Consider the following 57125-nt stretch of genomic DNA (forward strand, 5'->3'; position numbering starts at 1 on the left):
TGCTCATGAACCAGGACGAGGAGATCGCCGAGCGGCTCGACGCCGAGCGGTTCGCGGCGGAGGAGCGGGAGCGGGTCGCCGAGATACACGCGGCCCTCGAGGAGGGGACGGCCGTCGAGGATCGGGCGGGCGGGGAGGGCTGAGGCCGGGCGTCACACGGCTGGAGCACGGTTCTGGCATGTCCACGCCACCGCAGAGTCCCTATGGTCAGCAGCCACCGAACGTCTACGGACAGCCCCAGACGCCGGGTCCGTACGGTCAGCCCCAGGGCCCGGCACCGTACGGTCAGCCTCCGGCCGCCGGTGGTCAGCCGCCGTACGGGCAGCAGCCCTTCGGGGGGTACGGGCAGCAGCAACCCGGCCCCTACCCGCCGCAGCCGCAGGGCTGGGGTGCGCCGCCGGCCCCCGCCGAAGAAGCGTGGCCAAACCCCGTACGGTCAGCGGAGCCGCTCGACCTTCGCCACCACCCCCTGCCGTTCGCGCTCGAAGCGGGCCCGCACCTGCTCCGTTGCCCGCAGAGCACTCGATCCGATCTGGTTCGGGGGCGAGGCTGCCGGGCGGCCAGGTGAAGCCGCGTCATGATCGTCAGTAGGCGTCCGCCGCACAGCGACGGGCGACGCCGATCACGCGACAGATGGAGGCCGGCATGGCATCGCCCACCGTCGGCGAGCAGTACATCGAACTCTCCAACCCGGTCCCGGCGAGCGTTCCCGGCAAGTTCGAAGCGGTGGAGGGGCCCGCGTGGTGTGGTGGAGTAGGCGCCTCCTGAGCGTGGAACCTCTTGGCGTCTTCGACCGTCTTCTGCTCGGCCACCGACAGGTCCTCGGGCACGCGATCGTGGTCCACCGCCGGGTTCGAGCCGGACAGGTGCAGGCCGGCAACGCCGTCAGTCCTTCACCGCCATCTGCAGGGTGGGCGTCCGCAGGACGTGGCTCGAACTGAGCGAATCACTCCTGCGAGCCGCCGCGGGGGAATATAGAGTCAACTCATGAGTCTGACGCCACGGTTGATCGTTCCGGACCCCGACACCGCCGCGACCTACTACCACAAGGCCATGGGCGCCAAGGAGGTCTTCCGCGCGCAGGACGACAGCGGCCGCGTGATGGTCGTCGTCCTGCAGATCGGCGGTTCCCCGCTCTCGCTGTCCCCGGCAGTGCCCGAGTGGGGCTGGCTCTCGCCCGACGACGTCGGCGGCTCCCCGGTCCTCCTGGAGGCGGAGTTCACCGACCAGGACGTGGTCGCCGAGCGGATGGTCGCCGGAGGCGGCACCGTGGTCGTACCGGTGGAGAACCGCCCGTACGGCAAAAGGGAGGGACGCCTGCGCGACCCGTTCGGTCACCTGTGGATCGTCACCGGCGAGCTGCGCTGAAACACCGGCCCGGCGGTCGACAGCCGTCAGCAGCCCCTCGATGCTTCCCGCACCGCCCCTCGCGGGGTCGGCCCCCGCGAGGGGCGGCAGCAGGAGGACCTGAGGTCTGCTGCGCCCGCATGCGTCTCAGTCGACCCGCACGGGCCACGGCGAAGGCCGGTAGGAATAGGCCTCGGTGCCCTTGCGCACCCCCTGCCTGATGGCCATCGGCAACATCAGATCGCGTATCACCCGGGTGATCCACCGATCGGGGGTCATCACCGCCCCCGTCTGCCGGGCCTGCTTCGCCATCGCGGCGACCCGGTCCCGCCGGGACTCCTCGAACGCGGTGAACGCCTGCGGCACGGTCGGGTGTTCGTGCAGTGCCAGGGCGAGTTCGTATGCGTCCTCCATGCCGAGCGCGGCGCCCGCCCCCAGGTGCGGGGCCACCGCATGCGCGGCGTCCCCCAGCACCGCGGCGCTCCCCCGGTGCCAGGTGTCCAGGGGCGGCATCTCGTGGACCGGCCACCGGCCGACCGGTCCGGTGGAGGCGTTCAGGATGCGCCCGATCACGGCGGGGTCGGGGCGGTGCCGGTCGGCCAGCCCGGCCACCCAGTGCGCGTCGTCGATCTCGGCGAGTTCGGCGAAGCTGCGTTCACGGGTCTCCTGGTGGTTCTCGAACCACCACACGACACCGGGCGACATCACCTGGTACCCGAAGAAGCCACGCAGGCCGAAGATCATGTGGAACCGGCCGTCCACGGGGAGTTCCGCGGCACCGATCTGCGACCTGCCCCCGGAGCCGACCACCTCCGTGTAGGTGGGCCGCGGCGCGTGGGGAAGCAGCAGGCGGCGCGTGGTGGAGTTCACGCCGTCGCAGCCGAGCACGATGTCGGCCTCGGTGTGCGCGCCGTCCTCGAAGCCGAGGCGCCAGCCGCGGTCGCCGCTCTCCTCCAGTGCGACGAGGCGCTTGGCCGTGTGCAGTTTCACCCCGCCGTCGGTCGCCGCCTCGCGCAGGGCGCCGCTGAGCTCGCCGCGCATGATGTTGGTGGTGCGCTCCGGGTTCTGCACGAGCTCCCGGCCCTTGTGGTTGGCGAAGCTGATGGAGCCCGCCACGGTGCCCTGTTCGAGGATCCGGTCGGCCAGACCCAGGCGCTCCAGTACGGCCCGCCCGTTCGGAGCGAGGTTGAGGAACGAGCCGACGTCCCGCGCCCGGCGCACGTAGGCCTCGTACAGGTTCACCTCGAAACCCAGCCTCACCAGGCACAGGGAGAGCAGGGGTCCGGTGATGCCGGCGCCGACGACGGCGACCCGGCGGCTCGGTGTGCTGTTCTCGTTCGTCATCGCATGCTCCTGATCATGACCGCGGTCAGCTGTCGGGGCGGTCGGTTCCATGCGGGATCTTGCCGATCGCCGGGCGGCCCCACGCCTCTATGTCGTGGTTCTTTCGCCGCCCCCGCCGTGTCCGTCGCGGGGAGCACGCGGCACGCTTCGAAGGGGAATCGAGTCCTCGCCGGAGCGGAATCCACCTGGAATTGATTTGGAATCGGGACCCGGCAAGATCGGGATCACGGGGGCCGGTGACCACGTCATGCGGGAACCGGCGTCGAAGCCCGGCAGCAGAACCTTTCGTGAGCGTCCCGGACCAGCTCCGGCGGCCCCGTCGGGCGTCCCCCCGGCGGCGCCGCCGGAGGGACGCGCGCATGTGCCGGCGATGCCGCAGGTCCTCGACCACCAGCTGTCACTTGTCACGGGAAACGGGGGTCACGACCATGGCCAAGCTCCCTCACGAACAAGAAGTCAGATTCCTGCGCTGGCCGGTGCAGAGCCGGGAACGGGACCAGCTGCGCGAGGCGGGACTGCCATGCCTGCTGGTCTTGGAGGGCCAGACGGCGCCGCCGGGCGACATCTCCCCCACCGAGGACTGGGTGCGCCCGCCGGTGGCCCGCCTCGACCTGGCGGCTCGCGTCCACACCCTGCAGCAGCGCACCGGAAGGCCCGCGCTGGATCCGACGGGGGTGCTCTACTACGGCGGACAATCGATGCCCATGTCCGAGGCGCAGAGCGAGATGATGCGCTGTTTCCTGGCCGACTTCGGCCGCCTCGTCCGCCGGGACACGCTGAAGGAGGCCTTGGGCCGCATCCATAACGAGACGGTCACCAGCAACGCGGTAGACCTGCACATCATGCGGCTGCGCCAGCGGCTGGACGGCGTCCGGCTGAGTCTGCGCACCGTGTGGGGGCGGGGCTACATCCTGGAGAGCGCCACCTGATCCGGCCGGCCCCGGAACGCGCCCGCGGGCGCGTTCCGGGGGGCCGCTCCCGCAGCGGTCAGCCCGCCTGCTGGCGCTGGCGCTCGTGCACCTTGCCGCGCAGTTCGTGGAGTTCGGTGAACGGCATCGTGGCGCGGCCCAGGAGATGCGCCGCCCCCGAGGTGCCGGCGGTGCCCCGCTGTTCCCCCATCATCTTCATCACCAGGCCCACGTGCCCGATCTTCCACTGGAAGTAGCCGTTACCGACCCTGAGCATCGCCTCGACGACCCGGTGGAACGAGCCCGCCTCGACACCCGCCCCGACGATCTCCTCCAAGTCGGCGCCGATCCGCTCCAGCCCGGAACGGAAGGCGAGGAACAGTGATCCGGAACGGCTGGCGCTGCCGAGTATCCGCTCCAGTTCGTGGGACTGGCTGGACTGGGCGCCGCTGGCCGTGCCGAGGTACTGCCGGAACTGGGCGAAGTCCTCCAACGGCAGCCGTTCGAGCGCCATGAGCTGCTCGTGCAGCAGGCGCAGCAGCTCGCTGGACCGGTAGAGCAGGTCCACGGACCGCTCCAGGCCCGCGGTGGTCATCGTCAGGAATTGGCCCTCCACGGCGGCGAGGTCGCCCAGGATCTGCTTCAGCCACAGTTCGCAGGTCTGGTGGCTGACGATGAAGAACTGTTCGGAGAGCACGGTGGTGAGGTCCGCGTCCTCCTCGGTGGTGCGCGGTTGCTGGAGGGTCAGCAGCTCGTCGAGCTTCAGGTAGGAGGTGTAGGTCACCTCGGTGGGTATCACTGCTGCCTCTTCTCACGGACCAGTGCGACCAGACGTTCCACCCCGGTGACGAGTTGCTCACGCTCGACACAGAACGCGATCCGGACCAGGCCGGACGCGACACCGCCGGGCTTCAGCGGTCGCATCGTGCCGTCCGGGGCGAATTCGGGCCGTGCGGAGAACCCGCTGCCGGGAACCACCACGACATCGTGGCGGAGCATGAGTTCGGCGCTGAACTCCTCGCCGGTCAGACCGGTGGAGGAGATGTCGGCCATGGCGTACCAGCCGCCGCCGGGCAGTGCGGGCAGCAGCCCTTCGTCGACCAGCGGGGCGAGCGCGGCGTCCCGGTTTCCCCGTACGAAGTCGTGGTTGCCGGCGAGGGCTCCCGACGCGTCCAGGGCGGCCAGTCCGGCGTACTGGACGGGCGCGTTGGGCGCGATGATGCAGGACTCCTGGACCGTGCGCATGGCGGCGGCCGTCTTTGGCCGCGACACCGCGACGTAGCCGAGCCGGTAGCCGGTCATCGCCGGTCCCTTGGAGAAGGTGAAGACGCTGTTGACGATGCGCTGCGACGCGGGGCGGTCGCGCTCCAGGGCGGCGATCGACAGGTGGGGGCCGGAGAATGCGAAGTCCTCGTAGGCCTCGTCGCTGATGATCTGCCAGCCCCGCTCGTCGGCGATCTCGTACAGGGCCTGCTGCAGCGGGAGGCCGGCGACCGCACCGGTGGGGTTCGAGGGGGTGTTGAGCAGCAGCGCCCTTGTCGCGGGGGTGGCCACCTGCCGGATCGACTCGGGGTCGGGCGCGAAGTGTTCGTCGAGCTTGTAGAACACCGGGCGGAATCCGGCGAGAAGGGCCTGTTGCAGGTGCACGGGCCAGTGGATCTCCGGCATCAGGATCTCCGCTCCCGAGCCGGCGAGACAGCGCATCAGGGCGCTGAGCCCCTGGCACGACCCGGGGGTGACGAAGAGCCGGGAGGGCTCGGTGTCGATGCGGTTGACGGTGTCGAGCTTGTCCGCGAGACGCTCACGGAGCTCCGGGAGCCCCTGCACGTCGATGTAGCGGGCCCGGCCGTCCAGGACGGCGGCGACGAACTCCTTGGCGACGGAGTCCGGCGGGGCGAAGGCGGGCTCACCCACGTGCAGCTTGATCTGGCCGGGGTGCTCCCGCTCGCGCTCGTTGGCGATCCGGAAGGACTCGTACAGCCAGGAGGAGGGGATCGCCGAGGCCGGGGCGAACCACGGTGAAGCTGTGTGCGTCATCTGATTCATGCCTTTCCGCTGATGGCAGGACCGGCCGGATCGGGCCGGCCGGGTGGTGCTGCTGGGCTGTGGCTCAGGCCGTACGTCCGCCGTCCACGGACACCAGGGATCCGGTGACCCAGGACGAGGTCTCGGGGTCGACGAGGTGGCACACCCAGGCCGCCACCTCCTGCGCCAGGCCGAACCGCCCCAGGGGGGTGCCGGCCACGATTCCTTCGCGCAGGGCGTCCGCGCCCTCGCCCGCCGCCAGGTCCCACAGGCCCGTGTCGACCGGGCCGGGCAGCACCGCGTTCACCCGGACCTCGGGCGCCAGTTCTACGGCGAGTGACCTGGTCAGGGAGTTCAGGGCGGCCTTGCTGGCCCCGTAGAACGACCGGTTCGGCATGGCCAGGACGCCGCCGACGGAGGACACGTTGACCACGCAGCCCCGGCTGGCGCGCAGCAGGGGCAACAGCGCCCGGATCAGCAGGGCGGGAGCCACCAGGTTGGTGTCGATCATCTTCCGAAGGTCGGCCTCTGCGGCGTCCTCCAGGCGGTCGAAGACCGCGTGCCCGGCGTTGTTGACCAAGGCGTCGACGCCGCCGAGTACTTCCCCGGCGCGCTCCGCGATCCGCGCTGCGGCGTCGGGGGCGGTGACGTCCACGGCGTACGGCACCGCGGTGCCCGCTCCTTCGGCCCGCGCCTTCGCCGTCGCCTCCGCCAGCCGGTCGGCCTGTCGGCCGACCGCCAGGACGTCGGCGCCCAGCCCGGCCGCGTGGGCGACCACGGCGGCCCCGATGCCCGAACCGCCGCCGGTGACGACCAGCCGCAGGCCTGCCCAAGGACTACTCATGTGCCGAACTGCCTCCCTTCCTGTGGGTGGGAACCCGCCGCGCCAGGTCCTCCAACAGCAGCGCGGGGCTGTCGAAGACGTGGAAATGGGCTCCGTGTCTGATGTCGATGCTCGTGTGCCCGGTGGTGAGACGGCCCCGGTGGGCGCCGGCCAGGACCGTTCCGGGGGTCTCCCCGGGCCCTACAGACGGGCACGTCGCAGTGGAGCGAGACCGGGTCCGGGCAGTGGTAGCGCTCGTGTGCGGCGATGTCCGCGCGCATCGCGGGGAGCAGCAGGTCGCGCAACTCGGTCTGCGACGCGATGCCGGGGTCGATGCCCCCGAGGGCGGCAAGGCGCCTCCAGAGCTCCTCGTCGGGCAGCAGGTGTTCGTCACGAGGGGGCCGGGCCAGGTCCGCCGGGGCCCAGGCGCTGGACGCGACGAGCAGGACGGCGTCGATGCCCGCCCCGGGGCACCGGCGGGCAACCTCGCAGGCGACGGCCGAGCCGAAGCTGTGGCCGAAGAGCAGCAGGTCCGCCGGTGGCAGCCGGGTCAGGTCGGCGACGATCTCCTCGGCGATCGCGCCGGCCTCCTCCCTCGGCGGCTCCGCCGGCCGGTCGCCGTGCCCGGGGTACTGTGCGGCGCGCAGTTCCACCGCGGTCCAGGGGAACGCGGCGGGGAGCGCGTCACGCCAGCCGGTGAAGCTCTCCGCGCGGCCGCCGGAGTGCGGCAGCCCGAGCAGCCGGAGCCCGGGGCGTTGCGTGCTCGACACCGTGCGTACGGATCCGCGGTGCACGCCCATGGCCGGTCTCCCCTTCGCCGCCTCGGAGGTGAGAATCGCACGCATGCCCGGGGCCGCCGCGGAAACCTTCATCATTCATTCAGCGCCGCCTCGGGCGCGGGCGCGAGAGGTGAGGATCGAGGCCGGAAACGAGCAACCTCCGTACCGGCCCGGTGTCCAGGCCGAGCCCCTCGTGCAGGCCCGATGTCCGGGCCGAAAGGAGTCTCCCGGTGGTCTCCTCCCACAACGCCGCCGTTTTCGACGGCCCGTACGACGACGCCTTAGGGGCGGCTCTCGATCTCGCCGACCCGGCGGCGTTCGTCGAGCATGACCCGTACGCGTACTGGGACCGGATGCGTCGCAGCGATCCGGTGCGCTGGCATCCCCCCGCGGACGGCCGCCCCGGGTTCTGGGCGGTGGCCCGGCACCGGGACGTCCAGGACTGCTAGAGGGACGCGGCCCGGCTGAGTTCGGCCCGGGGAACGGTGCTGGACGTCCTGCTGAGCGGCGGCGACTCGGCCGGCGGGCGGATGCTGGCGGTGATGGACCGTCCCCGCCACCGCGAGCTGCGCCAGGTGATGCTGCGTGCCTTCGCCACGGGTGCTGCGGCACGTGGAGGAAGTGGTGCGGCAGCGGGCCGACGCCCTGGTGGCCGCCGTGGTCGGTACGGCGAGGCCGACGCCGCGCGGGACATCGCCGAGCACCTGCCGCTCGACACCGTGTGCGACCTGCTGGAACTGCCCGTAGCCGACCGGCCCTTGCTGCTGGGCTGGAACAAGCGCGCGCTGTCGTCGGAGAGCGCCGAGGACGACCCCTTCGACGCGCTGGAGGCCCGCAACGAGATCCTGTCGTACTTCGTGGATGTTGTCCGCGAGCGCCGTCGCCGTCCCGGCGAGGACGTGATCAGCACGATCGCCGGCGCTCGGGTGGAGGGCGAGCCGATGACGGAGGACGATCTCGCCCTCAACTGCTACAGCCTGATCCTGGGGGGCGACGAGTCCACCCGGGTGACCACGATCGGCGCCTTGCACGCGCTGGGCACCCACGAGGAGCAGTGGCGTCGGCTGCGCACCGGCGAGGCGGCGGTGCGGACGGCGTGGAGGAGGTGCTGCGCTGTGTGAGCCCGGCCATGCACTTCGCCCGTACGGCCACCGTCGACCTGCGGATCGGGGGTGTTGAGGTGTCGGCGGGCGACATCGTCACCCTGTGGAACATCTCGGCCAACAACGATCCTGAGGGGTTTCGGCGGTGAAAGTGGCGGAAGCGGTGGATCCGCCCGCCGCGACGGGCGGAGGCGCACGTCCGGCCAGACGCGTTCGACGTGGGCGTGGGCGCGGTCCAGGGAGGTCGCAGGCAGTTCCACCCGCCAGCCGGCGGGGGCCGGCAGCCGGGCGGGCCACGGCGACCGCCGGCCGCGCTGATTGCACAGGACCAGGTAGCTCTCGTCCGGGTCTTCCAAAGGGTTGGCCGGCATCGAGCGGCCTCCTGTGTGACGGTGCCGCCGGGATGGGTCCGGCGCCCCGCGAGGGCGCCGCGCGCGACACAGGTACCCCCACCCTGACGCGGGCGAGGGACGGGGCCCGCGTGGCCGGAAAGGAACGTGAAGGTCCTCTCAGCTTTCTTTCAGCGACGGCCGCGCGGGCGACGACCGTCGTTACGTTGCCGGACGTGACAGCCACCAAGATCCGCCCGTCCGTGGGCCAGACGCTGCTGTGGTTCCTCGACCGATACCGGGGCGAGGAGGGCGCGCTCAACTGCCCGGTGCTGTGCAGGCTGCGCGGCCCGCTCGACCGTGACCGGCTCCGGGAGGCGGTCGGCCACGTGATGTCCCGGCACGAGGCGCTGCGCAGCACCTTCACCGGCGGCGGCCGCCGCCTCAAGGTGCTGGTGCACCCGGCCGTGTCACCGCGGATCCGCGAGGTGGACCTGACCGGCGAGCCGGATCCCGGGGCGTGCGCCGACCGGGAGGTGGCCAGGGAACTGGGCACCCGGATCGACGCCACCGAATGCGCCGTGCGCATCACCCTGTGGCGGCTCGCCGAGGGGCATCACGTGCTCTGCTTCAACATGCACCACATGGTGACCGACTCATGGTCCTGCAACGTGATCTTCGAGGACCTGTGCGCCGCACTGGAGGGCAGGCCCTGCGGCGACACCGCCGGGTACTCACGGTTCGCCGAGGAGCAGCGCGAGACCCTGGCCGGTTCTTCCGGGCAGCGGCTGAGAGCCTTCTGGAGCGAGCGCCTGAAGGACGTGACGCTGCCCCCGCTGCCGATCCGCCCGGCCACCGCGGGCGCGCCGCGCGACACCAGGCTCGTGCAGCACGTCTTGGACGCGCCGACGGTGGCCGCGCTGGACGCCCTGGCCAAGCGGGAGCGGTCGACGATGTTCGTGGCCCTGCTCACCGCGTACTACCGGGCCCTGAAGTCGGTCAGCGGCGCCGAAGACCTGGCGGTGGCGACCCTGTTCGCCAATCGCAGCGCCGAACACCGGCGCACCGTGGGGTTCCTGGCCAACATGGTGCTGCTGCGGACCCGGCTCACCGGCGGCGACTTCGCGGCGCAGCTGCGGGCCACGCACGGCACGGTGATGGAGGCGTTCGTCCACCAGGCGCTGCCGTTCCAGATGCTGCCGATCAATCTGGGCGGCACCGACCGCCGGCTCGACGACGTGGTGTTCCAGATGATGGCGGACCCGGTGTACTCGACCCGGGCCGGCGGGCTGGACATCGAGGTCCTGGTGCCCGACGACGTCGCCACCCGCTTCGAGCTGGAGCTGGTCGCCGTGCCCGACCGGGACACGGTGCGGGTGCTGCTGTTCTACAACCCCGACCGTTTCGACCCGGAGTTCGTCGAGTCGCTGCTCGCCGCGTACGTCGACATCTGCATGACCGCCGCCCGCAGCGCGGCGCCCCACACCGACCAGGCCGGGGCGCGCCCCCGGCAGCGCACGGGAGGCCACGATGACCAGTGAGGTGACGGCGGGACGCGCGCTGTCCGCCGAGGAGATCCGCGACACCGTCGCCGCGCGGCTGGAACTCCCGGCCGCGGAGATCGGCTTGGACGAGGACCTCGTCACGCTCGGTCTGGACTCCCTCGGGATGATGAGCCTGGCGGCCTCCTGGCAGGAGGCCGGTGTGGAAGTGACCTTCGGCGACCTGGTGGAGGAACCCACTGTGCGCGCCTGGGCCGCGCTGCTGTCCGGGACCGACGACGGCACGGGCCCGCGCCCGCAGGCGCAGCGGGATACGGCCGCCGGGACGGGCGAGTTCCCGCTGGCCCCGATGCAGCACGCCTACTGGTCGGGCCGTCAGCCGGGCATGCCGCTGAACACCGGGTCGCACTTCTATTTCGAGTTCGACGTCACCGCCGACGTCGCGCGCTGGGACGGCGCGGTGGCCGCGGTGCGGCGCAGGCACCCCATGCTGCGGGCGGCCGTCGGCGAGGGGGGCCAGCGGATCCTGCCGGAGTGCCGGGGGCTGGACGAGGTCGTCGACCTGCGGGGTCTGGAGCACCCGGAGCGCGAACAGCGGCTGGCGCAGCTGCGCGAGAGGCTGTCCCACCAGACGCTGCCGGTCGCCGAGGGGGGCGGGCTCGACGTGCGGCTGGCGCTGCTGCCGGCCGGGACGGGCCGGCTCTTCCTCGACATCGACATGGTCGTCTGCGACGCGTCGAGCTTCAGGATCGTCGTGGGCGACCTGGCCCGCCACTACGAGGCCCCGGCCGACGCGCCCGCGCAGCCCGCCCTGACCTTCCCCGAATACCGCCGCCTGGTCGCCGAGCTGGGCCGGGAGCCCCGCCCGGCCGACGTCTCCTACTGGCGCGAGCGCGCCGAGGACCTGCCCGAGGCGCCCCGGCTGCCGCTGGCCGCGCCGCCGGAGCGGATCGAGCGGGTGCACACGGTCCGGCGGCACGCCTGGCTGGCCCCGGAGACGTACGAACGGTTCACCCAGCACGCGCGCAGCAACGGCCTGACGGTGTCGATGGCCGTCGCCGCCGCCTACGCGGACGTCCTCGCGGCCTGGAGCGAGGAGTCAACGTTCCTGCTCAACCTGCCGGTGCTGAACCGGATCCCGGTGCACCCGGACGTCGGCCGGATCGTCGGGGACTTCACCGACCTGCTGCTGCTCCAGGTGGCGCCCGACACGCGCCGCACCTTCGTCGAGCGCGCCCGCACGGTGCAGGAGCAGTACCGGCACGATGCCGCGCACGCGGCGTACGGCGGCACTTCGGTCCTGCGCGACCTGGCCAGGACCACCGCCGGGGCGAACCGGCGGGCGGGCGTCGTGTTCACCAGCGCGCTCAGCCTCGGTGAGCTGTTCGACGGGGCGACCCGTGCGGTGCTCGGCACCCCGGTGTGGATGAGTTCGCAGACTTCGGGCGTGTGGATCGACCTCCAGTTGATCGAGCACGACAACGGCATGATGATCAACTGGGAGACCGCCGAGAACCTCTTCGAGGCCGGTGTTCCCGAGGCGATGTTCGAGGCCTTCGTCAACCGGGTGCGGCTGCTCGCCTCGCAGCCCAGCGCCTGGTGGGAGAGCCTGCCGGTGCGACCGCCCGCACCGCAGCTCCAGGCCCGCCGCGGCGCCAACGACACCCGCGCGGACCTGCCCCGCCGGGCGCTGCACGAGGAGTTCTTCCGGCAGGCCGCCGAGCGCGGTGGGGCACCGGCGGCGCTCTGGGGCGACGGCCGGGTGCTGACGTACGGGGAACTCGCCGAGCGGGCCCTGCGGCTGGCCCACGTCCTGCGCACCGCCGGTGTCACCGCGGGCGACCGGGTCGTGATCACCCTGCCCAAGGGCGTCGAGCAGGTGGTCGCGGTACTGGCGGTGCACGCGCTGGGCGCGGCGTACGTGCCGGTGGGGACGGAACAGCCGCAGGCACGGCGGCACACCGTGGAGTCGCTGTCCGGCGCGCGGTGGGCGGTGACCGCGGGTGGGGCCCGGGACGCGGCCGGCGGCCGGATCCCGCACATCGACGTACGGTGCGCCACCGATCGTGAACTGCCCTCGCTCGAGCGTCCGGTGGACGTTTCGCCGGACGTCCCCGCCTACGTGATCTTCACGTCCGGCTCGACCGGGGAACCCAAGGGCGTGGAGCTGACCCATGCGGCGGCCCACAACACCGTGGCGGCGCTGAACGAGCGCTACCGGATGGGCCCCGCCGACCGCACCCTGTGTCTGTCGGCGCTCGACTTCGACCTCTCCGTCTACGACATCTTCGGCCCCCTCACCTGCGGCGGCGCGCTGGTCCTGGTCGACGACGAGGAGCGGCGCTCCCCCGAGACGTGGCTGCGCAGGGCGGCCGAGCACCGGGCCACCGTCCTCAACTGCGTGCCCGCACTGCTCGACATGGCGCTGACCACGGCCTCGTCGCGGCCGCAGCCGGGCGGCTGGCCGTTTCGGCTGCAGCTCCTCGGCGGCGACTGGGCGGGGCTCGACCTGCCGGGCCGGGTGCACGCGCTGCGTGCGGACAGCGTGTTCGTGGTCCTGGGCGGCACCACGGAGACCGCGATCCACTCGACCGTCCAGGAGGTCACGCAGGTGGATCCCTCCTGGGTCTCGGTCCCGTACAACGTGCCGCTGCCCAACCAGTGCTGCCGGATCGTCGACGAGCACGGCGGCGACCGCCCCGACTGGGTGGCCGGGGAGCTGTGGATCGGCGGGGCCGGGGTGGCCCGGGGGTACGTGGGCGCACCGGAGCTGACCGCTGCGAAGTTCGTGGAGGCGGACGGCGCGCGCTGGTACCGCACCGGCGACCGGGCCCGCTACCGGCCCGGGGCCGTGATCGAGTTCCTCGGCCGCGCCGACCTCCAGGTCAAGGTGAACGGCTACCGGATCGAACTCGGCGAGGTCGAACGCGCGTTGGGCCTGCATCCCGGGGTGCGCGACGCCGTGGTGACGCCGGTCGCCGGGCACGGCGGCGCGCTGTACGCCCTGGTCACTCCGGGCACGGCCGACACCGAGGAAGTGCTGGCCACTGCCGCCCGGCAGGTGCCCGCGTACATGGTCCCCGCCCGGGCGGTGGCCGTCGACGAACTGCCGCTGAGCCGCAACGGCAAGGTCGATCGCGCCGAGGCGGGGCGGCTGCTGGCCGCGCTGGTGAGCGAGCGGATGTCCGGCGGCGCGTCGGGCGCCCCGCGCGGTGCGGCGGAGGAGACGGTCGCCGCACTGTGGGCGGACCTTCTCGGATGCGGGCCCCTCGGCCGGAACACCAACTTCTTCCACATCGGCGGCGACAGCCTGCAGGCCGCCCGCCTCCTGGCCGCCCTGCGCCGGCAGGGGTACGAGGCCAGGCTCGGCGACCTGTTCACCCGTCCCTCGGTGAGCGGTTTCGCCCAGACGCTGACGCGCACCGAGGCGCAGGTTGCCGGCACGGTCCCGGCCGACCCGGAGCACCGGTACGAGCCCTTCCCGCTCACCGACGTGCAGCGCGCCTACTGGCTCGGCCGCGACCCCGGCTTCGTCCTCGGCGGCGTCGCCTCGTACTGGTACTGGGAGTTCGAGAGCGACCAGGTCGACCTGGACCGGCTGGAAGCCGCCTGGAACACGCTGGTGCGACGGCACGAGATGATGCGCGCCGTGCTCGACGGCGAGGGCGGGCAGCGCATCCTGCCCGAGGTGCCGCACTACCGGTTCGCGGTCACCCGCACCACCGCGGCCGACCACGAGGAGGCGGTCGCCGCGCTGGGGGACATGGCGCAGCAGGTGCTCGACGTGACCTCCTGGCCGCTGTTCGACGTGCGCGCCGTGCAACGCGACGACGGACACACGGTGTTCGGCGTGGGCTTCGACTACGTGGTGCTCGACGCGCTGTCGATCATGACCATCTTCACCGAGCTGAACGCGCTGTACGCCGACCCCGGCCGGGAACTTGCGGCGCTGGAGCTGTCCTTCCGCGACTACCTGCTCGCCCAGCGGACCGATCCCGCTGCGAAGGCGCGGGACGAGGAGTACTGGCTGAAGGCGATCGAGGAGCTGCCCGCGGCTCCGGCGCTGCCCACGGCCCTGGACCCCGAGCGCATCGACCGGCCGCGGTTCGTGCGGGACGAGTTCCGCATCGACTCGGCGACCTGGGCGAAGCTGCGCCGCCGCACGGCCGACGAGGGGCTCACCGCGTCGACGGTCGTGGCGGCCGCCTTCGCCGAGGTGCTGGCGGCGTGGAGCGCCGAGACCTCGCTGACGCTCAACCTGACGGTCTTCGACCGGCAGGACGTGCATCCCCAGGTGAACCAGGTGGTCGGCGACTTCACCTCGCTGCTGCTGCTCGGTCACCACAGCCGTCCCGAGGGTTCCTGGGCCGGCACCGTGCGCCGGTTGCAGGGGCAGGTCTGGGCGGGCATCGAGCACCGCAACGTCTCCACCACCTGGGTGCTCCAGCAACTGGCCCGGCGCTTTGGGGGCGGACAGATGCTGATGCCGGTGGTGTTCACCTCCACGCTCGGGGTGAGCGCGGACTTCAAGGACCTCTCCTTCGGTTTCGGCGAGCTGCGCCGCGGACTCTCCCAGAGCCCGCAGGTCGCCCTGGACTGCCAGGTGGTGGAGCGCGACGGCGGACTCGCCGTCAACTGGGACCACGTCGAGGGCCTCTACAGTCCCGGGGTGATCCCGGCGGCCCTGGAGGCGATGCGCCGCCTGCTGGTCGCGCTCGCCGACAGCGACTGGTCCCGCCCGGCCCCGCCGGTCGCCCTTCCCGACGCGCAGGCGAAGGTCCGCGCCGAGGCGAACGCCACCGCCGTGGCCCGCCCCGCCCGTACGCTGCACGAGCCGGTCCTCGACGTCGCCCGCCGCACCCCCGGTGCCGTCGCGGTGCGCACGCCGTCCGGCGAGGCCCTGACCTACGCCGAGCTGGCCGGCCGGGTTCGCGGTGTCGCCGGACACCTGGTGTCGCTCGAGGCGCGGCCGGGCGACACCGTGGTCGTCTCGCTGCCGAAGGGGCCCGACCAGGTGGTCGCGGTGCTCGGCGTGCTGGCCGCGGGCTGCGCGTACGTACCGGTGGGAGTGGGCCAGCCGGCCGCGCGCCGCAACCGGATCGTGCTGTCCGCCGGGGCGCGCCTGGCCCTGGTCGCGGACGGCTCAGAGTCCGGCGGGGACTGGGACGAGGCGGTGCGGCTGGTGCCGGTGGCCGAGGCGTCGGCGGCCGCACCGCTCGCGGAGCCGGTGCCGGTCGACCCGGGACAGCTCGCGTACGTCATCTACACCTCGGGCTCCACCGGCGAGCCCAAGGGGGTGGAGATCACCCACGCGGCCGCCGCCAACACCATCGACGACGTCAACGCCCGCTACGGTGTGGGGCCCGCCGACGTGGTCCTGCAGGTCTCGGCGCTCGACTTCGACCTGTCCGTCTACGACCTGTTCGGACTGCTCGCGGTGGGCGGCACCGTGGTGACCCTCACCGAGGACGTCCGGCGGGAGGCGGCCGTCTGGGCCCGTCTCGCCGCCGAACACAAGGTCACCGTCTGGAACACGGTGCCCACCCTGCTCGACATGCTGCTGGTGGCCTGCGAGTCGGGCACGAGCCTGCCGTGGCTGCGCGTGGCGATCGTCTCCGGCGACTGGGTCGGGCTGGACCTCTGCGACCGGCTGCGGGCGAGCGCCCCGAACGCCCTGCTCGTCGCCATGGGCGGTGCCACCGAGGCCTCGATCTGGTCGAACGCCCACGACGTGACCGCCGTCGATCCCGCGTGGGTGTCGATCCCGTACGGGCGTCCGCTGGCCAACCAGCGCTTCCGCGTGGTCGACGCACACGGCCGGGACCGGCCCGACTTCGTGCCCGGCGAGCTGTGGATCGGGGGCTGCGGTGTGGCGCTCGGCTACCGCGGGGACCCGGACCGCACAGCCGCCTCCTTCGTCGCGGCCGGGGGCGAGAGGTGGTACCGCACCGGCGACCTGGGCCGCTACCACCCCTCGGGGATCCTGGAGTTCCTGGGCCGGCGCGACCACCAGGTGAAGGTGCGCGGGCACCGGATCGAACTCGGCGAGATCGAGACCAGGCTGCGCGAACTGCCCGGTGTCGCGAGGGCGGTGGCATGGGTCGACGCCAGCGCCGGGGTGCACCGCCTGGCCGCGGTCGTCACCCCTGAGCAGGGCCTGGATCGCGCACCGGCCGCAGCGAAGGTGCTGGCGGCGCTGGCCGCGCACCTGCCCGCCCACATGCTCCCCGAACACCTCACCGTCGTCGAGCGGCTGCCGCTGAACGCGAACGCCAAGGTCGACCGCGCCGCCGTCGCGCAGACGTACGGGCTGCGTCACACGGCACAGGAGCCTGCGGCTGACGACCGTCCGCGGGGGGACACCGAACGCGCTGTGGCCGAGGTGTGGGCCGATCTGCTGGAGGCCCCCGGGGTGGGCCGCAGCGCCGACTTCTTCGGCCTCGGCGGCGACAGCCTCACCGCCACCCGGATCATCCAGCAGTTCGCCAAGCGCTTCGGCGTGGAGCTCTCGCTGCGCCAGCTCTTCAACCACCCGACCATCGCCGGGATCGCCGCCGTCCTCGACGCCGAGATCTCCGGCAGCCACCCGGGCCAAGCCTGCGTCCGACTGGAAGAAGGTGTCCTGTGACCGCCGCCGACATCATCAGCGAACTCGAACAGGCCGGACTGCACCTGTGGGAGGACGAGGGCAAACTCCGGTTCCGGGGCCCGGAAGGGGCCATGACCCCCGAGCGCCGTGCCCTGCTCTCCGGCTGCCGGGACGACGTGCTCCGGGCGCTGCGCGAGCGCAGCCCGCAGCAGGTGCGGCCCGATCCCGACGCGGCCCACGAGCCGTTCCCGCTCACCGAGGTCCAGTCGGCCTACCTGCTGGGCCGCCGGGGCGCCTTCGAGTACGGCTCGGTGCCCTGTCACGCCTACGGCGAGCTGGAGTTCCCCGCGCTCGACCGGGACCGGCTGCTGCGGGCCTGGCAGCGGGTGGTCGACCGGCACGAGATGCTGCGCGTGGTCATCGACTACGACGGCTACCAGCGGGTGCTGAAGGATCCGCCCGCCCCCGTCATCGGCTGGCACGACACGACCGCACTGCCCGCGGCGGCGGGCGAGGAGACGCTCCGCGAGGTCCGCGGCCGGCTCTCCGCGGAGTCCAAGGACGTCACCGCGTGCCCGTTGTACTCGCTGGAGGTCACCGAGTTCGCCGACCGGGCCGTCCTGCACTTCTCCATCGACTTCCTGATCGCGGACTACGTGAGCATCTACCGGCTGCTGGACGAGTTCGGCACGTTCTACGAGGACCCCGACGCCCCTCTCGCGGCCCCCGGGATCTCGTTCCGTGACTATCTGCGGGCGGAACGGGCGGTGCGCCAGGGGCCCGCGTACGAGCGCGACCGCGACTACTGGACAGCGCGCCTGGACAGGCTGCCGGCCGCCCCCGAACTGCCGTTGGTCGACCGGCCCAGCCGACACGGTGCGGCCGGTTTCACCCGGCGCGAGCTGCGACTCGAGCCCGCGCTCTGGTCGGCGCTCAAGTCCCGTGCCGGGAAACAGCAGGTCTCCGCCTCGACGGCCGTGATGGCCGCGTACGCCGAGGTGATCGGCCGCTGGAGCCGCAGCCGGCGGTTCACGCTCGACGTGACGGTGCTCAGCCGACTGCCGCTGCACCCGGACGTGGGCGACATCGTGGGCGACTTCACCTCCGTCGAGCTGCTGGCCGTGGACGGCGGCTGCGCCGACACCTTCGCCGGACGTGCCCGCAGGGCGGGCGAGCAGCTCTTCGAGGACCTCGACCACCGGCTGTTCTCGGGCGTGGAGGTGCTGCGCGAGCTGACCCGCCGCCGGGGCCGGCAGGGTTCGATGATGCCGGTGGTGTTCACCAGCGCCATCGGACTCTCCGACGGTCTCGCCCCCCAGGGCATGATGCGCTCCCAGATCCGCAACGGCATCAGTCAGACGCCGCAGGTCTGGGTGGACTGCCAGGCGATGGAGGCCGCAGGGGCGCTGCTCGTCAACTGGGACGTGCGGGACGACACCGTGCCCCAGCCGGTCCTCGACGACATGTTCGCCGCGTTCGGTGACCTCCTGCACCGGCTCGCCGACGGGGACCAGGCGTGGGAGGGCGACCCGCTCGCCCTGCCCGCGCACCAGGCGCAGCGGCGCGCGGCGGCCAACGACACGGCCCGGCCCGTGAGCGACGCGCTGCTGCACCGGGCGCTGCTCGACGCGGCACGCCGGTGCCCGGACGCGACGGCGGTGATCGACCATCGCGGAAGCGTCGACTACGCGACGCTGACCGGCCGGGCCGCCGCCGTGGCCGCCGCGCTCACCGCGCAGGGCCACCGGCCGCACCAGCGTGTCGTGGTGGTGCTGGAGAAGGGCTGGGAGCAGATCGCCGGGGCGCTCGGGGTGCTGCTGGCCGGGGGCACGTACGTCCCGGTCGAGGCCGGCCAGCCCGACGCCCGGCGCAACAAGATCATCGAGTCCGCCGGGATCGGCCTGGTGGTCGCGCACAGCACGGTCGGCGGCGAACTGCCCGCAGGTGTCGGACGTATCGACGTGGACCGGCTGTCCACGGCCGCTTTCGACGAGGTTCCGGTCTCCCCGGGCGACTCGGCGTACGTCATCTTCACCTCGGGCTCGACCGGCGAGCCGAAGGGCGTGGAGATCAGTCACCGTGCGGCGGTCAACACCCTGGACGACGTGTGCCGCAGGTTCGGGATCGGCAGGGACGACGTCGCGCTGGGGCTGTCGAGCCTGGGCTTCGACCTGTCGGTCTTCGACGTCTTCGGCGTCCTCGGCCGGGGAGGCGCCCTGGTGCTTCCCGACCCGGAGCGGCGCAGCGACCCCTCGCACTGGGCCGAGCTGATCACCGGGCACGGCGTGACGGTGCTGAACACGGTGCCCGCCCAGATGATGCTGCTGGAGGAGTACCTGCGCGGCGACGGCCGCGACTGCGCAACCGTGCGTCTCGGCATGATGTCGGGCGACTGGATACCCGTGACGCTCCCCGACGCCGTCCGCGCACGGCTCCCCCGGGTGGAGCTGTACAGTCTCGGCGGCGCCACCGAGGCGTCGATCTGGTCGATCTTCCACCCGATCGGCGAGGTCGACACGGCGGCTGCGAGCATCCCGTACGGCACTCCGCTGGACAACCAGCGCTTCCACGTGCTCGACGCGTTCCTGCGGCCCTGCCCCGACCTCGTCGTGGGCGACCTGTACATCGCCGGCACCGGCCTGGCCAAGGGCTATCTGGGCGACCCGGAGAAGACCGCGGCGAGCTTCTTCGCGCTGCCGGACGGCGAGCGGGTGTACCGCACCGGTGACCTCGCCCGCTATCTGCCCGACGGCACCCTGGAGTTCATCGGCCGTGACGACCGGCAGGTCAAGATCCGCGGCCACCGCATCGAACTGGCCGAGGTGGAGTCGGCCCTGGCCGCCGATGCGCAGGTCGACGCGGTGGCGGTGACCACGCAGGGCGAGCGCAACGACCGCAGGCTGGTCGCCTTCGTCTCGCCCTCGCCCGCCGACCCGGCCGACCATGCCGTGGACGCAGCCCTGGTGCCCGAGGTGCTCGCGGCCGCCGAGGAGATCCGCAACGGGGTGGACGTCGCGAAGGTGGTCGAGTTCGCGGCCGTGCTCGACGACGCGGCGCTGCGCCGCATGGTCGACGTCCTGCGCCAGGAAGGCCTGTGGCCGAACGCCGCGACGCGTCACAGCACCTCCGAGATCATGCGGCTGGCCAGGGTGGCCCCCCGGCACGAGCGGCTGGTGCGCCGCTGGCTGGCCGCCTGCGTGGAGAACGGCTACCTGGACCGGGCCGCAGACGGCACCTTCGGCTGTCCGCGCCTGGTCACCCCCGAGGACGTCGAGCAGGCGTGGGCCGAGGTCGACCGGCTGCTGCCGGAGGCCAACGACCGTCCCGAGCTGGTGAACTACTTCAAGCTCGCCGCCACCCACCTGCCGGAGCTGATGCGCGACGAACGGGACCCGTTGCGGATGCTGTTCCCCGAGGGCGACCTGAGCATCCACGAGGCCGCCTACATGGAGGGCTTCCTCTCCCGCTACCTCAACCGGCTGGCCACCTCCACCGTGCTGGGCGTGGCCCGGCGCAACACCTCCGGCCGTCCGCTGCGCGTGCTGGAGGTCGGCGCGGGCGTCGGCGGCACCAGTGTCGACACCATCCCGGCGCTGGACGGCGAGAGGGTCCGCTACACCTTCAGCGACGTGTCGCAGTTCTTCCTGAACAAGGCCGGTGAGAGGTTCGCCGAATACCCCTGGGTGGACTACGCGCTGTTCGACTTCAACGAGTCGTACCGCGAACAGGGCGTCAGGCCGAACTCGGTGGACGTGATCCTGTGCGGCAACGTCATGCACTACGCGAAGGACGCCCGCGCGGTCCTGCGCCGGATGCGCGAGGCGCTGGTGCCCGGCGGATGGCTGGTCTTCATCGAGACGACCCGCGACAACTACCAGATCCTCACCTCGATGGAGTTCCTCTTCGACGCCACCGCCGGGGACTTCCAGGACGTGCGCCACGGCAAGGACCAGACCTTCATCGGCCGCGGACAGTGGTACGACCTGCTGGCCACCGCCGGGGCCGACCTGGAGCTGTGCGTCCCGGCACCCGAGGACGAGCTGGCCCGCATCGGGATGCACGTCTTCGCGGCCCGCTTCAAGACCGACCGCGAGCCGCTCGACACCGAGGAGCTGACCCGGCGGCTCGCCGAGCGGCTCCCGGCGGAGATGATCCCGTCGCGCTTGGAGGTGCTGGACGCGCTGCCGCTGACCGACAACGGCAAGGTCGACCGCGCCGCCCTGGCCCGGTGGGCCGAAGAGCACCGGGCGGCGGGCGCCGCTGTGGCCGGGGAGAGCGTGCGTGAGGCCGGCGAACTGGAGTTGGGCGTCGCCGCGGTGTACGCGGAGGTCCTGCGCGAGTCGGAGGTGCCGCTCGACACCAACTTCTACGCGCTGGGCGGGGATTCGCTGCTCGCCGCCCAGCTCGTCACGGCGCTGCGCGAGCAGGTGCCGGCCGCGGCCCAGGTCTTCTTCGACGAGCTGCTGCGCGAGCTGCTGGGCGGCGCGTCGGTGCGCGAGCTGTCCGCGTTCCTCCAGCAGGGGCAGGGCGTGTCCGAGGAGAGCGGGGCCGGTGACGAGCTGGTGCTGACCGGGACGGCGGACGCTCTCGGCAACCCGGTGCACGTCCTGGTCGGCGACGGTTTGGGCGGCCAGGTGGAGCGGCTCGCCGCCGGCCTCGGGGCGCTCGACCCGGTGGTGGTGGTGCCGCAGGTGCGGGTGGCCGAGGGGCGGAGCCTGGACGACGTGGCGCAGGAGATCGTGGCGCGGGTACGGGCGTTGAGCCCGGGTCCGTTCCACCTGGTCGGCGCGCACAGCGGGGGTGTGCTGGCGCTCGCCGTCGCCCAGCAACTGGTCGAGCTCGGCACCCCGGTGTGCGGGCTGACCGTACTGAGCAGCTACCCGCTGCCCGCGACCGTCCGCGACGACGTCCTCGAAGAGGCGCTGCTCTGCCTGGACCACGGGCAGGACCCGGCCGCCCTGGGCTACCCGGACGTCCCCGCACTCGGGTCGGCGCTCGCCGCACTCGCCCCCGCCGGTGACATACCGCCCGGTGCGCTGGCCGCGCTGGTGGACCGGAGCGAGCCGGAGCTGCGAGCCGTGGGCGAGAGGGCCGCCGCGCTCGGCGCGCTCTCGCGCGAGGAGCGGCTGGCCGAGCTCGCCGGGGCTCTGGGGCTCGGCGCGGACGAACTCGCCGAACGCCTCGCGCGGGGACGGGCGCTGGCGGCCTGCGTCGCCGCCCACGACCCCGGTCTGTACACCGGGGAGGCCCGGCTGCTGGTGCACGACGAGGAGTCCCCGATCTGGCCCACCATGGCCGCCGACATGACCGCTTTGTGGGAGTCGGTCTGCGTGGGCGGACTCCTGCGACAGACCGTGCCGGGCGACCACTTCACCTGCCGTGAGCTGGTCACCTCCGATGTGATCGACCTGCCCGATGAGGAGAACGCGTGAGCGAGCACAGCACCCCGTCGGTCGCGGTGGTCGGCTCCTACGGCGCCGTCGGCGCGGCCGCCGTACGGGCCATCGCCGACCGCCTTCCCGACGCCGTCGTACGGGTTGGCGGGCGCGACCGCACCCAGGCCGAGACCCTGCTGGCCACGTCCGGTCTGCGCGGCGAGGCGGTCGAGGTGGACCTGTACGACGGCCGGTCGCTGGCCCGGTTCTGCCGCGGCGCGCGTGTCGTCCTCAACTGCGCGGGCCCGTCCTACCAGGTCCTCGACCGGGTGGCCTGGGCCGCGGCGGCGGCCGGCGCCGACTATGTCGACCCGGGCGGTGACGAACCGCTGCTGGAGGCACTGACCCGGCCGGGCACCTTCACCGGTACCGCCGTCATCACGGCGGGCATGCAGCCGGGCCTGACCGGTCTGCTCCCCCGCCACCTGTGCTCCACCATGAGCCGCCCGCAACGGCTGACGGCCTACGTCGGCACGATGGACCGGCTCACCCCGGCCGGAGCCGCCGACTACCTGCTGTCCATGGGCGGTGCGTACGGGGAGGCCCGCGGCGCGATCAGGGGCGGCATCCGCGTGGAGCGCGAACTGGAGCCGCGTACCGGCGTCGAACTGCCCTACGCACACAACCGGGTGGACGTCTACCCGTACCTGAGTTTCGAGTCCGCGCGGCTCCCCGAGGTCACCGGGCTCACGGAGATCGACTGGTACAACGTCTTCGACGGCGGCGCGCACATGATGAACTGCCTGAGCAGACTCCAGGGGGCGATGCGCGGCGAGTCCGCTCTCGCCGAGGCGGCCGAGGATCTCACCCGTGCCGCGGCGCTCGACCTGTTCGGCAGGGACCCGTTCCAGCTCATGCTGTTCGAGGTCACCGGCACCGACGACACCGGACGCCCGGCCACCCGCAGCCTGGCCCTGCGCGCCGGCGACACGTACGCCCTGACCGGCCTCGCCAGTGCGCTGGCCGTGCTGGCGGTGCTCGACGGCAGGACGGGCCCGGGAGTGCACTTCGGCTCCGACGTACTCGACGCCGAGACCGTACTCGCCGCTCTGCGGGCCGAGCCCGCGGTCGGGCTGCTGGAGGTCGTCGACCGGCCGGTCCTCGCGGCCCGTGCCATGGAGGAGGGCGAACTGTGACCCGCCCACGCGTCCTGGTGGCCGGTACCGGCTTCGGCCGCGCCTACCTGGCGGCCTTCGAGCGGGCGGACTTCGGCTTCGAGCTGGCCGGGATCCTCGCGTCCGGCAGTGCCCGCAGCCGCGCCTGCGCCGCGCACCACGGCGTACCGCTGTGGTCCACGGTCGAGGAGGTGCCCGACGACGTCGACCTGGCCTGTGTGGTCGTCGGCGGGGTGATGAACGGCGGCCCCGGGCCCCGGCTCTCCCAGGCACTGATGCGCCGCGGCGTGCCCGTGCTGCAGGAACACCCGCTCCACCCCGACGAGTTGGTGGCGTGCCTGCGCGCCGCCACCGAGTCCGGGGTGGTGTTCCGGCTGAACACCCACTATCCGCACGTGGAGCCGGTGCGCCGGTTCATCGGCGCCGCCCGCGACCTGGTGGCCCGGCAGCAGCCGCTGTTCCTCGACGTGACCTGTGCCTTCCAGGTGCTCTACACGGTCTTCGACATCCTGGGCCGGGCGCTGGGGTCGATCCGCCCGCACAGCGTCGACGGGGCGCTCGCGGAGGCACCGGAGGCACCGTACCGGAGCCTCACCGGCCGCTTCGCCGGTGTCCCGATGTCCTTCCGGCTCCAGAACGAGCTGGTGCCCTCCGACCCGGACAACTACAGCCACCTCTTCCACCGCATCACCCTGGGCACGGACGGGGGGCACCTCACCCTGGTCAACACGCACGGCCCGGTGCAGTGGAGCATGCGCCCGCACATGCCGGGTGACATGAGGGAACTGGTGCGCTTCGGCGACTGCGCCGCCCCGCACCTCATGGTGCCGAGCGTGGAGCACCTGGGTCCGGCGCAGGGTGCCTCGTACAGCGAGGTGCTGCGCGAACTGTGGCCGCAGGCCACGGCACGGGCCATCGCCGCGACCTGGGACGAGGTCCGGTCGGGCGCCGACAGCCGGGGGCACGTGCAGTACCACGTGGCCCTGGCGAAGCTGGCGATGCGCGTGAGCGAGGCCTGCGGGCCGGTACGACTGCGCCACCCGAAGGCGCCGCCGGAACTCCTCGCCGCCTCGGATCTGCCGGAGGTCCCGGCGTGAGCACCGATGTCCCGAACCCGTGGCTGCGCGGCTACTTTCCCCGGCCCCGAGCCGTGCGGCGCCTCGTGTTCTTCCCGCACGGCGGCGGGGCGGCGAGCTTCTACCGCCCGCTGGTGCGCGACCTGCCCGAGGGCGTCGAGGGCATGGTGGTGCAGTACCCCGGCCGGGAGGACCGCATCGGCGAGCCCTGCTGCACCGACATGCCCGGCCTCGTGGAGCCGCTGGCCAAGGCGCTGACCCAACTGGACGACAAGCCCGTGTGGTTCTTCGGGCACAGCATGGGCGCCTCCGTCGCGCACGAGGTCACCCGGCTCCTCGGCACGGCGGGCGAGGCGCTCCCGGAGCGGCTGATCGTCTCCGGTCGTCCTGGACCTGCCCGGCAGCGCCCGGACGACAAGCACCTGGACGACGAGCAGCTGTGGGCCGACGTGTGCCGACTCGGCGGCACTGACGCACGGTTGCTGCAGCTGCCGGGCCTGCGCGAGATGACGCTGCCGATGCTCCGCGCGGACTACCGCCTGGTGGGCACCTACCGTCCCGCGACCGGCCGCGACCTCTCGGTGCCGGTGAGCGTCTGCTACGGCACCGAGGACCTTGAGGTCGACGCGGCGGACGCGGCGGCCTGGGCAGAGGCCACCTCGGCGCAGACCGAGCTGACCGCGTTCCCGGGCGGCCATTTCTATCTGCGCGGGCCCGCCCGCGACGAGTTGACGCACTGGCTGGCCCAACGGCTGCACGGCCACCCCGAGCACGCCCACACCGACCCCGCGGGAAGGAACCGAGGATGATCGTACGACCGGTCGTGGAGAAGTACGCCGAGGAGGTCTCCTCCCCCGCGCCGTCCTGGCTGGCCACCCTGGTCAGCGACACCGAGGCCGAGACGGACCTGCCGGCCATGATGGTGGGGAGTCTGGAGGGGGAGTTCCTGGCGTCTGTGGTGTTCGCCCTGCGGCCCCGCCGCATCCTGGAGATCGGCACCTTCACCGGCTACTCCGCGCTTTGCATGGCCCAGGCGATGCCGGAGGGCGCCGAGCTCCACACCTGTGAACTGAGCCCGCTGCACGCCTCGATCGCGCGCAAGCACTTCGCGGCCTCACCCTGGGCGGAGCGCATCCACCTCTGGGAGGGCCCGGCCCTGACGTCGGTCAGGGACCTGCCCGGCCCCTTCGACCTGGTCTTCGTCGACGCCGACAAGCCCGGGTACATCGACTACTACGAGGCGGTGCTGCCGAAGCTGTCCCCGCACGGTCTGCTCCTGGCCGACAACGTCCTGCAGTTCGGAGGCGTCGCCAACGAGCGGGACCAGCAGCCCGACACCGTCGCGATGCGCGCGTTCAACGGGCATGTCGCGGCCGACCCCCGGGTGCGGCAGAGCGTGCTCACCGTGCGCGAGGGCGTGAGCGTCATCCGGCGGGTCGGCTGAACGGACCCGCGCGCACGTGACGGCACCCGGACCTCGTGCAGGGGTCCGGGCGCCGTCGTACGGAGGAGGCCCGCCCGCATCCCGCGGGCGGGCCCACCCGTGCTCAGCTCGCCGGCGTGATGTTGTTGTTCGTGTGGAAGAAGTTCTCGGGGTCGTAGACGGCCTTGATCCGGGTCAGCCGCTCGTAGTTGGAGCCGTAGGCGTCCTCGATGCGCTCGGCGGAGTCCGCGCCCAGGTGGTTGGCGTAGACCGCGCCGGTGGTGTACGGCAGGAGTTCGGCGTACACCTTCTCGGTCCACTCGACGGCCTCCTCGTCCTTGGCCGGGTCGGTCCAGGAGGTGAGGATGCTGGTCAGGTAGCCCTCGCGGTGCAGGAAGGGGGTCTCGGACGCCGGTACGTTCGACATGACACCGCCCATCAGGCCGCCGCCGACCAGGCTCCGTTCGGACGGAGCGTTGACGAACCCGTCGGCGAGGATCTGCAGCGGCTCGTCGCGCAGTTCGGGCAGCAGGAACGAGCGCGGGTAGTACCGGTGACCGGCGACGGTGTTCTCGTCGAGCATCCGCTGCACAGCCACGTACGGCATCAGGCCGCAGTGGTCGAGGAGCGCGCCGGTGCCGAGGCCGCGCATCCGGCCGATCAGGTCCTCGGTGGAGTCGTCGGGGGCCGCGTGCACGAAGCCCAGGCCGATCGCCGGTGCGCCGCCCGGGGCGGTGAGGAAGGCGAAGGAGGTGGTCAGCTCGTCGGGGGCGGTCCGGTTGAACTCGTCGAGCCGCCGGGCCACGTCCACCGTCTGGTCGATGGGGAAGGCGAGCAGCCCCGCCATGCAGTCGCCCTGCGGGTGCAGGTCGAACTCGAAGCGGGTGGCCACGCCGAAGTTGCCGCCGCCGCCCCGGATCGCCCAGAACAGGTCGGGGCGGTCCTGCGCGGTGGTGGTCACCAGCTCGCCGCTGGCGAGCACGATGTCGGCGGAGACCAGGTTGTCCACGAGCAGACCCCGGTAGCGGGCGAGCCAGCCGAGGCCGCCGCCCAGGGTGAGGCCGCCGATGCCGATGTACGACTCCTGGGAGCCGGTGACGGCGAGCCCGAAGCTGGTGGTCTCGGCGTCGACGTCGCCCTGCTCCAGGCCGGGCTGGACGACCAGACGGCGCTTGGCCGGTTCGACCCGGATGCCGCGCAGCCGGGAGGTGTCGAGCAGCAGTCCGCCCTCGACGGTGCCGGTGCCGGCGAAGCAGTGGCCGCCGCCCTTGACGGCCAACTCGATGTCGTTCTCACGCGCGAAGTTGACGACCTTCACGACGTCGGATGCGCCGTCCACCTGGACGATCGCCCCGGGGTTCTTCTGGAAGTAGCCGTTCCAGATCTGCTTGCGCTCGTCGTAGTCGGCGTCCTGCGCGGTGATGGTGCGGCCCCTGATCGCCTCACCCAGCTCCGCCAGCCTGGATTCCGGGATGGCCGTACCGGTCGCGGTGACGAGTCCCACGTCAGTCCTCCTTCGGGGTTGGCGAGTTCGGCCGGCGCGCCCTCGCGCTCAAGGAGGCCGATGCGAGGAGAACGTACGGCCGCCGAAGGGTCCGCGACGCGGGGGTGAAAGAGGGCGGAAAGGCCCCCGAGGCCGCGGGGAGCGCTGGTTACGCTGGCGCCCATGTCTGCACTCCGCGCGATGCCGCTGCTCACGGTGAGCGATCTCGATTCCGCAGTGGAAGCCTACGTCCGGGTCACCGGAATGGAAGTGATCATGAATCACGGCTGGATCGTCACCCTCGCTCCGCCGGCCGACCACTCCGTGCAGGTCAGCCTGATCACCAAGGACCCCACCGGGCCGGTGAACCCGGCGGCCTCCATCGAGGTGGAGGACCTGGACGCGGCTCTCGCAGGGGCCCGCGCCGCCGGCCTGGAGATCCTTTACGGACCCGAGGACGAGGAGTGGGGCGTACGGCGCTTCTTCTACCGCGACCACGACGGCACCGTCGTCAACGTCCTCGCCCACCTCTGACCGCCATGGCTCCCGCCTTCCGCAACCCCTCCCCCGCCCGTCCCGGACTCGGCGCGCCGCCCGCCCGGCGGGGGAAGCCGGCCACGCCCGCGGCGGACTCCACGCAGGCGTTCTCCCTGCGGCTCTTCGGCGCCGGGCTCGCCTCGGCCGAACTGATGACCTGCTACCTGGGCCTGGAACTGGGTCTGTACGAAGCCCTGCGCCGCACCGGCCCCGCCACGGCCGCACAGGTGGCGAAGGAGAGCGACCTCGACACCCGGATGGTACGGGAGTGGCTGGAACAGCAGACCTGTGCCGGTGTGCTGACCGTCGACGCACCCGACGCGCAGCCGGAGACCCGGCGTTTCACGCTGCCGCCCGCCCACGCGGAAGCGCTGCTCGACGCCGACGGCCCGAACTGGATCGCCCCGCTGGTCGTGATGCCCATCGGCGGCATGGCGGCCGTGCTGCCGCAGCTGGTGGACGCCTACCGCAGTCGCCGGGGCCTTCCGTACGCGGCCTACGGCGAGGCCCTGCGCGGGGGGCAGGCGGGCCTGAACCGCGGTGTGTTCGAGCACCACCTTCCCGGCTGGATCAGCCGCCACCTGCCCGACATCGACGCCCGGCTGCGGGTGCCGGGGAGCAGCATCGCCGACGTGGCGTGCGGTTCCGGCCTCTCCACGCTGGCGCTGGCCCGGATGTTCCCCGACGCCGAGGTGCACGGGCTCGACCTGGACGAGGCGTCGATCAGGGACGCCGAGGCGAACCTCGCTGCCGCCGATCCCGCGGAGGGGCTGAGCGACCGGGTCCGCTTCCGCGCCGGGGACGCCGGTGAGGCCGGGGGAGCCGGGTCGGCGGGACACACCCTGGTGTGCGTGTTCGACGCCCTGCACGACATGTCGGCGCCGGTGGACGTGCTCCGGGCCTGCCGTCGGCTGATGGCGCCCGGGGGTGCGGTGCTGCTGATGGAGCCGTCCGTCGGCGAGCGGTTCACCCCGGCGGCGCCGGACAGCGAGCGCTTCCACTACGCGGTCAGCGTGCTGCACTGTCTGCCGGTCGGGATGAGCCGGACGCCGAGCGCGGCCACGGGCACGGTGATGCGGCCGGACACCGTGCGCGGGTACGCCGCCGAGGCGGGCCTGGACACCCGGGTGATCCACGTGGGGCACCCGTTCCACCGGCTGTACCGGCTCACGGCCCGACCGTAAGGCGGTACGGCAACGGCTCCCGGCCTCTCTCGGAGGCAGGGAGCCGTCGCGTTGCGGGGGGTGTCAGCTCTCTTCCGTACGGGCGTCAGCTCTCTTCCGTACGGGCGCCGGCTCTCTTCCGTACAGGCGTCAGCTCTCTTCCGTACAGGCGTCAGCTCTCTTCCGTACGGGCGCCGGCTCTCTTCCGTACAGGCGTCAGCTCTCTTCCGTACGGGCGCCGGCTCTCTTCCGTACAGGCGTCAGCTCTCTTCCGTACGGCTCTCTTCCGTACGGTCCTCGGAGAGCCGGCGCGAGCTGCGCGGGGTGCCGACCTTGCCCGAGCGCAGGTAGTCGGCGACCAGCGCGTTGACCTCGGTGGGCTTCTCCAGCAGGCAGGCGTGCCCGCAATTGCGTATCTCGGTGTACTCGGCGGTGGGGATCAGGTCCGCCAGCTCCCGCGACAGGTGCCGGGGCGCGACGATGTCGTGCTCCATGCCCACGACGAGCAACGGCACCCGCACCGCGGCCACTTCCTCGTCGCTGGGCCGGAAGGCGGTGCTCGCCTCGGCGTGCCCGATGGCGCCGTGGCCGCCCGACTCCGCGAGGCCCGCCAGCCCGTCCAGGTAGGCCGCGATGAACTGGTCGCGGTTGAGCGCCCGCGGCCCGAACAGGTACATCGCCCGGAAGGTTCCCTCCAGCAGGGCCGGCACCTTGTGCCCGTTCTTGAGCCGGTCCACCGCCTCGGCCTGGATGGCCTGCTGCAGCTTGCCAGGCTTCCACGGGACCCCGATGAGCGCGGCACGCTCGATCAGCTCGGGGCGCTTCATCGCCAGTTCCAGCAGGATCATCGCGCCCACCGAGTAGCCGATGTAGGTGCAAGGGCCCAGCTCCAGCGCCTCGTTGAGTGCGGCCAGGTCCTGCCCGAGCAGTTCCACCGTGTAGGGCGGAGGGGTCTCCTCCGAGGGGTGCACACCGCGCAGGTCGAAGGTGACGACGCGGTATCCGGCCTTCGTCAGCTGCGGCACCTGCATGGTCTCGAACAGGGATGCCTGGTGCTGTCCGGGCACGAGCACGACCACGGGACCGTCCTCGGGGCCGTAGATGTCGTAGCTCAGCGTGACGTCCGTGGACAGGGTGACTTTCATGGTGTTCCCTTCTGTGGGCGCTCAGCCGGTGACCAAGCGCTCGAAGTCCTGACGGTCGGGTCCGACGTGGTCGCGCCGGAGATCGGGGTGCTCGCGCAGGAACGCGAGCACCCGGCGGGCCACCTTGCGGTCCCGCATCAGCTCGGCCGGGGTGAGCAGCATGTGGTAGACGCGCTCGGCGGCGACGCGCACGTGCGCGTCCTCCTCGCGCAGGACGGCGAGGGCGGTGAGGACGCGGGCGGTCAGCGAGTCGTCGTGCGCTGCGCCCGCGAGTTCGGCGAGCCGGGCGGCGTCGGTGGCGACCTGCTGCTCGAACCACAGCCCCAGGCACTGTTCGGTGGCGTCGTGAGTCTCCACGGCCCAGTCCGGGGGGTCCTGGTCGAGGCGGCCGAGCTGGTCGGCGACGGTCCTGGCGTGCGCCAGGGCGAGGGCCACGCCGCGTCCGAAGGTGGGGTTGGTCTGCAGGCAGGCGTCGCCCACCAGCGCGTAACCGGTGACCAGCGGGGCTCCGTCCGCGACCAGTGACCGGCGGCGGTTCTCCAGACCGGCCATCGGCATCGGGTCGCCGACCGGCGTCGCCCCGTCGAGCCAGTCGCGCACCGGAGCCACGCTGGCCAGGAACCGCAGGTAGACCGGGCGTTCCAGCAGCCGGGTCCGTACGGGGTCGTGGGAGGAGACGGTGGTCGACAGGTGGAAGCGGCCGTTGTCGCCGGGGAAGGCCAGCACGGTGGCGAAGTCGAGTTCGTGCACCACCGGGGCCCGCAAGGACGGGAACCGGCCGCCCGCGTCCAGCGCGAACTCCTGGGCGATGTAGGAGAACCCGCACGACTGGACCGTCTCCCGGGGCGGGGCGCCACCGATCGCGGTGAGCCAGGCGGCCACCGAGGACCTGCGGCCGGTGGCGTCCAGCACCACGTCGGCGGCCAGGTCGCCGCCCCCCGCGAGGCGAACCCCGTGCACATGGGGACCACCGTGCGGCGTCCCGGCGCTCAGTAGGCCGGTGACCCTGTCGTGCAGCAGCGTGACCGAGGGGTCGGCGGCGGCACGGCGGCGCAGCGCGGCCTCGAAGACCAGCCGGCGGCTGAGCAGGCCGAGGTCGTCGCCGCCCGTCTCCAGGGGCACGGCGACCGCACCGCGGCCGGTCAGCTCCGCCAGCACTTCGGGGCACTCCTCGCGCAGCACCCCGATGCCCAGCCCCAGCAGGGCGTGCCCTTGGCGGGCGTGCGGCACGCCGGGCCGCTCCCAGTCGGCCACCTCGGTGTGGGCCCCGCCCTCGGGGGGCGGGCCGTCCCGTTCGACGAGTGTCACCCGGTGTCCGCGGCGGGCGGCGAAGGCCGCGAGCCCGAGACCGGCCACTCCCCCGCCCAGTACGACGATGTCCGCCACGATCAGCCGCGCTTCACGAGCATCGCGAAGCGGCGCGTGGCGACGGCCGTGCACACCGCCGTGACGCCCACGGTCCAGGCGGCGGTCCCGAGCACCGGTGCGGTCAGCGCGCCCTGGTGGGAGAGTCCGGCCAGTGCGTCGGCCGCCAGCGAGACGGGGTTGACGCTCACCACCGGTCGGATCCAGCCCGGGAACGCCTCCAGCGGTACGTAGCCGCTGGACATCAGCGTCAGGACGAGCGTGGGCATCTGCACGTAGCGGACGATGATGCCGGGGTGCTGGGCGACGAGGGCGACGGCGACGGCCAGCGCGCTGCACATCATCCCGAACAGCGCCACGATCCCGAAGAAGCCGAGTACCGCCAGCGGCCCCCGGGAGAACCGGAAGCCGACCGTGTGGGCGACGAGCGTGACCAGGACGGCCACCCCCATGATCCGTACGAAGTCGCCGCCGATCCGCCCGAGCACGTACGCCCGCATGTCCAGCGGCATCGCCCGCAGCCGGTCGAACACCCCGCTGCGGATGTCGCTCCACAGGGCGATCGCCGTGGTGAGGACCGAGGAGAACGCCGTGGTGAGCACGATCAGCGGGGCGAGCCGCCCCACGTAGTCGACGTCCTGGGTGTCGCGCACCAGCACGTTGAAGGCGGCCAGCAGCATGAAGAGCTGAAGCAGCGGAAAGGCGATGGTGACGATGATCATCATCCGGTTCCGGAGGAACTGGCGGAGCACCCGTCCGGCGATGACGACGCAGGCTCCGGCCAAAGTGGCCGGGTCGGGCGAGGAGGACGGCGGCACCGACGGTGCTGCCGTCCCCGGCGACTGCACGGTCATCGGATGGCCACCTTCCTGAAGGCGACGGTCGTGGTCCAGGAGAAGAGGACGAGGAGACCCACCACCCAGGTGAGGCCGGGCAGCGTCGCGCCCCAGGTGAGTTCGGTGGTCGACAGGGCGCGCAGCGCGTCGATCACTGCGGACACCGGGGAGGCTGTGACGACCGGCTGGAGCCAGCCGGGGAAGAGGTCCGCCTCGACGAAGCCGGTGGAGAGCACCAGCAGCGGCAGGTACGGCATGTGGAGCACCGCGCTGAGCGCCTCCAGGTTGCGCAGGCGCAGCGCGATGGTGGCCGTGGCCAGCGACAGGGCCACGGTGAACGCCACGGCGAACACCACGAAGCCCAGTGCGGCGAGCGCTCCGTGGTCGAGGCGGAAGCCCGCCAGATGCCCGGCGAGCACGATGGCGACGCTGGACAGGAGACCTTGCAGCGCCACCACGGCCAGATGCGCCAGGCTCATCGCGCGCATGTCGACCGGGCTGGTCAGCAGGCGGGAGAAGACGCCGCTGGAGCGGTCGGCGGCCAGGTCGGTGGCGCTTGCGATGGCCACGAACATCAGGGCCTGGACCAGGACGGTCGGAGTGACGAAGCGGCCGAACTCGATGCCCCGCTCGTCCAGCATTGCGGCGAAGGTGCAGTAGAAGATGGCGAAGAAGAGCAGCGGGTGCACCACGGTGGCCACCAGGGCGCCCCGGGAGAACGAGCGCACGCGCAACCGGTCGAAGAGCACCTGGAAGTCGTGCTGCCAGCCGGCCGGGCGGCCCGGGGGCGCCGGGGCGGCGGGCGCCGCCGCGACGCCGGGCGTGGTGCTCATCGGGTGGCCTCCGTCTGCATCGGCTCGGTGAGTGCGAAGAAGACCTCGTCGAGCGTCGGCTTGGTCACCTCGATGTCGGCGATCCGCAGTCCCGTGCCGCCCAGCCGGCCGAGCACCGCGCCGACGTCCTCGGGGCGCGCCATGGGCACGGCGACCGTGTCGCCCTCGGCCGTCACGCCGGGGAGGTCGCCGAGTGCCTGACGGGCCGCTGCGGTGTCGGCGGCGCCGGTCAGGGTGAGGCGGCACATGAGGCCGCCCACGTCGAGCTTGAGCTCGTCCGAGGAGCCGTCCGCGAGGACCCGGCCCTTGTCGATGACGACGATGCGGTCGGCGAGCTGGTCGGCCTCCTCCAGGTACTGCGTGGTGAGCAGGACGGCGACCCCTCGTGCGGCCTCGGCCCTGACCATGTCCCACAGGAGTTTGCGGCTGCGCGGGTCGAGGCCGGTGGTCGGTTCGTCCAGCACCAGCACCGGCCGCGGGACCACCAGGCTCACCGCGAGGTCGAGGCGGCGGCGCATGCCGCCGGAGAGGTATCCGACGGGGGTGTACGCCGCTTCGCCCAGCTCGAACCGCTCCAGCATCTCCCCCGCCCGCTGCTGGGCCTCGCCCCTGCCGAGGCCGAGGAGCCGGCCGAAGAACACCAGGTTCTCGCGCGGGCTGATCTGTTCGTCGAGGGCGGCGAACTGCCCGGTGACGGCGATGTTGGCGCGCACCAGGGACGGGTCGGTCCCGGGGTCGTGGCCCAGGACGCGGATGGTGCCGCCGTCGGGCTGCAGCAGCGTGGTCAGGCAGTTGATGAGGGTGGTCTTGCCCGCTCCGTTGGGGCCGAGCAGGCCCACCACGGTTCCGGCCGGTATCCGCAGCGACACCCGGTCGAGTGCGGTCTGCTCGCCGAATCGCTTGGTGAGGTCCGAGAGGAAGATCGCCTCGGTCATCGTGGCTCCTTCATTCCTTCATGACGTCGTCGTGCTCGGGTCGGTGGTGGCGATCACGACGGCGTCCGGACCTCGACCTGGCTCAGGACGTAGCTGAGCACCTGTTCGGTGGTCTGGATGGCACGTCCGGTCTGCTCGTCGATCGGCGGCAGATCGAAGTCGTCCTCGATCGCGAACGCCATCTCCAGCAGAGCCAGGGAGTGGAACCCCAGGTCCTCGACCAGACGCATGTCCTTGCCCGCCTCGAACCGCTCCCGCTCGGGGGCGAGTTGCTCGATTATCGCGAGCACGGTCTCGCGCACCTCTTCACTGGAGTAGGACATGTGGTCTCCTGTTCTGGGGCCGGTCGGGCGGTGGTGTGCAGGGCCGGTCAGGCGGGGCGGTCGGTCGCGGCGGGCACCGCGTCGAGGAAGTGCTCCTGGCTGAGGCGCTGCCACAGCTGACGGCGGCGGCTCTTGCCGCTGCTGGTACGGGGGATCGCGCCGCGGGGCACCCGGGCCACGTGCCGGCGGGTGCCAGGGCAGGCTGCGGCGAGCACGTCCTCTGCCACCTCGGCGGCCCGGGTGTCGAGCCCCTCCAGCACGGCCACGGCGTGCGGGCGGCCGTCCGCCTCGCCGAGCACGACGCAGACCCTGCTCAGGTTGAGTCCGGCCCTGCCGAGCATCAGCTCGACGTCCTCGGCGAACAGCGAGCGGGCGTGGACCTTGACGCTGTCGCCGAGCCTGCCCAGCACGTAGAACTCATCCGCCAGTTGGAAGGCGACGTCGCGGGTGAGAAGCCGCCCGTCCACGAAGGCGGTGCCCTCGGCGGAGCCGTCCGCGAGGTAGCCGTCGGCCAACGAGGAGCCGGAGATGGCCAGTTCGCCGACGTGGCCCTCGGGCAGCGGCTGTCCGTCCTCTCCGACGACCCGTACCGTCAGGCCGTCCAGTGCGCGGCCGCAGCTCATCACCTGGACCGTCGCCCGGTCCGCGAGCCCGGCCGCGAGGGTCACCTTCGCTCCGACCCGCAGGTCGTCCCGGTGCACGAGGACGGCGCGCGGAACCTCCTCGACGGGCACTCCGGTGACGGCGAGGGTGCTCTCGGCCAGCCCGTAGGCGGGGGTGAGGGTGTGCGGGGACAGGCCGTGCGGGCGCATCAGCTCCGTGAAGCGGGTCACCAGTGCGGGGTCGATGCGTTCAGCCCCGACGATCACCGCCCGGGTGCGGGAGAGGTTGGCGCCCTCCAGGTCGGCGTGGCCGACCTTGTCCACGATGCGCTGCAGGCCGAACGCCGGGGTAGCGGTGATCGTGGCGGGCTGCTCGACCCGGTTGGCGTCGAAACGGGTGACGTACGACAGCGGATGGCGCAGGAAGGTCTCGGGCCTGCACACCGCCAGCCGGTTGTTGCCACAGACGGGCACCACCAGGCAGCCGATGAGCCCCATGTCGTGGTGCATCGGCAGCCAGGAGCACCAGGAGTCGTCGCGCCCCGCACGCTCCCAGGCGCGGATCGCGGCGGTGTTGGCGTCGAGTGCGGCGTGGCTGATCCGCACTCCGCGGGGGCGGCCCGAGCTGCCCGAGGTGAACTGGACGAGGGCCTGTTCGGCGGGGTCCCGTCGGCCGGGATCGCCCGCGACGAGCTCCTCCAGGAGCAGGACGCGGGTCCCCGGCCCGCTCTCGGCGAGGACGTCCACGGCGTAGTCGTGGTGGGCGGCGTCGACCACCACGGTGCCGGCGTCCACCGCGGCGACGACGGCGCGGACGTGGGCGCGGGCGGCCTCGCCCGACAACCGGGTGGGGGGCGCCAGCACGCTCACCACGCATCCGGCGGCCTGCACCCCGTAGAAGGCGGCGACGAGGTCGGGTCCGGTCGAGCACAGCAGCGGCACGACCGCCCCGCGGGGCACGCCCTGCGCGATCAGCCCGCCCGCGATCCGCAGCGCCGCATCGGCGAGTTCGGTGTAGGGCCGGTAGGTGTGGCAGGCCTCGTCGAACATCTCCACACCGCTGTCGTCGCGAGGTGCGTCGAGCCAGCTCAGCGTACGGGGGCGACTCATCCATCACTCCTAGGCGGGGCGTCCCGGGGGCCGGGATCTCGTCGGCGACGCTGGTGACGATAGGAGCGATCGCCAGGGCGCCCTTCGTCTCTTTCACGGCTCTGTTCGTCCCGGCCGGCGCGGCCCGGCGGGGACGGAACACTGGCTGTCATGGATGAGTTCACGCCGTGGAGCGACGAGGACGCCGCCCGCTACCGGGCCGCCGGGATCTGGCGGGGGGTGCCGCTGGGGGACGCGCTGACAAAGACGGCACGGGCCTTCCCCGGCCGAACCGCGGCCGTGGACCGCAAGCGCCGCATCACGCACGGCGAGGTGCGCGCCGAGGCCGACGACATCGCGCGCGGTCTGCTGGCCCGGGGCGTGAACCCCGGGGACCGGGTCATGGTCCAGCTGCCGAACGTCATCGAGTTCCTCACCGTCACGGTGGGACTGTTCCGGGCCGGCATCATCCCGGTGTTCGCGCTGCCGGGACACCGGGAGAGCGAGGTACGGCACCTGATCGAGGCTTCCGGGGCGGTCGGCTACGTGACCGCCGGCCGTTTCCAGGGCTTCGACTACCGCACCCTCGCCCGGCATGCCGCGTCCCTCCCCGGCGTCCGTACGGTGATCGTGGCGGGCGACAGCGAGGACCTCACTGCGTTGTCCCGGGTCCGCGCCCAGGGCGCCGACGGCGGGCCGCTGCCCGAGGTCGATCCCTCAGGTGTGGCGTTCCTGCTGCTCAGCGGCGGTAGCACCGGCAGGCCCAAGCTGATACCCCGGACGCACGACGACTACCTCTTCAACATCGCCGCCTGCGCACAGGCTCTGGAGTTCGGCGCGCAGAGCGTGTACCTGGCGGCGAACCCGGCGGCGCACAACGCCGCCCTGGGATGCCCGGGAGTGCTCGGCGCGCTGCTGGTGGGCGGCAAGGCGGTACTGGCCGCGAGCCCCTCCCCCGACGAGGTGTTCCCGCTGATCGAGGGGGAGGGCGTCACCCATACCACCGTGGTGCCCGCCCTCGCGGCGCTGTGGTCCAAGGTCGCCGCGAAGCGGCCGGTGGACATGAAGGGGGTTCTCCTCCAGGTGGGCAGCTCCAAGTTCGACGAGCAGGCCGCCGGGCGCACGCAGTCCGCGCTCGGCTGCCGCATCACGAACTGGTTCGGCATCGGCGAGGGCCTGCTCACGTACACACGCCTGGACGACCCGGAAGAAGTGGTGCACAAAACCGAGGGCCGCCCCCTGTCCGAGTTCGACGAACTACGCCTCGTCGACGAGGAGTTGCGCGAGGTTCCGACGGGCGCTGTGGGCGAGCTGGTCACCCGCGGCCCGTACACGATCAACGGCTACTGGAACGCGCCGGAGGCGAACCGCACGTCGTTCACCCCCGACGGCTTCTTCCGCACCGGCGACCTGGCCAGGCTCACCCCTGAGGGCAACCTGGTGGTCGTCGGCCGTGCCAAGGACGTGATCAACCGGGGCGGCGAGAAGGTGTCGGCCGACGAGATCGAGGGGCACCTGCGCGGCCACGAGGCCATCGACGACGCCGCGGTGGTGGCCCGGCCGGACGCCGAACTCGGCGAGGCCGTCCTCGCGTTCGTGGTCCCGGGCGGGGGGCCCGGGCAGGCGCCTTCGCTGGTGGAGATCAAGCGGTACCTCGCGGGCAAGGGGCTGGCCGCGTTCAAGCTGCCCGACGAGGTGCGCGAGCTGCCGGTGCTGCCGCGAACCCCGGTCGGCAAGATCGACAAGGTGGCGCTGCGGGCGACGGCGGCATCCGGTTGACCCGTGGGACGGCATTCTCCGGCGCGGCCGGTGAGGCGGCGCACTCCGCTACGGCCCGTACGACGGGAGCCTGCGGCACCGCCCGTACGACTGCCGTCTCCGGTGTGATCCGGACGCTGCTGCCCGCGTATGCGGCGGCCCTGGAGAGCACCTGGGAGCTGACCGGCCCCGCGCTCTTCGAGGCGGAACAGCGGCAGGTGGCCGACGTGCTGCCCGCGCGCCGCGCGGAGTACGCCACCGTCCGGCGGGTGGCGCGCGCCTGCCTGGCCGAACTGGGCGTCCCGCCCGCCGCACTCGTGCGCGGCACCGACGGGGCGCCCCAGTGGCCGGCCGGGATGGTCGGCTCCCTGACGCACTGCCGGGGTTACCGGGCGGCAGCGGTGGCGCGGTTGCGGGACGCCGACGGTATGGGCATCGACGCCGAGCCGTGCGCGCCGCTGCCCTCCCGGGTGCTGGCGCAGGTGACCTCGGCGGCCGAGCGGGCCCACCTCGCCGAGCTGGGCGCGGTGTGGCCCGACGTGCCGTGGTGCCGGGTTCTCTTCAGCGCCAAGGAGGCGTACTACAAGGTCTGGTATCCCGCGACAGGATGCTGGCTGGGCTTCGACGACGCCGAGGTCGTCCTCGAACACGGCCGTGGTCAGGGCACGTTCGCGGTGCGGCCGGTCTCGGGTGGGGTGCGCCGGGCCCGCCGAGCGGACGCCGTCTTCGACCCGGTCGCCACCGGCTTCCCGGCCCTGCGCGGACGGTGGGCCGCCGGTGCGGGCCTCGTGGTGACTGCGATCACCGCACCGGCGGGCTCCCTGCCGCGCCAGGCTCAGGCGGGCCGCACCGCCACCGGCACGCTGCGGTGTGCCCAGTAGGGGAAGCGGAAGCCGCCGGCGCTGGGCTCCCACTCGCCCTCGCCCGCCGACTCGATGTCCGCGAACCGGGCAACCAGCCGCTCGAAGACCACCGCCCCCTCCACCCTGGCCAGCGCCGCGCCGAGGCAGTGATGCACTCCCCCGCCGAAACTCAGGTGCGGGTTGGGCGACCTGGTCAGGTCGGCCCGGTCCGGGTCGCGGAAGACCCGCTCGTCGTGGTTGGCGGAGGCGAGCAGCAGCACCACGACGCGTCCTTTGCGGACCGTCAGTCCTGCGATCTCGATCGACTCCAGGGCCATCCGGGTAGTGGCGTGGATGGGCGCGTCGTAGCGCATGAACTCCTCCAGCGCGCTGGCGACGATGCCCGGGTCCTTGCGCAACTGCCGCTGAGTGTGCGGCTGCCGCACGAAGAGGTCGCCGCCGGTGGCGATGGCGTTGGTGGTCGTCTCGAAGCCCGCGTAGTAGACGAACAGCGCGTTGTCGATGATCTCCTCGTCGGTCAGCGGCTCCTCGCCGTCCTTGACCGCGGCGAGCATCCGCGACAGCAGGTCCTCGCCGGGGCGTCGTCTGCGCTCGCGGACCAGCTGGGCCATGTAGTCGCGCAGCTCGACCACGGCCCGGTGCGCCTCGCGTTGCTGCTCCGGCGGGATGAACACCGCGAAGGCCTGGGCGAGCGAGGTGGAGAGGCGGGCGATGTCGGCCCGGTCGGGGTGGGGGACGCCCAGCAGCTCGCTCATCACCGTCATCGGTACGGGGACGGCCAGGTCGGCGACGAGGTCGAAGCGGCGCTCGTCGGCGAACCGGTCCAGCATGCCGTCGACCAGCCGGGCGATGGGCTCGCGGAGCCCGCGCACCATCGCCGGACTGAGCGACTTGACGAGCAGCCGGCGCAGCCGGGTGTGGCCGGGCGGGTCGCGGTCGACGACGATGCGCCGCAGGTAGTCGTTGGCCGGCCCCTCGCCCACCGACAGCGCCTGGTACTCCTCGGGGAACTCCCGGCCGAGCCGTCGGTCGCGGAGCAGCGCGGAGACCTCCTCGTGCCGCGGGAAGACCCACTGTCCCGGGCCGCCCCGGCAGACCGGGCCGTACGCGCGCAGGCGGCGGTAGACCGGGTAGGGGTCGCGCATGGCGCGCGCGTCGTCCAGCAGGAAGCGTGGCATGTTCAGCACGGTGTTCAACGCTGCGTCACCTCCCGGCACCCTGGGGTGCGCGGCTCGGGTCCGGTGGTTGCCTGGCCCGCCCAGTCTGCGAGCCCGGTGCGGGGCGCCGGACGGCGGTGAAGGACTGGCGACAGGTTCTCCCGCCCCGGCTGCCGGGCTGTCAGGCTCCTCACCGGACACCATGCGCACGCAACAGGAGGTGCCGGCCGCATGCGAGAGCTGCCCGTCAAGTTCGACTCCCGCGATCCCGCCGTGGTCGCGGACCCCTACCGTGTGTACGCCGCTCTCCGCGCGGCCGGCCGCCTGGCCCGCGGCGCGGCCGGCCAGTGGGTGGTCTCGCACCACCAGGACGTCAGCCGACTACTCAAGGACCGTCGGCTCGGGCACGAGTACCCGCCGGAGTACCACGAGTTCTCCACCGGGGCGGGGCCCGCGAACGAGTTCCTGAAGCGGATCGTGCTCGACCAGGACGCGCCCGCGCACACCTTCTTGAGGGGCATCATGCAGCGTTCGTTCAGCCCGGGGCTGATGCGCAGGCTGGAGGACTACGTCGCCGCCCAGGTGGACCGGCTGATGGCCGAGGCCCAGGACCGGGCGGGCCGGGGCGGGATGCTGGACGTGGTCGGCGACTTGGCCTTCCCGTTGCCGGTCACCGTGGTCTGCGAGCTGATCGGCATTCCGGACGTGGACCGCGACGCGGTGCGGCCGCACGCGGTGGAGCTGGCCAAGGCGTTCGCCCTGTACGTGCCCGTGGAGGAGCGGGCGGCGGCGCACGACGCGGTGACCTGGCTGCGCGACTACGTCTCGGCGCTGGTCGACGAGCGGGCGAAGCGCCCCGCCGACGACCTGATCAGCAATCTGCTGGCCGCCCGGCGCACGCATCCCGGCTTCGACCGGGAGACGCTGGTCGACAACGTGGTATTTCTGTTCTTCGCGGGCTTCGAGACCACCACCAACCTGATCTCCACGATCTTCTCCGCGCTGCTGCAACACCCGCAGCAGTTGGCCCTGTTACGGGACCGGCCGGAGCTGGCGGTCCCGGCCGTCGAGGAGTTCCTGCGTTACGACGCGCCGATCCAGGCCACCGCGCGCTATGTGAAGGAGGCAGTGGAGATCGACGGCCGCACCGTGCGCGCGGGCCGCATCCTGGTACTGCTGCTGGGGTCCGCCAACCATGACCCGGCCCGGTTCGCCGACCCCGGCCGGCTCGACATCACCCGCGACCCCAATCCGCACGTGAGTTTCGGCGGCGGTGTGCACCACTGCCTGGGCGCGGCACTGGCCCAGGTGGAGGGGCGCGCCGTGGTGCGGTGGCTGGCGCACGCACCGGCCACGCCGACCGCGGCGGGCGTCGTGGAGCGGCGACCCAGCGTCACCTTCCGGGCCTACCGCAGCATTCCGGTGAGGTTCGAGCCCGCCGAGCGGCCGCGGGTGGCATCCGCACCCTGACTCCCGCCCGCCTGGCGGCCGCGGGGTGCGTCGACGCCCTGGCCCGGCCGCTTTCGTGCCTGCCACCTCTGACCGCACCGCCGCTGCTCTGGCCCCACCATGCCCGCGCGGGCCCCGGCCCCGCAGGATCGCCCGCGCGGGCCCGGCCGACATCACACCGCACCCGCGCGGACCGGACACACCCGGCTACGGCACCCGCTCCCCAAAGCGGACGCCCCGGGCCCCAGCCCCGCAGGAACGCCCCCGCAGGCCCGGCAGACTCACACCGCACCCGCGCGAACCGGACACACCCGGCTACGGCACCCGCTCCCCAAAGCGGACGCCCCGGGCCCCAGCCGAGCTCATCGCCGTGGCGAGCAGCGTCGTGCTCTGCTCCGGCAGGCCGATGCCCCGGCAGGCGGCTGCCAGACCGAGCAGCGCCATGCGGTACGTCACGGCCTCCCGGGAACCGGTAGCCCCGCCGTCGTACTCCCCGCCCCTCTCCTCCTCCTCGCAGACGCTGCCGCCTTCCGGCGACAGGACGAACCGCAGGTTGCGCGCGAGTTGCGCGGCCGGGCCGAAGAACTCCTCGTGCCCGCAAGCGCACAGCATCTCCACCATCGCGGGCAGCGCCCGCTCGCAGATCTCCATCGCCTCCTTGCGGCCGTTGATCTCGGGGAGGTGGGGGACGGCGTCGGGTCCCACACCGGACCCGTCGTCCGGCCGGCCGAGCAGGAGGCAGCTTCGGGAGGTGAGGGCCAGGTGGTGGGCGAGCAGCCGACGGAGCGCGGAGCGCCGCCCGCCGCCGCGCAGGAACTGCACGCACCCCTCCGTGCCCGTCGTGACACCGGCCACGAGCCCGTGCAGGGCGTAGCGGCCGATGTGGGGCTGTTCGAGGAGGTTCACGTCGAGCAGGCCCTCCAGCAGCAGCTCGGCCTCGGCCGGACCGGTGCCGAGCAGGGCGGCCGCCTCGTACACGTCCAGGCTCGCGTCCGGCACCAGGGCCAGCACGCACAGGGCGTGGCGCTGCGCCTCGGTCAGCGCGTCGAAGGAGAGCTGGAGCACCGACCGGACGCTCCGGTCGCCCGCCTGGAGTTCGGCGGCACGGCGGCGCATGTCGCCCAGGCGCTCCACCAGATGGGACAGCGTCCAGGTGGGGCGGCTGCGCAGTTTGGCGGCGGCCATGCGCAGTGCCAGTGGGAGTCCCCCGCAGTACGCGACGAGCCGTTTTGTCGCCTCGGACTCCAGTTCGCCCCCGAGCAGCCGCTCGATGAGTTCTCGGGAGTCGCCCGCGCTCATCCGGGAGACCGGGCAGGGCTCGGTGCCGTCGAGGCCGTAGAGGCGACGGCGGCTGGTGATCAGGGTGAGGGAACCATTGCCCGGCGGCAGCAGCGGCGCGATCTGCGCCTCGCTCGCGGCGTTGTCGAGCAGCAGCAGCACCTTGGAATCGGCCAGCCGGGCGCGCCACATGGCCACCTGGCTGTCCAGGTCCGCCGGGATACGCTGCGCCTCGATCCCCAGTGAGCCCATCAGCACCTGAAGCACCTCAGCGGGTTCGCGGGGCCGCTCGCCCGGACTGAACCCGTGCAGGTCGACGTAGAACTGGCCGTCCGGGCAGTCCTGGGCCAGCCGGTGGGCCGCGTGCAGGGCCAGAGCCGTCTTGCCGATGCCGCCCATGCCGTCGACGCAGATCAGCAGCGGCCCCGGGCCCCGGGAGCCCGCCCTGGCGGTCCGCAGGAGGGTGTCCACCTCCTCCCGGCGGCCGACGAAGTCGGTCAGCCCCGGGGGCAGGGTGCAGGTGGCCCGGACACGTGCCGTCCGGACCCGTGGTGCCACGTGCAGTCTACCCGCGTCAAGCTCGGTGGCGATGGCCTGTTCGACATCGCGGGGCGGGGCTTGGGCCCGCAGGTAGGCGAGCGCGTCACCGCACAGCACCGCTTCGTGCGCCTGGGCCAGCGAGTGATCGGGATCGATGCCCAGTTCGTCGCGGAGCAGGGTGCGTATCTCGGCGTACTCCGCGAGCGCGTCGGCCCGCCGACCCGAGAGCGACAGCGCGAGCACGAGCTGTGCACGCAGGTCCTCCGCGAGCGGGTGCTGCGCCACGAGGTCCCGAAGGTCCTCTATCACCAGCGCCGGTGGCGACGAACGCAGCCGCAGCGAGATCAGTTCCTTCTGGACCGCGAGCCGCCGCTCCTCCACCACCCGTGCGGCCGCGCGAATCAGGCCGTTCTCCAGCTCGTGGCCGTCGACGATGTCGGCCGCGACCTGACCGCGGAAGAGAGACAGGGCCCTCTGCAGTTCCTGGATGAGCTGGGCCTCGCCTGCTCCACCCTCCGCGAGCCTGCGGACCCGCAGGCGGCGTTGGTTGAACTCCACCAGGTCGGACTCGGCCGCACCGACGTTCAGCCGGTAGTTCGGGCCGTCGGTGAGCAGATGCGCACCCGCGCCCGGTATCGACTGGCGGAGTTGGGCGACCGCCTTGCGCACCTGGTTCGAGGCGGTCGCCGGGCAGCACGAACCCCAGACCGCCTCGGCGAGGCGGCCAGTGCTGAGCACTTCACCGGGGGACAGCATCAGCACGGTGAGCACACGGCGCGCCACCGTGCCGGGCAGACGGACAGGTAAATCCCCGCAACGCACCGCGACCGACCCCAGCACCTGGAAGCGCAGACCCCCTTCCCGCGCGGTCATACGGCCGGCTCGCAGAACGCCGGCCGTACCGTCCACCGTTCCCCTGCGACGGTCACGGACCCCGGACATCGGTGACCGGCCGACGCCGCCTGATCACATCGCTGAGGCCGAAGGCGCCCAGGACCGCCGAGCCCCTGATCGAGGCCCTTTTCACCACCCTCGACCAGCAGACCGTCGTGGTCCCGGGCACCGACCCGGCCGCAACGATCGCCCCCAAACTCGCAAAGAACCTCGCCGCCCTGCTCGACCAGTACGCAAAACCCGCCTCCCCCATCGAGGAGTTGCCGGGGGTCCATCCACTTTCCGAACTCCCGACGTCCATGCCGGCGACAGGCGTCACGACCGGAGCCAGGACACTCCTCCACGCCGGCAACGGAACCACCTCCCCCGCCGCAGGCCATCTCGCCCCCCACCCGGGCCCGGCCACCGCCACCCGCACATCCGGGCCCTCGATCCCCGGCGAGAGCCCCTCCCGCCGAGGCAACAAACACCTCCAACGGGCCTTCCTCTTCGCCGCGTTTCCCTCGCTGTCCGATCTGGCATCCAGAGCCTGCTACGAGCGGAACGACGCCGACAGGAGACGGCACCAGCAGGCCCTGATGTGTCTCACCCCCCGCCGTGCCCACATGCTCTTCGCGACACTCCGCGACGGCACCTTCTTCCAGCCCCACACCGTCCCCCAAACCGCCTGACATACGACAGAACAACTGCCCCACCCCTAGACACAAGAGACAGGAGCACGTCGGTGACCTGAGCAGTCTCGCCATCCAGCACACGAAGCGCGATGTGGCCGACCCACACCTCTGCAGCCGGGTCGGCCTCGGCGAAAAGGCAGCAAGCCGCAGCCCATGAATAATTCGATCACACGGACGAAGCCGATGAGGATACACACCTCCACGCCCCGCATGACCTGCCGGTCTACGCCACGCTGCAGGTCGATCGAATCGGGGCAGTGGCCGCGGGCCAGGACCCGGACGCCTGAGATTGCAGTCCCGGGAGGCTGCGGACGGGTGATGCAGTTCTTCTCGACTGAGGGATATTGAAACAGGTGAGGGCCCTCTAGCCTGGTGTGCTTCACCAGGCCGGATGGGACCCCTTTCGCCCCACCGTCGTAGGCGTGACCCAGACCGGCCGTCTGCGACTGGCTCCAAATGCGTCGTAGAGGATGGCTGGATTCTGCGGCGGGCAGCCCTTGCGCCTCCAGTCCCGGTCGAGTATGCACCACCCGCACCACCCGCACCACCCGCACCACCAGCACCACCCGCACCACCCGCACCACCCGCACCACCCGCACCACCCGCACCACCCGCACCCACATCACCATTCATACCCAGCACCGTAAACGCCCCCACCCACACCCGACGCCCCCGGCAAACACCGCACCCAGAAGTGAAGTAACGCATTGAGTAGTTACACCGAACACCACACCCACGCCCACCCACGCGAGAACCATCACGGAAGCAGCGGTCGCCAGGACACACCCATGCCCGGCAGGGATTCCCACGGCCGGTCCGTGGACTGCCGCCACATCCTCACCCTGCCCCTGCAGCCGGCCGGCACCAGCGGCCCGCTGCGCATTCAACGGCTCGTCCCATACCTCGAATGAAGACCAAGGCCTGGCTGGCCGCCAGATCCCACTTCGTCATTCACCACACCCCGAAACACGCCTCCTGGCTCAACCAGGTCGAACTGTCCTTCTCGACCCTGACCAGGAGACTGCTGCGCCACGGGCAGTTCATCTCCCGCGACGAACTGGCCTCGCGCATCGACGACTTCGTCCTCCACCACGACGAACACGACGCCAAGTCCTAGCGCCGGGCCTATGACGGCTCCCCGCTCAAAGTCACGTGAACCCCCGAAGGATCAGAGCTGAGCAGCACCGACTGGCCCGCCCCCACCACCGCGAAGAGCCCGCTGCTCACCCTCGCCCAGATCAACGGCATCCAGGACGCGGTCACCGCACAGGTACAACCCGATGGCGATATGACCACCTACCAGTTGGACGTCTTCTGTGTGGTGGCGCAGACCAACGCCCCGCCGTCGGTCACCGATCCACTGGCCACCCAGTACGCGGGCAAGCTGGTGATCGAGGCGTACTCCCTTGACTACTCGCCACCTGGCGAGTGCACTCCGGAGGAGCGGACCGCGGGAAAGGTGCTGTCTCCGGCCGCCGGGCCGCAGGCAGGTTTCCAAGATGCCGCGACGAAACTCCAGTGGCAGCAGGTCCAGGCCCTTGCCGACTACAACTGCGCGCTTGCGGCATTCGACGACCCCACCGTCGACCCGTGATCATCTTCCCGTCGGACTACACCGGCGACATCAACGACCTGCAGAAGCCGCCGGGATGGACCTCGGAGTACGGCGAGGTCCCGACCTACTGGCCCGCCCCCACCACCGCGAAGAGCCCGCTGTTCACGCTCGCCCAGATCACCGACCTGCAGGACGCGGCCGTCCGGCAGATATCGTTGGACGGCGACACCACGGCCTACAGCGTGGGCGTGCAGTGCGGGCCGAGAACGCCGAACTGCGGCGGGCCAACGAGATCTTGAAGGCGGCTTCGGCTTTCTTCGCGGCCGAGTTCGACCGGCCGTCAAAGCGCTCGTAGCGTTCATCGACGAGTTCAAGAAGGTGTTCGGCGTCGAGCCGATCTGCCGTGTGCTTTCCGGCCACGCACTGAAGATCGCAACGAGCACCTACTACGCCGCCAAGAAGCGGGCACCCAGCGCCCGGGCGATGCGGGACGCGGAACTGAAAGCACAGATCAGCCGCGTGCACGCCGACAACCATGGCGTCTACGGGGTCCGCAAAGTCTGGCGGCAGCTGCGACAGCGAGCAGCATACAAGGAATACTTGAATTATCCGACTATGTCCATAGAGGGTATGGTGGTCGCGTGTTTGAATTCCGCCACTTCCAGGTGCTCCGTGCCATCGCCCGGGAGGGTTCGCTGGCGGGGGCCGCGCGGGCGCTGCACTACAGTCAGCCGACCATCGCCCATCACTTGGCGACCATGGAGTCGCACTTCGGAGCGCCCCTGGTGCACCGCGGTCCGCGCGGCGTCGTCCTCACCGATGTGGGACGGCTGCTACTGCCGCACGCCGAAGCCGTGTTGGGCCAGGTGGGGCTGGCCGAGCAGGAAGTCCGTGCCTTGGTTGACCAGGGCGCGGCGGCGCTACGCGTGGGCACCTTCCCCACCGCGGGCGCGCTGCTGCTCCCGCCAGCGGTCCGGCAATTGACCCAAAGGGGGGTCAAGGTCTCCCTATTGGAAGGTGAGTTGCCGACCGTGGTGGAGGCGCTGCGAGCCGGCAGCCTGCAGGTGGCCCTGGTCTACTCCCAGCCGGGTGAGCCTTTGGACCTGGGAGAGGAGTTCGTGCTGCACCCGCTGCTGGACGACCCTCTGCTGCTCGGACTGCCCGCCGACCATCCGCTGGCCCGGCTGGACTCGGTCCCTCTGGGCCCCTTGCGCGATGAGGGCTGGATCATGGGGACGAACGACTGGGACCCCTGCGACCGGGTCCTCAGCTGGGCCTGCGCGCAAGAGGGATTCGAACCGGTCCGGGTGATGCGCACCGACGACTACGAGCTACTCAAGGGGTTCGTAGCAGCCGGGATCGCGGTGGCGCTGATCCCCCGTCTGGTTCTCACCGGTCATGAGACGGACCTGGCCATCCGGCCGGTGGACGGCCCGAAGCTGGCCCGGCAGATCGGCGTGGCCATGCTCCGCTCCACGGTGTCGGAAAGCGCCAACGCCTTGAGGGAAGCGCTGTTGGAACGGGCGCAGCGGATCACCGGCGCGTGGGATACGAGCCGATAGCCAGGCAGATCGAACACAGTCACCATATTCAATATGGTGATCTAGAGATAATTGAAGCATTCCTCTTGCTCTGAGGTGTGGCCATCATGGCGGCATGAGCTTGGAAACATCACCACTGACCGTGTACCGGGGCCCTGCGGGGGACCACAACGACCGCGCCATGGACGCAGTCGCCCTGCTCGGCCAAGCCCTCTCCCGACGGCTCGGCAAGTCCGCCGTCACCGTGGGCGAGCCGGAGCCGGCCCGCCCGACGGGCTGGGAGGACGAACTGCGCCGCGCGCTTCCCACGCTGAAGCGGATGGCCGAGAGAACCGAGCAGGTTATGGTGGGCGGGCAGGCGCCGATCAGCGCTATCTCCCGGTGCGCGGTCGCCCTGGCCACCCAGCCGGTGGTACTGCGCCACCGGCCCGACACGGTAGTGGTCTGGTTCGACGCCCACGCGGACATCAACGTCCCCACCGACACCGCGACCGGCTATCTCGGCGGCATGGCCTTCTCCGGCCCCCTGGGCTGGTGGGATTCCGGACTGGGAAGCGGCCTTCCCGACCAGCAGGCCATCCTCGTCGGTGCCCGGGATCTCGACCCGGCCGAGATCGAGCACGTCACCGCCGGACGCGTGGCCCTGGTCCCCCCGGGCCCCAGCATCGGTGAACGGCTCGCCAACGCGCTCCAGGGACGCCCCGCCTTCCTGCACGTCGACTGCGATGTGATGGAACCCGGACTATTTACCACTGACTACACCGTCCCGGGCGGCCTGAGCCTCGAGGACCTCAACGCCTGCGCGAGCGTGCTCGCAGCCGGCGACATGGTCGGCGCCGAGATCGGCGAGTTCGAGGGCGGCGGATCCGCGACCGCCAACGACCTCGTCACCGCCGTCGAGCCCGTCCTGAGCGCGCTCGGGTACTGACCCGCGCACGAGCGCTCCTCAATCGCCGGGCCATCGCGCCTCGCACACCAGCCCATGACGGCGACGGATATTCCAGTCTCGAGTCTTGGGCGGAACCAGTGCCAGAGCCCGCAAGGTATCCGACAGGTCTGCCGTCGCCCGAGAGGGCGGGTATCGGCAGACCCGTCCCATCGGCGGGCTGGGGTGACGGGTGAGTGAGCGCACCTCGCACGCGAGCAACGTAGTCCCAGCCCCGCCGCCGCTCTCCGTGCTCGCCCCCACCGTCCGCATGCAGCGATGGCCTCAGGCGACGCACCCGCTCGTCTGAACGCCCCCGACAACTCGACACCCGGGACCCCGGCCCTTGCGCCCTCCACGGTCCCCCCGAGCCCATCCTGGGAGTGATCGCCTAATGTCAGGATTCGTCAGCGTTGGGAACATGGTTCTCTGGATCTCCAAGCAGGGGATCGCCCCGATTCTGACCGGCATGGTCGACGCCATAGAGCAGGACTTCCTGCGCTGGCCGGTCTTCGACAAGACCGCGCGCGTCGCGAGCCACACTCCGTTCGGTGTCATCGAACTCATGCCGATCGCCGATCCGGACCTCTACAGCTTCAAGTACGTCAACGGGCACCCGTTCAACCCAGCCCACGGCTACCAGACCGTCACCGCATTCGGTGTCCTGGCCGACGTACACAACGGCTGCCCGGTCTTCATTGCGGAGATGACAGTCCTCACCGCGCTGCGGACCGCCGCGACGTCAGCGATGGCCGCCCGCGCCCTCGCCCGACGGGGCTCGACGGTCATGGCGATGATCGGCGCTGGAAGCCAGTCCGAGTTCCAGGCGATTGCGTTCCGCGAGGTCCTCGGCATCGAGCGCCTCCAGGTCTATGACACCGACCCTCGGGCCACGGAGAAACTCGTCCGCAACCTGGCCCCTCTCGGATTCGACATTCAGGTCTGCGCCTCCAGCCCGGAAGCGGTCCGCGGCGCGGACATCATCACCACGTGTACGGCGGACAAGGCACACGCAACGGTGCTGTCCAGCCCGGACGTCAGTCCCGGCGTTCACATCAATGCGATCGGCGGTGACTGCCCGGGCAAGACTGAACTCGATACCGCGATCCTGCACCGCGGGACCGTCTTCGTAGAGTTCGAGCCCCAGACCCGCATCGAGGGAGAGATCCAGGCGATGCCTGAAGACTTCCCGGTGACTCAACTGTGGAAGGTTCTGACGGGTGACGCTGCCGGCCGGACCGACGACGATCAGATCACCATTTTCGATTCCGTGGGTTTCGCCATCGAGGACTACTCCGCCCTGCGATACCTGCGTGAGAGCGTGAGCGGCACCTCACTGTGCGAGGAGATCGACCTTGTTGCCGATCCGGATGATCCCAAGGATCTCTTCGGCTTCGCCCTAGCCCCCAGCCCTGTCGGCTGAGTAGGCGAGTACGTGCGTCGGCCGCCTGAAGTCCTGCACCGTCCCGGTCCTCCCGCGCCCCTTGGGTCGAGACGTGTCAAGCACCCTGCACTCATGAATTCGGTTCGGCTGGTATGTCGTCGGCCTCGGTCCAGAGGCGGCGGCTGTACCAGCCGGGCGGGCGAGTCCGCCGTTCCCGCAGCCATGTCCGCATCCAACCAGCCCCCACCGACACCCCCCAACCCCGACACCCCCACCGCACGATTCACATAGCCAATTACGTAACGTCACCGACGAAGCCCCCAGACCCGGCGCACCAAGTCCCACAGTCCGTCGACTCCTCACCAATTCGCGTGACCACTAAGGAACTTCGCGTTCGGGGTGACCACCAAGTTGACAGTGGAGCCCTTCTGCACGACCTTCAGGCCGACCTTGGCCTTGTGCGTGTGCTCACCGGACCGCTTGTCAACGGTGGCGTCCCACATCACCGGGGCCGGCATGACAGCCCGATTCTTGAGCTTCTCGTCGGTGAACTGCACGCTACCGTCGGCCAGCTGCTTGAGCTTCAGACCTTTGGTCTTCAGCGGCAAGTGTACGAGTAGGACTCCGCTCCGGGGCGTTCCTTGATCTCGACGAACTGCTCGAAGCCGGTCCGGGTGGCCTCCACGACGACGCTGCCATCTCGTGCAGCCGCGCGATGATCGCCTCCACGGACGAGACGGCCGCTGACCGTCGCCCGTGCCGTGGCTCCCGGAGGGCGGCGGCGATCCGGTTCTCCGCAAGATGATCCTGCTTCGGTGACCCTTCGCGATCGCGACCCCAGATGTTGCGCCAGAAACGCCTTCTGACCCCACTCATCAGAAGCCCGGCCCGGCAGGCCCGACAGTGGGATGCGAGACCAAGGCACTGGCCGCGATCCGCAGTTGCGCTTCCCATGCCGCCTCGTCGAGCCCCAGCGTGTACTCGATGCAGCACGGGCATGGCGGGAGTAGCGCCACGAATGCTTGCTCCTCAGCAGTCTCGACCTCCATCTCCGACCACTCGTCCGATGCCAACTCGGCGAGATCCACCTCTCCGGCGGTGAATCGCGTGGCCAGCCTGCGCAGCGCGTATCGCCGGGCCAGGTGGTGATCGGGCAGAATGATCCCCAATTCTTCGAGAGCCTGCTCGAATGTTGTCGCGGATGTCCCGGGGGTCCGCATGACGCGGCAGGCCAGCGAGCTCGCACAGGGGCGGCGTGTCCATTCCCATTGCGAGTGCCTGGGCAGCGGTCATCGGCAAGTCTTCCGGACACACCTGATCCGCCTGATACAGCCACGCTGCCTCCACCAGGGGCGGATAGGCGCTGGGGACAGGGTTGTCAGGTTCAAATGTGCCGTCTGTCGCTGCCATGGTTCATACGATGCCAGCACGGCTCGCGAGAACGCCTGGAAATTTGGACTGTCCCGGCAAACCGCCCTGTGGGCCGACCCGCCTCAAGCTGTTGCCCCGGTGACACTCCGCGACCGGTCCCCAAGATCTGTGCCAGAACCCATTTCTCATCGACAGCCGTCAGCCCGGTGATCACCAGCTGCCTCCGGAACCGGCCGACAAACGCTGTTCCTAGAAATCAACGAAGCCACTCTGCTGAATTACTCGGGGAGGCTGGCCCCCCGGACGGGGGGGGGCGGGGGCCAGCGCGTGACCTGTGATCAGGAGCGGGGGCGGGGCGTGAAGCCGACCATCGCCATGTCCAGGTAGAGATCGATCAGGGCGAGGGCCTGGGGGTGGCCGAGTCCGACGGCGTTGCCCTCGGCGTCGGGGGTTCCGGTAAGGACGACCTCGCCGATGTACGGCAGCGGGGCGGGCCGGTAGAGCCCGATCAGGCTGTCGGCCGCCTTGTTGGGCTCCTCGCCGTACGCTGCGGCGTCCTCGTCAACCCATAGAGTCAGAGTGGTGGTGAGGTCCACCGGCCGGGCCGTGTCGCAGCACAGCGCGCGGCTCGGGGTGCTGACGGACAGCCACGCCAGCAGGCGGAAGACGCCGGTGGGCTGGATGATCAGGCCGAAGCGCTGGTCAGCACTGGCGGTGGTGGTGATCGGGGACAGTGCCCTCCTGAACTGGGTTGTGGTTCTTCGGTGTTGGGGCCTTGCCACGGGACCGACCAACAAGACAAATACACCGCACTAGCATCAGGATTTGCAGGGGTGACACGATCCTTCTTCGGGGTATTTCGCCAGGCCAGAGCAGGTTTTGAGGCGCCAGGCCGGGGCACGTCGCAAGGCTTGTGGGGCCCCGTGACGCACAGCGTCGCGGGCAAGGGCTTCGGCAGCGCGAAGCGCGCGACCCGGTGAGCGCGGAGCGCACTGGGAACGCCCGCCGCATCCCGCAAAGCGTCAGCACGCGAAGCGCGCGACGGTGGGCGCGCAGCGGCCCGGCGGGCGCGGAGCGACACGGCACATTCAGGTCGGCGAAATGTCACCCGAACAAGCCCGCGCCCTCCTGACCTGGCAACTTCCTGCCCTACCAATCGACCTCCTCAACGGCCTCCTCCGCGCCACCGGCCGCTGGGCACTCCTCCTTCTGCTGACCAACGGCTTCATCAGAGAACAGACCGGCACGGGCGCCGACCCCGCAACCGCGGCCCGTGACGCATTGCAGTTGCTGAAAGCACAGGGCCCCACAGCCGTGGAGGCCCCGGCCGGCACCTGGCACCTGGACAACCCGCACGGACGCAGCAAGGCAGTCAGGGCCACTGTGGAGGCTGCAACGACTCTGCTGCCCCTAGGGGTGCCCGCCGCTTCACCGAACTCGCAGTCTCACCGAGGACGAGGCCGGCGCAGCGTTGAACCGCAGACGGTCGAAATCCAGTTCCGGCGTATCGCCAGGGGCGGCTCCCGGCTGACCGCCTATCACTTCGAATACGTGACGCCTGTTGACGGCCAGGCGGAGAAAGCGGGAGAGGCATGGCACTTGTCGTTCTCGGTCACTCGGCACTCCCGGCCTCCGTCCAACATCCATGTGCTGATCGGGCGCAACGGCGTGGGCAATCCGACACCTGAGATATAGCACATATAACGGCGTGGTGTACGACAGTGATCGTGGCCTGTGTCCTGCGACATCGGATCTTGAGCGTGTGCCACCCCAAACTTGAGCAGCACAAATCTGTGACACCGAACTTTGAGGGGTAGGCGACATCGAGGAGCTTTGAGGAGGCGTGCTGACATCGCGCGACCACCCGGCTGCCCGAGACCGTGTTCCGTGGGACAGGTAGGTTTGTGTCACCGCCTGAGGAGATGCATGATGCCTGACCGCCGCAGAGTTCTGTTCGTGACCGACCTCGCCTACCAAGCCCGGGGGCGGCGCTACTGCGACGAGGACATCTTCCTGACCTCCCGACTGCGTGACGACTTCGACATCGCCCTGTGCCACCCGCTGGATGCCGCCGCGATGATGGACGCCTTCGACGTGGTGGTGGTCCGCAACAGCGGGCCCGTGCTGCATTACCAGAAGGAGTACGACACCTTCCGTGAGCAGGCTACGGCCTGCGGCACCCGGATCTACAACCCGCTGTCCGGCCGGGGCGACATGGCCGGCAAGCAGTACCTGCTGGACCTGACCGCCGCCGGATATCCGGTCATCCCCACCATCGACCAACCCAGGGACCTGCACCTGCTGCCCGAGGCCGGCCAGTACGCGGTCAAGCCGAAGGCGGGTGCGGACTCCATCGGCCTGGCCTTCGTGCCTCGAGAGCAGCTGGGCGGCCTCGCATACGGTGACATCCTGGTCCAGCCGCGTATCGACTTCCGCTACGAGGTGTCCTTCTACTACGTCGACGACGCCTTCCAGTACGCCCTTCATGCCCCCGATCCGGAGCGTCGCTGGGTCCTTGAGCCCTACGAGCCCGCCGAGGCCGACATGGCCTTCGCCCGGCGCTTCATAGACTGGAACACCCTCGACCACGGCATCCAGCGCGTGGACGCCTGCCGCACCCGGGAAGGCGAGCTACTCCTCGTCGAGCTGGAGGACCTCAACCCGTACCTGTCCCTGGACTTGGTCTCCGACCGGACCCGTGACTCGTTCGTGGCGAGCATGACGGCATCCCTCCACCGTTTCCTGGACGCTCGGCCCCGCACCTGAGGTGGCTGGCGGGCCCTGAAGAGTGATTCGCTCAAACTTCGATGGCATGCGCTCAAGGTTCGATGTCACAGGAGTGCCTGGGGCGGAACGCTGAGTGAGCCGTACGAGTTGGGGAGATTGTGACGTCTGCCCTGGCCCGTACGGCTCTCTCGCATCGTATCTGCACTGGCATCTCTCGGCGTCGACTCGGTGCGCTCATCGCGGAGTTGGCGCCGGGATGGATGGCGCGAGAGAACTCGCGGCTGCGGGAACGCCGAGGCCACGAGCGGCTGCGGGCCGAAGGCGGCGGGCCGGCCCATCAGCTGGTCTTCACCGATCGGGTGCTCTCGACCCTGGTGGTCCTGCGGTTCCAGCTCCCACACGCCGTCCTGGCCCTCTTCTACGGAGTCGACCGCTCCACGGTCACCCGGGCCGTCCACGAGATCCGCCCGCTGCTGGCGGCGCGTGGTTTCGCGGTGCCCGGCGAGGCTGGGGTACGCCTGCAAACGCTGGCCGATGTCTTCGCCTACGCCGCCGCGCGGGGCGTTGAACTGCGCCTGGACGGCAGCGAGGTGCGAGTGCGGCGACCGCGGGCGGGCTGGCCGGGACGGCGCGCGTTCGTCTCCGGCAAGATGCGGCAGAACACCAAGAAGGCCACTGTCATCACCGACGAGAAGGGCCGCACGCTGTTCACCGGCGCCATCCGCCCCGGTCGCATGCACGATCAGACGGCGGTCAAGAGCGAGGGTATCGAGGACCTCTTCGAGCAGTACCCGCAGGTCAAGGCCAAGGTCGATGCCGGATACCGGGGCCTGGCCAAACGGTTTCCCGACCAGGTCCAGGCCCTGCGGAAGAAGCCTGGCAAGGACGCCCCGGCCGCGGAGATTACGGCGTGGGAGGCCGCGCGGAAGCGGCTGTCCTCGATGCGGATCTGCGTCGAGCACGCCGACGCCGAGCACAAGCAGTGGCGGCCCCTCCAGCGGTATCTCGGACGCCGCGAGTACTACGACGAGACCCACCTGGCGATCGCTGGCCTGGTCTCCGACCGCACCGCGATGCGGTGATCAACCACCAGCCAACCCGCCAGGCCGACACAACTCGATCTCAGTCGCGCGCACCACACCGTAAGCCAGGGCTGTCTGGCAAATGCGAGCAGCCCGCCGCCAGACAGGACGGCGTCATTCAGGGGAAATATCCGTCTTGATGCCGGTTCAGGCATCCGACGCGGCTGTGGGGTTCGCGGACCGGGCTGGAACGGGTCTTCACAGGCCGCCCTGCTCGCGCCCTGCGCAATCGCTTCACCGAGGCCTACGAGCCGGCCTCGCCGCTCGACTACCCGGCCGTCCACCACCTCACCGGCACCTCGCGCAAAGCGGCCACCGCCGCGAACGACACCGAGCTGATCCACCTGTGGGCGGGCGCCGGGTACCGCCAGGCCCGCGACGAACCCGCCGCCCAGACCCTCACCCGCCTCGCAGCCCGGACGGAAACTTCGCAGCGGAGTGCCGTCTTCAGGCTGTAGCCGGCAGGTGCGGGCGGCCGCAACTTCGAGGGAGGCCCCGTGGAGCGCGGCCTCACGCCTCGGGCGGTGCCTCACTCTCCTGGCGCTGCCGCTGGCGGTAGTTACGCATGGACACCTGGGAGCCGCAGCCGGTACTGCAGTACAGCCCTGCCCCGTTGCGGGTGCGGTCGAAGAAACCGAAATGGCACGGGGGGTTGCGGCACGCCTTGATACGCCCCCAGTCGCCGGTCTGCGCGAAGGTCGTCACCGCGGCCAGTACGGTCCCGAACACACGCGGCACCCCTGCCTGCGGCGACGCCAGCTCGACGCCACCAGCCGTGACCACCGTCGCCAGCGGGTAGAGCGCACCCGCGCGCCGCAGGTGCCGCTCGGCGTGCTGCAGCGGCTCGCCGAGGCTCTCCTCATCACCCGAGTGTGCGAGCAGCAGAGTCACCAGGGCGTCACGCAGCTCGCGCGCGGCCGCAGCATCGGCATCGGTCACCACGGTCTCGCCGCCAAACTCATCGTGCTCTGCGAGCCACGCCGCGAATGAGTCCCCGTCCCCGAACAGCTCCCGCCGTCCGGCCCCGTCCGCGCGCGTGTTCACGAACGCGAGCACGGTCTCCACCAACGGCATGACGGTGCGCGGGCTGGGTTTCGCAGATCCGGCTGCAGCACTGCTCATCACCCCATCCTACAGCATCGGGAAGAGGTGCTAAGCCGTCTAACAGGCAACGGACAGCACGAGCTCGCTTGACTGGTTATGAGCTATCGGCTTACAGTCGCAACATGAACGGAATGTCAAACCAGCAGACCGCCCCCCGCACATGGCTCATCACCGGCGCGACGTCCGGCATCGGCCGCGAACTGACCCTCCAGGCACTGGAGAACGGAGACGTCGTCTCGGCGCTCGCCCGCGACACCGCTTCCCTGGACGGACTGACCGAAGCGCACGGTGACCGCCTGCTCCTCATCCCTGCGGACGTGCGTGACGAGCAGGCCGTCCAGGAAGCGGTCGAGCGCACGCTCGCGAGGTTCGGCCGCATCGACGTGGTGGCCAACAACGCCGGCTACGGACTCTTCGGAGCCGTCGAGGAAGCCTCCGACACGCAGGTCCGCGCCGTATTCGACACCAACGTCTTCGGAGTGCTCAACGTGCTCCGCGCGACGCTGCCGGTACTCCGCGCCCAGCGATCCGGACACATCCTCCAGGGCTCGTCGGTCTACGGGCAGTCCGCCCACCCCGGCGTGGGACTGCTGGCCGCGACCAAGTACGCGGTCGAGGGACTGTCGGACGCACTGGTGGCAGAGGTCGCACCGCTCGGCATCAAGGTCACGATTATCCAGCCGGGACTGACCGCCACCCCCTTCCTGGCCAACC

At 71.3% G+C, this 57125-nt stretch carries 49 protein-coding genes and 3 pseudogenes (1 of these 52 running past the window's edge); 32 read left to right on the forward strand and 20 right to left on the reverse strand.

The genetic code is table 11. The features are described from left to right. The first annotated feature begins 645 nt into the window (after positions 1-645). Positions 646-768 carry a hypothetical protein gene (locus tag ACZ562_RS34845; protein WP_471187816.1) on the forward strand — a complete coding sequence of 41 codons (123 nt, stop codon included), beginning with the start codon at positions 646-648 and terminating at the stop codon, positions 766-768. Between the two features lie 219 nt (positions 769-987). Continuing rightward, positions 988-1368 (forward strand): VOC family protein, encoded by a 381-nt coding sequence (locus ACZ562_RS34850; protein ID WP_471187819.1) that lies wholly within the window; start codon positions 988-990, stop codon positions 1366-1368. Between the two features lie 126 nt (positions 1369-1494). Here the strand turns inward: ACZ562_RS34850 and ACZ562_RS34855 are convergent, their stop codons facing one another. Then, complete coding sequence (locus tag ACZ562_RS34855) at positions 1495-2691, reverse strand: FAD-dependent oxidoreductase (RefSeq protein ID WP_471187822.1); 1197 nt, start codon at positions 2689-2691, stop codon at positions 1495-1497. A gap of 428 nt (positions 2692-3119) precedes the next feature. On the opposite strand from ACZ562_RS34855, the gene ACZ562_RS34860 reads away from it, so the two are divergent. Further along, the gene (locus ACZ562_RS34860; RefSeq protein WP_471187825.1) at positions 3120-3620 is read left to right on the forward strand and encodes a helix-turn-helix domain-containing protein; all 501 of its coding nucleotides are present in this window, start codon (positions 3120-3122) and stop codon (positions 3618-3620) included. Positions 3621-3678: 58 nt separating this feature from the next. Here the strand turns inward: ACZ562_RS34860 and ACZ562_RS34865 are convergent, their stop codons facing one another. From ACZ562_RS34865 to ACZ562_RS34880, 4 genes are all read right to left on the reverse strand, one after another. Continuing rightward, positions 3679-4398, reverse strand: coding sequence for a tryptophan 2,3-dioxygenase family protein (locus ACZ562_RS34865; protein ID WP_471187828.1), 720 nt, complete (start codon positions 4396-4398; stop codon positions 3679-3681). Next, complete coding sequence (locus ACZ562_RS34870; RefSeq protein WP_471187831.1) at positions 4395-5636, reverse strand: pyridoxal phosphate-dependent aminotransferase; 1242 nt, start codon at positions 5634-5636, stop codon at positions 4395-4397. The genes ACZ562_RS34865 and ACZ562_RS34870 overlap by 4 nt, the downstream gene beginning before the upstream one ends. 73 nt (positions 5637-5709) lie before the next feature. After that, a complete protein-coding gene (locus tag ACZ562_RS34875; RefSeq protein WP_471187834.1) occupies positions 5710-6468 on the reverse strand; it encodes an SDR family NAD(P)-dependent oxidoreductase in 759 nt (252 codons plus the stop codon). Then, positions 6465-7247: a thioesterase II family protein gene (locus ACZ562_RS34880; RefSeq protein ID WP_471187836.1), complete on the reverse strand. Its 783-nt coding sequence runs from the start codon at positions 7245-7247 to the stop codon at positions 6465-6467. The genes ACZ562_RS34875 and ACZ562_RS34880 overlap by 4 nt, the downstream gene beginning before the upstream one ends. A gap of 209 nt (positions 7248-7456) precedes the next feature. Here ACZ562_RS34880 and ACZ562_RS34885 point away from each other — a divergent pair, with 209 nt between their 5' ends. From ACZ562_RS34885 to ACZ562_RS34895, 3 genes are read left to right on the forward strand one after another with little or no spacing between them, the layout of a single operon-like run. Continuing rightward, entirely contained in the window at positions 7457-7675 is a 219-nt protein-coding gene (locus ACZ562_RS34885) for a hypothetical protein (RefSeq protein ID WP_471187838.1), read from the forward strand. A gap of 36 nt (positions 7676-7711) precedes the next feature. Next, positions 7712-8347: a cytochrome P450 family protein gene (locus ACZ562_RS34890; RefSeq protein ID WP_471187841.1), complete on the forward strand. Its 636-nt coding sequence runs from the start codon at positions 7712-7714 to the stop codon at positions 8345-8347. Continuing rightward, positions 8344-8478, forward strand: a complete 135-nt coding sequence (locus tag ACZ562_RS34895; RefSeq protein WP_471187967.1) for a hypothetical protein — start codon at positions 8344-8346, stop codon at positions 8476-8478. Before ACZ562_RS34890 ends, ACZ562_RS34895 begins: the two co-directional genes overlap by 4 nt. Before the next feature lie 75 nt (positions 8479-8553). Here the strand turns inward: ACZ562_RS34895 and ACZ562_RS34900 are convergent. Beyond that, positions 8554-8700 (reverse strand): annotated as a pseudogene (locus tag ACZ562_RS34900) (MbtH family NRPS accessory protein); the annotation flags it as partial. A gap of 194 nt (positions 8701-8894) precedes the next feature. Between ACZ562_RS34900 and ACZ562_RS34905 the strand changes: the two are divergent. The 7 genes from ACZ562_RS34905 to ACZ562_RS34935 are packed head-to-tail and all read left to right on the forward strand — an operon-like array spanning position 8895 to position 25819. Beyond that, positions 8895-10199, forward strand: coding sequence for a condensation domain-containing protein (locus tag ACZ562_RS34905; RefSeq protein WP_471187844.1), 1305 nt, complete (start codon positions 8895-8897; stop codon positions 10197-10199). After that, the gene (locus ACZ562_RS34910) at positions 10189-16788 is read left to right on the forward strand and encodes an amino acid adenylation domain-containing protein (RefSeq protein ID WP_471187846.1); all 6600 of its coding nucleotides are present in this window, start codon (positions 10189-10191) and stop codon (positions 16786-16788) included. Before ACZ562_RS34905 ends, ACZ562_RS34910 begins: the two co-directional genes overlap by 11 nt. After that, entirely contained in the window at positions 16785-22181 is a 5397-nt protein-coding gene (locus tag ACZ562_RS34915; RefSeq protein ID WP_471187849.1) for an amino acid adenylation domain-containing protein, read from the forward strand. Before ACZ562_RS34910 ends, ACZ562_RS34915 begins: the two co-directional genes overlap by 4 nt. Beyond that, positions 22178-23320: a saccharopine dehydrogenase NADP-binding domain-containing protein gene (locus ACZ562_RS34920; protein ID WP_471187852.1), complete on the forward strand. Its 1143-nt coding sequence runs from the start codon at positions 22178-22180 to the stop codon at positions 23318-23320. The genes ACZ562_RS34915 and ACZ562_RS34920 overlap by 4 nt, the downstream gene beginning before the upstream one ends. Continuing rightward, a complete protein-coding gene (locus ACZ562_RS34925) occupies positions 23317-24396 on the forward strand; it encodes a Gfo/Idh/MocA family oxidoreductase (protein ID WP_471187855.1) in 1080 nt (359 codons plus the stop codon). The genes ACZ562_RS34920 and ACZ562_RS34925 overlap by 4 nt, the downstream gene beginning before the upstream one ends. After that, positions 24393-25184 (forward strand): thioesterase II family protein, encoded by a 792-nt coding sequence (locus ACZ562_RS34930; RefSeq protein ID WP_471187858.1) that lies wholly within the window; start codon positions 24393-24395, stop codon positions 25182-25184. Before ACZ562_RS34925 ends, ACZ562_RS34930 begins: the two co-directional genes overlap by 4 nt. Further along, positions 25181-25819: an O-methyltransferase gene (locus ACZ562_RS34935; protein WP_471187860.1), complete on the forward strand. Its 639-nt coding sequence runs from the start codon at positions 25181-25183 to the stop codon at positions 25817-25819. The genes ACZ562_RS34930 and ACZ562_RS34935 overlap by 4 nt, the downstream gene beginning before the upstream one ends. 103 nt (positions 25820-25922) lie before the next feature. Here ACZ562_RS34935 and ACZ562_RS34940 read toward each other — a convergent pair whose 3' ends face one another. Beyond that, on the reverse strand, positions 25923-27302 hold the full coding sequence (locus ACZ562_RS34940; RefSeq protein ID WP_471187862.1) for an FAD-binding oxidoreductase: 1380 nt from the start codon (positions 27300-27302) through the stop codon (positions 25923-25925). Positions 27303-27464: 162 nt separating this feature from the next. Here ACZ562_RS34940 and ACZ562_RS34945 point away from each other — a divergent pair, with 162 nt between their 5' ends. Both ACZ562_RS34945 and ACZ562_RS34950 read left to right on the forward strand, forming a co-directional pair. Next, complete coding sequence (locus ACZ562_RS34945; RefSeq protein WP_471187864.1) at positions 27465-27815, forward strand: VOC family protein; 351 nt, start codon at positions 27465-27467, stop codon at positions 27813-27815. 5 nt (positions 27816-27820) lie between these two features. Continuing rightward, entirely contained in the window at positions 27821-29002 is a 1182-nt protein-coding gene (locus ACZ562_RS34950; protein WP_471187867.1) for a class I SAM-dependent methyltransferase, read from the forward strand. Between the two features lie 239 nt (positions 29003-29241). Here the strand turns inward: ACZ562_RS34950 and ACZ562_RS34955 are convergent, their stop codons facing one another. From ACZ562_RS34955 to ACZ562_RS34985, 7 genes are read right to left on the reverse strand one after another with little or no spacing between them, the layout of a single operon-like run. After that, on the reverse strand, positions 29242-30126 hold the full coding sequence (locus ACZ562_RS34955) for an alpha/beta fold hydrolase (protein WP_471187870.1): 885 nt from the start codon (positions 30124-30126) through the stop codon (positions 29242-29244). Positions 30127-30147: 21 nt separating this feature from the next. Then, complete coding sequence (locus tag ACZ562_RS34960) at positions 30148-31512, reverse strand: NAD(P)/FAD-dependent oxidoreductase (protein ID WP_471187871.1); 1365 nt, start codon at positions 31510-31512, stop codon at positions 30148-30150. A gap of 2 nt (positions 31513-31514) precedes the next feature. Further along, complete coding sequence (locus tag ACZ562_RS34965) at positions 31515-32345, reverse strand: ABC transporter permease (protein ID WP_471187874.1); 831 nt, start codon at positions 32343-32345, stop codon at positions 31515-31517. Next, entirely contained in the window at positions 32342-33160 is an 819-nt protein-coding gene (locus tag ACZ562_RS34970; RefSeq protein ID WP_471187876.1) for an ABC transporter permease, read from the reverse strand. The genes ACZ562_RS34965 and ACZ562_RS34970 overlap by 4 nt, the downstream gene beginning before the upstream one ends. Then, positions 33157-34095: an ATP-binding cassette domain-containing protein gene (locus tag ACZ562_RS34975; RefSeq protein WP_471187879.1), complete on the reverse strand. Its 939-nt coding sequence runs from the start codon at positions 34093-34095 to the stop codon at positions 33157-33159. Before ACZ562_RS34975 ends, ACZ562_RS34970 begins: the two co-directional genes overlap by 4 nt. A 53-nt stretch (positions 34096-34148) precedes the next feature. Then, positions 34149-34418: an acyl carrier protein gene (locus tag ACZ562_RS34980; protein ID WP_471187882.1), complete on the reverse strand. Its 270-nt coding sequence runs from the start codon at positions 34416-34418 to the stop codon at positions 34149-34151. A gap of 47 nt (positions 34419-34465) precedes the next feature. Then, a complete protein-coding gene (locus ACZ562_RS34985) occupies positions 34466-36130 on the reverse strand; it encodes an AMP-binding protein (RefSeq protein WP_471187887.1) in 1665 nt (554 codons plus the stop codon). A 150-nt stretch (positions 36131-36280) separates the two neighbouring features. Between ACZ562_RS34985 and ACZ562_RS34990 the strand changes: the two genes are divergently transcribed. Both ACZ562_RS34990 and ACZ562_RS34995 read left to right on the forward strand, forming a co-directional pair. Further along, positions 36281-37888: a (2,3-dihydroxybenzoyl)adenylate synthase gene (locus tag ACZ562_RS34990; RefSeq protein WP_471187889.1), complete on the forward strand. Its 1608-nt coding sequence runs from the start codon at positions 36281-36283 to the stop codon at positions 37886-37888. Beyond that, entirely contained in the window at positions 37885-38748 is an 864-nt protein-coding gene (locus ACZ562_RS34995; protein ID WP_471187892.1) for a 4'-phosphopantetheinyl transferase family protein, read from the forward strand. The genes ACZ562_RS34990 and ACZ562_RS34995 overlap by 4 nt, the downstream gene beginning before the upstream one ends. On the opposite strand, the gene ACZ562_RS35000 is transcribed toward ACZ562_RS34995, so the two are convergent. Continuing rightward, positions 38703-39908, reverse strand: a complete 1206-nt coding sequence (locus ACZ562_RS35000; RefSeq protein WP_471187895.1) for a cytochrome P450 — start codon at positions 39906-39908, stop codon at positions 38703-38705. The two genes, ACZ562_RS34995 and ACZ562_RS35000, sit on opposite strands and share 46 nt — an antisense overlap. Positions 39909-40118: 210 nt before the next feature. Between ACZ562_RS35000 and ACZ562_RS35005 the strand changes: the two genes are divergently transcribed. Then, positions 40119-41357 (forward strand): cytochrome P450, encoded by a 1239-nt coding sequence (locus ACZ562_RS35005; protein WP_471187898.1) that lies wholly within the window; start codon positions 40119-40121, stop codon positions 41355-41357. A gap of 294 nt (positions 41358-41651) precedes the next feature. Here the strand turns inward: ACZ562_RS35005 and ACZ562_RS35010 are convergent, their stop codons facing one another. Next, a complete protein-coding gene (locus ACZ562_RS35010; RefSeq protein ID WP_471187901.1) occupies positions 41652-44027 on the reverse strand; it encodes an AfsR/SARP family transcriptional regulator in 2376 nt (791 codons plus the stop codon). A gap of 71 nt (positions 44028-44098) precedes the next feature. On the opposite strand from ACZ562_RS35010, the gene ACZ562_RS35015 reads away from it, so the two are divergent. From ACZ562_RS35015 to ACZ562_RS35055, 9 genes and pseudogenes are all read left to right on the forward strand, one after another. Beyond that, complete coding sequence (locus ACZ562_RS35015) at positions 44099-44719, forward strand: transposase (protein ID WP_471187904.1); 621 nt, start codon at positions 44099-44101, stop codon at positions 44717-44719. A 791-nt stretch (positions 44720-45510) separates the two neighbouring features. Then, positions 45511-45633, forward strand: a complete 123-nt coding sequence (locus tag ACZ562_RS35020) for a hypothetical protein (protein WP_471187907.1) — start codon at positions 45511-45513, stop codon at positions 45631-45633. Continuing rightward, positions 45630-45839, forward strand: coding sequence for a hypothetical protein (locus ACZ562_RS35025; RefSeq protein ID WP_471187909.1), 210 nt, complete (start codon positions 45630-45632; stop codon positions 45837-45839). Before ACZ562_RS35020 ends, ACZ562_RS35025 begins: the two co-directional genes overlap by 4 nt. A 171-nt stretch (positions 45840-46010) precedes the next feature. Then, positions 46011-46316 (forward strand): hypothetical protein, encoded by a 306-nt coding sequence (locus ACZ562_RS35030; protein ID WP_471187912.1) that lies wholly within the window; start codon positions 46011-46013, stop codon positions 46314-46316. Then, positions 46313-46576 (forward strand): hypothetical protein, encoded by a 264-nt coding sequence (locus ACZ562_RS35035; protein WP_471187914.1) that lies wholly within the window; start codon positions 46313-46315, stop codon positions 46574-46576. Before ACZ562_RS35030 ends, ACZ562_RS35035 begins: the two co-directional genes overlap by 4 nt. A gap of 184 nt (positions 46577-46760) precedes the next feature. After that, a pseudogene (locus tag ACZ562_RS35040) lies at positions 46761-46847 on the forward strand (IS3 family transposase); the annotation flags it as partial. Between the two features lie 71 nt (positions 46848-46918). After that, a complete protein-coding gene (locus ACZ562_RS35045) occupies positions 46919-47839 on the forward strand; it encodes a LysR family transcriptional regulator (RefSeq protein ID WP_471187917.1) in 921 nt (306 codons plus the stop codon). Between the two features lie 94 nt (positions 47840-47933). Then, the gene (locus ACZ562_RS35050) at positions 47934-48746 is read left to right on the forward strand and encodes an arginase family protein (protein WP_471187919.1); all 813 of its coding nucleotides are present in this window, start codon (positions 47934-47936) and stop codon (positions 48744-48746) included. Positions 48747-49137: 391 nt separating this feature from the next. Continuing rightward, positions 49138-50166 (forward strand): ornithine cyclodeaminase, encoded by a 1029-nt coding sequence (locus ACZ562_RS35055; RefSeq protein WP_471187922.1) that lies wholly within the window; start codon positions 49138-49140, stop codon positions 50164-50166. Between the two features lie 338 nt (positions 50167-50504). Here ACZ562_RS35055 and ACZ562_RS35060 read toward each other — a convergent pair. The 3 genes and pseudogenes from ACZ562_RS35060 to ACZ562_RS35070 form a co-directional block, all read right to left on the reverse strand. Continuing rightward, a pseudogene (locus tag ACZ562_RS35060) lies at positions 50505-50821 on the reverse strand (hypothetical protein); the annotation flags it as partial. Between the two features lie 181 nt (positions 50822-51002). Next, on the reverse strand, positions 51003-51347 hold the full coding sequence (locus ACZ562_RS35065) for a hypothetical protein (protein ID WP_471187924.1): 345 nt from the start codon (positions 51345-51347) through the stop codon (positions 51003-51005). A 489-nt stretch (positions 51348-51836) separates the two neighbouring features. After that, positions 51837-52280 carry a DUF3846 domain-containing protein gene (locus tag ACZ562_RS35070; RefSeq protein ID WP_471187927.1) on the reverse strand — a complete coding sequence of 148 codons (444 nt, stop codon included), beginning with the start codon at positions 52278-52280 and terminating at the stop codon, positions 51837-51839. A 319-nt stretch (positions 52281-52599) separates the two neighbouring features. Here ACZ562_RS35070 and ACZ562_RS35075 point away from each other — a divergent pair, with 319 nt between their 5' ends. From ACZ562_RS35075 to ACZ562_RS35090, 4 genes are all read left to right on the forward strand, one after another. Next, positions 52600-53193, forward strand: coding sequence for a hypothetical protein (locus ACZ562_RS35075; RefSeq protein WP_471187930.1), 594 nt, complete (start codon positions 52600-52602; stop codon positions 53191-53193). Between the two features lie 234 nt (positions 53194-53427). Further along, positions 53428-54264, forward strand: coding sequence for an ATP-grasp domain-containing protein (locus ACZ562_RS35080; protein ID WP_471187961.1), 837 nt, complete (start codon positions 53428-53430; stop codon positions 54262-54264). Between the two features lie 119 nt (positions 54265-54383). Next, a complete protein-coding gene (locus ACZ562_RS35085; RefSeq protein ID WP_471187932.1) occupies positions 54384-55307 on the forward strand; it encodes a transposase in 924 nt (307 codons plus the stop codon). 185 nt (positions 55308-55492) lie between these two features. Further along, positions 55493-55765: a nitronate monooxygenase gene (locus ACZ562_RS35090; protein WP_471187964.1), complete on the forward strand. Its 273-nt coding sequence runs from the start codon at positions 55493-55495 to the stop codon at positions 55763-55765. A gap of 52 nt (positions 55766-55817) precedes the next feature. Here the strand turns inward: ACZ562_RS35090 and ACZ562_RS35095 are convergent, their stop codons facing one another. After that, entirely contained in the window at positions 55818-56429 is a 612-nt protein-coding gene (locus tag ACZ562_RS35095) for a CGNR zinc finger domain-containing protein (RefSeq protein ID WP_471187935.1), read from the reverse strand. Between the two features lie 104 nt (positions 56430-56533). On the opposite strand from ACZ562_RS35095, the gene ACZ562_RS35100 reads away from it, so the two are divergent. After that, on the forward strand, positions 56534-57125 hold the 5' portion of the coding sequence (locus tag ACZ562_RS35100; protein WP_471187938.1) for an SDR family NAD(P)-dependent oxidoreductase. 257 nt of this gene lie beyond the right edge of the window; 592 of the gene's 849 nt are visible here — the first part of the coding sequence; the start codon lies at positions 56534-56536; its stop codon lies beyond the right edge, outside the window.

This window comes from Streptomyces sp. NPDC040410 (assembly GCF_055595715.1).

Excerpts from the sequence above, each read along its gene's own strand:
- ACZ562_RS34845 (WP_471187816.1), top strand. The coding sequence starts at position 646 with ATGGCATCGCCCACCGTCGGCGAGCAGTACATCGAACTCTCCAACCCG.
- ACZ562_RS34850 (WP_471187819.1), top strand. The coding sequence starts at position 988 with ATGAGTCTGACGCCACGGTTGATCGTTCCGGACCCCGACACCGCCGCG.
- ACZ562_RS34855 (WP_471187822.1), bottom strand. The coding sequence starts at position 2,691 with ATGACGAACGAGAACAGCACACCGAGCCGCCGGGTCGCCGTCGTCGGC.
- ACZ562_RS34860 (WP_471187825.1), top strand. The coding sequence starts at position 3,120 with ATGGCCAAGCTCCCTCACGAACAAGAAGTCAGATTCCTGCGCTGGCCG.
- ACZ562_RS34870 (WP_471187831.1), bottom strand. The coding sequence starts at position 5,636 with ATGACGCACACAGCTTCACCGTGGTTCGCCCCGGCCTCGGCGATCCCC.
- ACZ562_RS34875 (WP_471187834.1), bottom strand. The coding sequence starts at position 6,468 with ATGAGTAGTCCTTGGGCAGGCCTGCGGCTGGTCGTCACCGGCGGCGGT.
- ACZ562_RS34880 (WP_471187836.1), bottom strand. The coding sequence starts at position 7,247 with ATGGGCGTGCACCGCGGATCCGTACGCACGGTGTCGAGCACGCAACGC.
- ACZ562_RS34910 (WP_471187846.1), top strand. The coding sequence starts at position 10,189 with ATGACCAGTGAGGTGACGGCGGGACGCGCGCTGTCCGCCGAGGAGATC.
- ACZ562_RS34935 (WP_471187860.1), top strand. The coding sequence starts at position 25,181 with ATGATCGTACGACCGGTCGTGGAGAAGTACGCCGAGGAGGTCTCCTCC.
- ACZ562_RS34945 (WP_471187864.1), top strand. The coding sequence starts at position 27,465 with ATGTCTGCACTCCGCGCGATGCCGCTGCTCACGGTGAGCGATCTCGAT.
- ACZ562_RS34950 (WP_471187867.1), top strand. The coding sequence starts at position 27,821 with ATGGCTCCCGCCTTCCGCAACCCCTCCCCCGCCCGTCCCGGACTCGGC.
- ACZ562_RS34955 (WP_471187870.1), bottom strand. The coding sequence starts at position 30,126 with ATGAAAGTCACCCTGTCCACGGACGTCACGCTGAGCTACGACATCTAC.
- ACZ562_RS34965 (WP_471187874.1), bottom strand. The coding sequence starts at position 32,345 with ATGACCGTGCAGTCGCCGGGGACGGCAGCACCGTCGGTGCCGCCGTCC.
- ACZ562_RS34970 (WP_471187876.1), bottom strand. The coding sequence starts at position 33,160 with ATGAGCACCACGCCCGGCGTCGCGGCGGCGCCCGCCGCCCCGGCGCCC.
- ACZ562_RS34975 (WP_471187879.1), bottom strand. The coding sequence starts at position 34,095 with ATGACCGAGGCGATCTTCCTCTCGGACCTCACCAAGCGATTCGGCGAG.
- ACZ562_RS34980 (WP_471187882.1), bottom strand. The coding sequence starts at position 34,418 with ATGTCCTACTCCAGTGAAGAGGTGCGCGAGACCGTGCTCGCGATAATC.
- ACZ562_RS34985 (WP_471187887.1), bottom strand. The coding sequence starts at position 36,130 with ATGAGTCGCCCCCGTACGCTGAGCTGGCTCGACGCACCTCGCGACGAC.
- ACZ562_RS34990 (WP_471187889.1), top strand. The coding sequence starts at position 36,281 with ATGGATGAGTTCACGCCGTGGAGCGACGAGGACGCCGCCCGCTACCGG.
- ACZ562_RS35000 (WP_471187895.1), bottom strand. The coding sequence starts at position 39,908 with ATGCCACGCTTCCTGCTGGACGACGCGCGCGCCATGCGCGACCCCTAC.
- ACZ562_RS35005 (WP_471187898.1), top strand. The coding sequence starts at position 40,119 with ATGCGAGAGCTGCCCGTCAAGTTCGACTCCCGCGATCCCGCCGTGGTC.
- ACZ562_RS35010 (WP_471187901.1), bottom strand. The coding sequence starts at position 44,027 with ATGACCGCGCGGGAAGGGGGTCTGCGCTTCCAGGTGCTGGGGTCGGTC.
- ACZ562_RS35020 (WP_471187907.1), top strand. The coding sequence starts at position 45,511 with ATGCCCGGCAGGGATTCCCACGGCCGGTCCGTGGACTGCCGCCACATC.
- ACZ562_RS35025 (WP_471187909.1), top strand. The coding sequence starts at position 45,630 with ATGAAGACCAAGGCCTGGCTGGCCGCCAGATCCCACTTCGTCATTCAC.
- ACZ562_RS35030 (WP_471187912.1), top strand. The coding sequence starts at position 46,011 with ATGACCACCTACCAGTTGGACGTCTTCTGTGTGGTGGCGCAGACCAAC.
- ACZ562_RS35050 (WP_471187919.1), top strand. The coding sequence starts at position 47,934 with ATGAGCTTGGAAACATCACCACTGACCGTGTACCGGGGCCCTGCGGGG.
- ACZ562_RS35055 (WP_471187922.1), top strand. The coding sequence starts at position 49,138 with ATGTCAGGATTCGTCAGCGTTGGGAACATGGTTCTCTGGATCTCCAAG.
- ACZ562_RS35065 (WP_471187924.1), bottom strand. The coding sequence starts at position 51,347 with ATGCGGACCCCCGGGACATCCGCGACAACATTCGAGCAGGCTCTCGAA.
- ACZ562_RS35075 (WP_471187930.1), top strand. The coding sequence starts at position 52,600 with ATGTCACCCGAACAAGCCCGCGCCCTCCTGACCTGGCAACTTCCTGCC.
- ACZ562_RS35080 (WP_471187961.1), top strand. The coding sequence starts at position 53,428 with ATGCCTGACCGCCGCAGAGTTCTGTTCGTGACCGACCTCGCCTACCAA.
- ACZ562_RS35095 (WP_471187935.1), bottom strand. The coding sequence starts at position 56,429 with ATGAGCAGTGCTGCAGCCGGATCTGCGAAACCCAGCCCGCGCACCGTC.